The following is a 57,671-nucleotide window of genomic DNA, read 5'->3' on the forward strand; positions in this document are numbered from 1 at the left end:
CTTGCGCGAAAGCACGTAGTTCACGCGGTCCGGGAGGGGCTTGCCGATCGACTCGGCGGTCTTGCGCCCCATCAGCACGGACTTGTCCGTGGTCAGTCGCTTGAAGTGGCGCAGGTCTTCGGGGAGGTGCCAGGGCAGGCCTCCCTGCTTGCCGATGGCAAAGTTTTCGTCGAGCGCGGCAACCAGGTGAACGGACATGTAGCTTCCTTCGAATGGGAGGTGGAACGGGCGCACACGGCGGCCCTTGCGGACCGGATAGTAGTCCTCCGCGTGTGATGAAGAAACTAACGCCTGTTTGATTCCCACGGTTGGAACGGCCGCAAGGAGGCTCCATGGTTACAGGGCCTTCCCTCCCGAGCTCCCCATGAACGACAAAGCCCTTATCGTCGGAGCCAGCGGCATCATCGGCAGTGCACTCTCCGAAAGGCTTGTCGAAGACGGCTGGCCGGTGGCCGCCCTTGCCCGCCGGCCTGGCACGCAGACCGCCGTCCGGCCCGTCGCCGCCGACCTCACCGACGCCGAGGCCACTCGCGTGGCGCTTGCCGACCTCGCGCCGACCCACGTCTTCATCTCCACGTGGTCGCGGCAGGCGAACGAACGCGAGAACATCCGCGTCAACGCCGCCATGGTCCGTAACCTCCTCGACGGCGTGCGCCCGGCCGGCAGCGTTCGCCACGTCGCCCTGGTCACCGGCCTGAAGCACTACCTCGGGCCTTTCGAAGCGTATGGCAAGGGCGTGCTGCCCGAGACACCGTTCCGCGAGGAGCAGGGCCGCCTCGATGTCGACAACTTCTACTACGCGCAGGAAGACGAGGTGTTCGCCGCCGCCGCGCGCGATGGCTTCAACTGGAGCGTGCATCGCCCGCATACCGTCATCGGCGTGGCGGTGGGCAACGCCATGAACATGGCGACGACGCTCGCCGTCTATGCCTCCATCTGCAAAGCCACCGGCCGGCCATTCCGCTTTCCCGGCTCGGCTGCGCAGTGGCAGAGCCTTACCGACATGACTGACGCGCGCCAGCTGGCTCGTCACCTGGTCTGGGCGTCCACGACGCCGGCAGCCGCCAACGAAGCCTTCAACGTCGTGGATGGTGACGTCTTCCGCTGGAGCTGGATGTGGTCGCGCATCGCGTCGTGGTTTGGCCTGGAAGCCGCACCCTTTGATGGCGAGGTCTTCCCCCTCGAACAGCAGATGGCCGACGATGCCGACGTATGGCGGCATTTGGCAACACGCCATGGCCTGGTTGAAGCGGACATGCATCGCCTTGTTTCGGCGTGGCACAGCGACGCCGACCTGGGCCGTCCCATCGAAGTCGTCACCGACATGTCGAAGAGCCGCCGCCTCGGCTTCCTTGACTACCAGCCCACCGACCACGCCTTCTTCGACGCCTTCGAGCGCCTGCGCGCGGAGCGCCTGATTCCCTGACCCGACCCGCCGGCAGGGCCCACGTCCGCCTGTCCGCCGGACGTTTGTCCGCGGACAGGCCGCCGGCGGGGGCGAGGACCGCGCGGCGCCGCGAAGCCTATGGCATGCACCTTGCAAAGCTACCCTGAGGAAGACACCACAGGGATCGCCAACGATGTTCGGTTACTACGTGCAACTCGGGCTCCGCAGCCTCAGGCGCAATCCGGTCCTCACGCTGTTGATGGTGCTGGTGATCGCCGTGGGCGTCGCGGCGTCGATGACGAGCTATGCCGTGTTCCGCGTGACCTCGGGTGATCCCATCCCGGAAAAGTCGTCGCAGCTGTTCATCGCGCAGATCGACAACTATGGCCCGGAGGGCAGCGACGGCGATCCGTTGCCGTGGCTGACCTGGCGCGATGCGACGGCGCTGGTCAATGCACACAAGGCGAAGCGGCAGACGCCGCTCTATCCGATCGCTGTGTCGATCGTTCCGGACGATCCCAACACGATGGCCTCGCCCGCACGTGGTTATGCCGTGCAGGCCGACATGTTCCCCATGTTCGACGTACCGTTCCTTTTCGGCGCTCCCTGGTCGGCGGCCGACGATGCGGGTAGCGCGAGAGTAGTGGTCATCGGCAAGAACCTTAACGACCGCATGTTTGGTGGTGCGAACAGCGTAGGACGCGAGATCGACCTCGAGGGCACACGCTTTCGTATCGTCGGCGTCACCGATCGCTGGGATAGCCGTCCACGTTTCTTCGATCTCGACACGCGGCAGAAAGGCTTCGGCGATCTCGGCGAGATCTACATGCCATTCGCTCGTGCCATCGCCGACGGTCGCGAGCCCTCCGGCGGCAACGTATGCAACCGTCCTTCGAAGCCAGGCTGGGACAATTTCGTCCATTCCGAATGCATCTTCGTCAGTTTCTGGGCAGAGCTTCCCGATGCCGCGAGCGCGACGGCGTACCGGCAGTTCCTGCACGACTACTCGGCCGAACAGACCCGAAGCGGTCGCTTTTCGTGGGCACCGAACGTACGGCTGCGCAACGTGATGGAATGGCTGGACTTTCGCAAGGTCGTACCGGCGGAAGCCCGCATGAGCGTATTGGTCTCCGCCGCCTTCCTCGTCATCTGCCTGGTCAACGTCATCGGCTTGCTGCTGGCCAAGTTCATGCGCCGTGCGCCGGAGATCGCCATACGGCGGGCGCTCGGTGCATCGCGTGGCGCCATCTATGCGCAGTTCCTGCTCGAGGCGGCCTCCGTCGGACTCGCTGGTGGCCTGCTCGGGGTCATTCTTACGGCGCTGGGGACCTTGTGCATCGGTGCCGTGTTCGATCCGGCGATTGCCAACCTCGTCCACATGAGCCTGCCCCTGCTTAGCCTTACTGTCCTCGTCGCCCTGGCCAGCACGTTGGTCGCGGCCTTCTATCCCACCTGGCGCGCCTCACGGGTGCAGCCGGCATGGCAGCTCAAAGCCAGCTGACCCGGAGCTCCCTATGCCACCTTTCCGTCCCATTCTTGCCGCCCTCCGCTATCACAAGTCGGGCGCCCTTCTCATCGCACTGCAGGTGGCGCTCACGCTCGCCGTGGTCTGCAATGCATTGTTCGTCATCGAGCATCGGCTGCAACGCCTGTCGCGCGACACCGGTGTCGCCGAGAGCGAGCTGATGGTGGTGAACAACAAGTGGGTCGCTCCCGCCGCCGAACTGCCGGCGCGCCAGGCCGCCGATGTCGCCATGCTGCGCGCGCTGCCCGGCGTTGCGGATGCCTACGCGACAAACGCGTTTCCGTTGATGGGAGGAGCCTGGCAGAGCGGCGTGCGGCTCGACCCGACCAGCCAGCACTACGTCAGCGAAGGCGCGTCGATCTACTTCGTCGACGACCACGCGCTGAATACCCTCGGGGTCAAGGTCACCGAAGGCCGCAACTTTCGTTCCGACGAGATCGGCGCCCTCGTGCCGAACGGCAGTCCCGACACCCCGTCGATCATCATTACGCGCGCCCTGGCCCGGCGTGCCTTCCCCGACGGCCATGCACTCGGCAAGGCGTTTTATATCGGCAACCGTGATGCACGCCCGAGCACGATCGTCGGTATCGTCGAACACGTGCAGACACCGCAAACCGATAGCTCAGATGACATCTACTGGAATGATTCGATCTTCGTACCGATGCGTCTCACCGGCAGTGGCGCGTTCTTCGTCATACGTGCGCAACCGGGCCGGCTGCCTGCACTCTTGCATAACGTTCCCGATGCGCTGAAGGCGCTGAGCACGCGCCGCGTGATTCCGGCACCGCATGGCGTGCTCGCTTTCAGCGAGGTGCGCGACATGGCCTATCGTAGCGACCGCGGTCTGGCCTGGATGCTCGCCGGCATCTGCGTGACCCTGCTCGTCGTTACCGCCGCCGGCATCGTGGGACTGACCAGTTTCTGGGTGGGCCAGAGGCGCCGACAGATCGGCATTCGCCGTGCCTTGGGCGCGACCCGGCGCGATATCCTCGTGTATTTCCTCACCGAGAACGGGCTCATCAGCCTCGCGGGAGGTCTTGCCGGCGTCGTGCTGGCGTTCGCGCTCAACGCCTGGATGATGAAGGCCTTCGAGACCTCGCGGCTCTCGCTGCTCTACGTCGGCGGCGGCATGTTGATCCTGTTGTTGCTCGGGCAACTCGCTGTGCTGTCGCCTGCCCGGCGCGCGTCACGCGTACCGCCCGTGGAAGCAACGCGGACGATCTGAGTCACTTCAGCGGCGAACGCAGAACAGCCCACCGGCACCCGGACTGGCCTGCAACACCGCGTCGGACAGTCGCGCTCGCGAGGTTGAAACGTACGCCCCGCCCTGCCGGTTGAAGCACAGGCTGCCGACATGCGGGGCGGGAATCGACACAAGCTCGTCCACGGCACCGTTCGCGGCAAGTCGCACGATGCATCCGCCGCCCCACATGGCGACCCACACCGAGCCGTCAGGATCGATCGCCATGCCATCGGGCTTGCCGGGTGCGCCAAGGAAGTCGGTGACTACCCGTGGTTCGTCCAGCGCCAGGTCTTTGCCGGGGCGAGGATAAGAAAGCAAAGTGCGGCCAAGCGTGTCGATCACCAGGAGTGACGCGCCGCCATCGGCGAACGCCATGCCATTGGCCACGCCGAGACCATCGGCAACCTGCACCACCGGGGCGTCGACATCGGCCGCGTAATAGAGCGCACCCTTTCCGGTCAGCAAACCGCGATGCATCGAGCCTGCCCACAGGCCGCCTTCGGCATCGACGACCATATCGTTGAGTCGACAACCTGCCGCCAATGGCGCACGCGTCATGGCCGAGAGGGCACCGGTACGCACGTCGATGAGGCAGAACCCATCCTCACCCGCACCGACCCAGGATCCATCGGGCCGCTGCGCCAGCGACCAGATCGGCATGGACAAGACGATGTCCCGAACGATTCCCTCTGACGCGTACCAGCGCAGCAGACGACGGTTCGGCGGGTCGACCCAGAGCACGTCGTCTCCGTCCATGCGCACCGCTTCACCTACCAGTGCATGCGGCTGGGCGATCAGGGTCACTTCACGCCTGCTCATGCCGAAGCACCCCCGTTCTCCGAGTGGATGGCGGCAAAACCCTGCGCCGATGCGTCGCCCGCATCCACGACCACCGCACGTAGGTTCAGTCCGGCTAACGCCTCCGCATACAAGGCACAGACCGGTGCTGCACCGACCAGCGTGACGACCTGCCCATCATCCATCGGGTAGAGCATCCGGGCGTCTGCGATCTCCGCACCGATCAGCAGGCCACGCAGGTAGGAAGCGGCGTCCTCCCGTGTCAGGTCTTTGCGAATCACCTTCGCCCTGACACCAAACAACTGCGTTCCCAGTCCCAGCGCGCGATCGGCACCTGCCCTCGTGCCGGATGTGAACGCCGCGCCAGCCACCGCCGGCGCAGCGACGATCGACGCGAGCATGCCGGCCGCCGTCAGCCGGTCGAATATCTCACCGGACATCGCGGTCATGAACTCCATGACGCGACCACCGGCCATGCGCACCCATTTGCTGTGCGTGCCAGGGAGCGCGACGATGCCATCGCGCGGTAACCTCCCCGCTCGCATGAGGCCGAAGAGTTCGGTCTCCTCGCCGCGCATGATGTCGGGCGCGCCGTCGCGCTCACGGCGACACGCCAGCCCGGGCACGATGTACATAAGGCGCCCCGCGATGTGTGTCGCGTGCAGGTTCGCCGTCAGTCCGTCGAGTCCGATCGGGCATTCCGCATAAGCCACCTCCTCCCAGCCGACGTTCGAGCCAACCATGCCGCAGGCATAGATCGGCTGCGCATCCGGCCAGCGCTGTACCATCCGCTCGATCTGCGCGGCCATGCCGTCGCGGTCGAGCGAGCCGATGCCCGCGGGTTCGGCGAAGGCATCCCGCAGAACACCCGTGTGGTCGATAAGATAAGCGCGAAAGTTGGAACTGCCCCAGTTGATCGCTATGAAATCGCGTCCCATCGTGTCCCCTCAGCGGCGCGTCACCGACGCGCCGCCGTCAATCGGAAAAATGCCGCCGGTAAGCCAGGCACTGCCGTCGCCGGCAAGGAAAAGGGCGAGTTCAGCGACATCGTCGGCGGTGCCGAGTCGTCCCAGCGGATGGCGGCCTATGTTGCGTTGGCGCGCGGCATCCGGATCACGGTCCAGAGCGAAGGAGGCCTGCATCATGGGTGTGTCGACCGAAGCGGGCGCCATGCCATTGACGCGCACCTGCCAAGGTGCGAACTCGAGCGCTGCCGTGCGAACCAGCGACTCGATTGCCGCCTTGCTCGCCGCGTAGGCTGCCAGGGTCGGTGTGGCGAAGCTCGCGTTGATCGACGAGGTCAGCACGACCGAACCGCCGCCTGCGTCGCGCATGGCTGGCACGCAGTGACGAAGCAGCCGCACGGCAGATAGCACGTTGACGTCATAGGTCTCCATGAACAGCGCGTCGCCGGACTCGAGGATCGAACCCGGCGGACTGATCCCGGCGCAATGCACCAGGATGGTCGCCGGTCCATGCGCAGCGGCGGCGAGGGCAACGGCATCGCTCACCGCCGCATCGTTGCGCAGGTCCACTTCGATCGACCGCGCCACGTTCGGCGATGCGTTCAGGTCGAAGCCCGTGACCGATGCCCCTTCGTCGCGCAACCGACGCGCCACTGCCGCGCCGATGCCGCTCGCTGCCCCCGTGACGATCGCCGCGCGTCCCGCCAGTGTCTGTGTTCTCAACCGCCCTCTCCCCTGTGGCCGTGCCTGGACATGATCAGAAGCGCCAGGTCAGCGTGGCCATGTAGTTACGGCCATATACCACGTTGGTGCGCAGACCCTCGGTGCTGCCGTCATAGGTACGCTGTTTGCTGTTCAGCAGATTGGTGGCCTGAAGCTGCATGGAGATCTTGTCGGTGAAGTTGTAGCTGACCGACGCCGCCAGGTCCGAATAGTTGTCGTTATAGATACCGGTATTGGCGGCGGACAGGCTCACGAAGTAGTTGTCGCGCCAGTTGTATGCGACACGGGCGCTGAAGGGGCCGGTCTCGTAGTAGAGGATCAGGTTGACGTTGTTCTTCGACAGACCGGGGAAGCTCAGCGACTGGCCGGTCACATCCTTGATAGGTGTCGTCGAATCGATATAGGTGTAGGTCGCGACCATGCCGAAGCCACTGAGCGGTTCGGGCAGGAACGTGAAGGGCACCTGGGCCAGGAACTCGGCACCCTTTACCGTCGCGTGGTCGCCATTGACCTTGCGATTGACGAAGTAGTCCACGCCGCCGTAGCTCTCGGGACTCTGCTGCTGAACGATGAAGGTCGAGACGTCCTTGTAGAACAGACCGGCCGAGAGCATGCCCGTATCGTTGTAGTAGTACTCCAGCGACATGTCGTACTGGTCGGCCTTGAACGGCTTGAGCGCCGGTGCGCCGCCACTGCCCGTTCCAGGGGTGATCTGTACGCCGTTGTCGAACACCGCATTATTGTTGAGCGTCACGCCATTGTTGAGGTCTTCGGTATTGGGGAAGGCGACCACGCGAGCGGCGCCGCCACGCAGGAGAAGCTTGTCGGTGATTTCCCACTTGGCGATGGCGGAAGGCAACCACTCGCGGTCCGTGTTGCGGTAGTCGGTCGGGATCGCCGCGCCGGTCGCGGAAAGGAGGTTACCCCTCGAGTCCAGCTCACGCTGCACATAGCGCATACCGAAGTTGCCCGACACCGGCATGGAGCCGGCATCGAAGCCCCAGTCGACCTTCGAATACGCTTCGCTGAATTTCTCGTCGATGCTGAAGGTGCCTGCATAAGCGAGCGCGTTGTTACGTCCGTCAAGGCACTGGGCATTCTGGCTGATCGACGGAATGCCCGTGAACGCGGAGCAGCCGGTGAACACTTCGCGGAAGCTGCCCAGATAACTGCGCGGCAGGCCGTCGAACTCGCCCTTCATGAAATCGTCGTTGCTATAGATCCGCAGGAAGTCGCTCAGCTGGGTGGAGGGAACGCCGTTGGTCGGACGGATATCCGCGCGCAGCGGATCCTGGTCGCTCTTGACCTTCGTCACCCGGGCGCCGAAATCCAGCGAGCGCCAGTGATCGGAGTCGAAGTTCCAGGTCCAGTCGGTGCGCGCGGCCGGGGCATCGGTCTTCGCCCGATAGTCGTTATCGAACAGGATGCTCATGCGCATCTGCGAGGGGTCGGTCAGGTTTACGCCACCGACATTGAAGCTTCCGAAGGCTCCCTGACGCAGATCGTAATCGATGACCGAGGTAACGCCCGCCGCCGGTTGCAGGCGCATGTAGTTCTGGTGGTAATCCGCCTTCGAGCGGTCATAGGAGACTTCAGCCGAACCATCGAGATGGTCGCCGGCCTGGAACTTGGCTTTCAGTGCCGTGGACCAGACGTCGGCTTCGATATCGGCGATTTCAGTGTTGGCCTGGATCGGGCTGGTCGAGCGCCCGGCGACCAGGATGTTGTTCGGTGAATACACCGCGTTGCTCAGCCCCGCACTCGGGTTGAACGCCAGCCAGTAGCGGTCGCGGTCCGCCGTTTGCTTCGAGTAGAACGTGTCGCCGATGATTTCCACGCCTGGCACGGGACGCCACTGGAGGATGGCGCTGACGCCCTTCTTCGTGCGGTCGTCACTGATGTCCTGGGCGCGCATGTCGGTGGAGCCGTAGCGCGTGACCGCTGGCGTCACCGAGGTGTCCTTGTAGGACGCGTAACCGGAGAACGTATCCAGGCCCTGCTGGACCACCGTGCTGTGGCTATAGGTGGCGGCGATCATCGCGCCGAAGCGTTCGTCCTTGGTGTGGCCCGAAAGCAGCGCGAAGCCATCGCCGCCGCCCTTCTTCGCCAGCTTGCTGTACGTGCCCGAGACGCTCACCACGTTCTGGTCGCCGTCCACATTGAGCGGCATGCGCGTTTCGATATCGATGATGCCGCCGAGCGCGCCCGCGACCTGGTCGGCGCTGGCGAGCTTGGTCACCGAAAGACGCGAGATGAGTTCAGACGGGACGAGGGTCAGAAGCCCATAGGTGGACGTATTGAGCTGATCCAGGCCATTACCACCGCGCCCGGTGGCATCGAAGATCTCGCGGCCGTTGTAGAGGTAGACGTTCTGGCTGAGACCGCGAACGAGCACGCTGCTGCCCTCACCCATCCCGCGTTCCAGTTGCACGCCGGCCACGCGGCCCAGTGACTCGGCCACGTTGGTGTCCGGCAGCTTGCCGATGTCGTCGGCGACGATCGCATCCACGATCTGCGTGGAGTCGCGCTTGAGGTCGCGCGACTTCTCGAGGCTCTGGCGAATTCCCGACACCGTGACACCCTCGAGCGTGATCGGGTTCTGGTCCTGCGGCGCGGTGCCTGCTTGCGCCTGCGGCTGAGCGGGCGGCACCGGTACCTTGGTGGTTGTGTCGTTGGCCGTGCTCGTCTGCGCGACGGCCGGAACGGAAGCGAAGAGCACCTGTGCAATCAAGGTCGACAGGATGGTGCGACGAGTAAGACGCATGTTTATTTTTCCTCCCCCGAGGTCTCACGGATTTTGCCGGTTAGCGCCGTGTGCCAACGCGTTTTCTGCTTGGCATGGTGTAACTATTATAGCAATATAGATATCGTTGCAAGGACCGCCGCACAACTAAATCATTGATGCAACGCAACAATTCCCTCTTCGAGGAAAGCGACGACATGACCCACCTGGCAGGCGTTTTTCCCATACTTCCGACGATCTTTCATGGGTCGGGCGAGCTCGATCTCGCCGGCACGCGCAACGTGCTCGAATACATTCTCGCCGCCGGTGCGGCAGGCGTCGTCTTCCCAGGTCTGGCGAGCGAGTACGACATGCTCTCGATTGACGAGCGGTTCGAGGTTACCGGCGCGCTTGGCGAGTGGATCGGTGGCCGCGTGCCCTTCGTGGTCGGCGCGAGTCATCCCGATGGCACGGTGGCGACGCAGCTCGCGAGCGCGGGCGCGAAGGCAGGCGCTGTTGCGGCGATGATCCTTACACCGCACGCACATGCGGGCGACCCGGAAGCCATGGCCCGCTATTTCAATGATATCCACGCTGCATCGGGCATCCCGATCATGTTGCAGAACGCACCGGCGCCGATGGGCGTCGGCCTCGGCGTGACGCAAGTGGCGGCGCTGGCGGCGGCGGTCAAAGGCATTAGCTACGTCAAGGAAGAAACGCAGCCTTCCGGCCACCGCATCACCGCATTGGCGGCGCAGGCGCGCGGCAACGTGACCGCCGTCTTCGGCGGCGCGGGCGCGCGTTATGTCATGGACGAATTGCAGCGCGGCGCCATCGGTACGATGCCTGCCTGCGAAGTCACCGAAGTGCACGTGGACATGCTCGCGCGCTACAACCGCGGGGACGTACAAGGCGCGCGGGACCTGTTCGAGCGCACCCTGCCTCTGCTGAGCATGCAGGCGGTGTTCCGCTGGCGACTGACCAAGGCCGTGCTGTTGCGTCGTGGCCTTATCGCGAATGCCCATGTCCGCGCAGCCGGCCCCACGCTCGACGTCTGGGACGAACGCGAGCTCGATGCCCTGCTCGCCCGCATCGCCGACCTGGTCCCCCTCGACCACACGCCCGGCGGAAGCGCGAGAATGTCCGCATGAATGCCCATGTCGCCAAGGTCGAAACCTTCATCGTCACCGTTCCACGGGACACGCCTTACCTCGGCCCGCTCGGGCCCGGGGAGCGCGTCAACTCGCGTGGCTATGTGGTGCGCAAGGGCAATGGCACCATCTACCCCTCGGTGGATCGCTCCATCGCCGTGCGTATCACCGACGCGGACGGCAACGAAGGCTGGGGCGAAACCTATGGTATCTGCGCGCCGCGGGCCACCACCGAGATCATCAACGACCTGCTCGTCCCTGAACTCATCGGCCGCCATCCCGACGACGTCGAACAGATCTGGGATGACCTCTACGGACTCATGCGCGTACGTGGCTGTACCTCGGGCTTTCATGTGGATGCGATCACCGCGCTCGACATCGCCTTGTGGGACCTGCGCGCACGTCACCATGGTTTGCCCCTGTGGCAGCTGCTCGGCGAGCGACAGCACGACCGCGTGCCCGGTTACCTGTCCGGCCTTCCGGCGGCCACGCTGGAGGGGCGTGTCGAGATGGCGAAACGCTTCCGCGACGAGGGCCACGACGCGTTCAAGATCCACGCCGTGGTCAGCAGCGAAGGCATCGTCGAGGAGGTAGCCGCGCTGCGCCAGGCACTCGGTGACGATGCCCTGCTCATGGTCGACCTGCACTGGAAGTTTTCACCCGAAGAGGCTCTGGACCTGATCGGTCGCATGGCCGTGTATCGACCGCATTTCGTCGAAGCACCGGTGAAACCGGAAGACGTGGAAGGCCTCGCCTGGCTTGCGAAGCGCTCGCCCGTGGCCATCGCGGCCGGCGAAGAGTGGTACACCGAGTACGAGGCGCGCCTGCGTCTGTCGCATCGCTCCGTCTCTTTCATCCAGCCGGAGATGGGTCATACCGGCATCACGCAGTTCCGTCGCATCCATGCGCTCGCCGAAGCCGGCGGCATCGCTACCGCACCGCACGCCACGGTCGGCGCCGGGATGTTCCTGGCGGCGAGCCTGCACGCCTCGGTGACCATGCCAGGCCTGTGGCGGCATGAGTGGCAGCACTCGGTGTTCTCGCGTTCGCTGGAATTGCTCGACACCGACATGGCCTATGCCGACTGCAATTACCGCTTGCCCACGGGACCCGGCCTGGGTGCGCGCCCGGGCAAGCGTTTCTGGGATTACGCCGAGCTCGTACCGTGAGTCAACGGCACCGTGTCCGCGATGAGTCGCGAGCGCGGTGCCAGCTTCACTGCGAGCCACGCCACGCCAAACGCCAGCGGATGCAGGAAGGCCATCAGCACGAAGCTGCGATCGAAGTTCCCGCTCGACACGAGGCTGGCGACGACCTGGGCGGACAACATGCCACCGAGCGCACTGCCTGCGCCGATGATGCCGAATATCGTGGCGATGTTGCGACCCGGATAGAGGTCGACGACCAGGGTGCTGATGTTGATCTGGTAAACCAGGTGCGCGAACGCCACCGCCGAGCCGATGGCGAACAACAACGGCAATGCGGGATGGAACGCGGAGAACATGCCCACCGGCGCGATCACGGCCGCACCGGCCATGGCGATAAGGCGGCTTCGCGTGGGTTCGATGCCACGCTTTACCAGCCAGCTCGAGATCGCACCGCCGCCAACGCTGCCCACGTCGGCCGCGAGATAAACCACCCACGCCACTGACGCCACCGCGGCCAGTTTCATACCACGCACGTCGTTGAGGTACTTGGGAAACCAGAACAGGTAGAAGTACCAGACCGGATCGGCGACGGCCCGCGACAGCACAAGCAGCCACAGCGTGCGATCACGCAGCAAGGTTCGCCAAAGCACGCCCTCCTGCGCTACGCCCGGCCCTTTCACCGCGCGCTCTTCGCGCGGATGGATCCACAGCCAGGCACCGAGCCAGAGCAGCCCCGCTGCACCGGTCACCACGAACGCCGAACGCCAGCCGTAAACCATGGCGACGCCGCCGATGAGCGGTGGCGCCAGCGTGGCGCCGACCATCGCACCGGCCGTGTAGATACCGAACGCGAGGCCGCGCTCGCCCGCCGGGAACCGCTCCGACACCACCTTGGAACCGACCGTGTAATTGCCCGGCTCACCGAGTCCGAGGGCAAAACGCGCGGCGCCGAGTTCGAAGGCGCTGCGCGCCAGGCCCGTGAGCAGATTGGCCACCGACCACCAGGCCACGAACAAGGCGAGGGCCATGCGCGAACCGAGCCAGTCGGTGATACGCCCGGCGAGCAGATAGGCCACCGTATAGGCGAACAGAAACACCTGCACGATGTGCGCGTAAGCAGCATCGGTGATGCTCAGGTCCACCTGGATGGTGGTCGCAAGAATGGAGAGCGCCTGGCGGTCGAGATAATTGATCACCGTCGAGACGAACAGCAACGCGAGCAGCGCCCAACGCAGCCGCCCTGGCCGTGCGCCCTCCCCGTTTCCTGCCGTCATACCGTGCACCCCCACCAAGACGCATGGAACGTATTACTAAAATAGCAACATGGTCAAGGCAGGGTGCGGCGAGAAATCAGCCGATCTCCAGCGCCGCCAGGCGTAGGGCCTCGACCAGCTCGGCCGTGGCCGATTCCGGAATCCAACCCGACATGGCCAGGCCAGCGACTACCGGCTCGCCGCTCGCCACCGCCACGATGTGGTGATCGCGATCGTCCGCCACGTGCACGCGCGCATAACCCTGCTTGCGTGTCCGCTGCAGGGTATCGAGGAGGCTGTCGACGCCGTCGGTGAACATCGGGATGTCGCGGTCGGCATAAAGCTCGCGCACTTCGTCATCCGGCAACTGCGCCAGTAGCACGATGCCGATGCCGCTTGTCGTCGCCGGCAGCAGGCCGATACGTCCCAGGCCACGCGCCGCTTCAATGCCCGGTGGCGCATGGAACAGGTAGCTGACGCTGTCGTTCCAGAGGACGCCCATCGCCACGGTGTGTCCGAACCGACGCAGCCGCTCCAGCTCGGGCAAGGCGCGGCGGATGAGTCCCGAAGCGAAGAGGCTCTGCGCGGCGAGCACATGCATGCCCGGACCCGGCGCGTACTTGCGATCGGAGGTCTGCCGCACGATGCCCATATAGGCGAGCGTCTTCAGCAGGCGGTTCACGCGCGTGGTGTTGGCGCCCAGTTGCCGGGCAAGTTCGCGGCAACCCACGGGCTCGGAAGCCGAAGCCAGGGCCTGCAACGTGAGAATGCCGTCGATCAGGCTCTGGTTGGGCTGTGCATTGGGCTTTGCGCGCATGGCTACAGATTAGCCGTACGCGAGTTCGGATCGCCACAGCTGTCTTGATCGCGTGAGGACGAATGCTCATGGATCCCCCTCAAGAGGAGCTCGACGATCCTGCGCAGTTCGGGCTCGAGATCGTCCTGTGCCGTTTGCGCAATCAACGTTGGATGATGGAAGGCCGCGGTCGCTCGATAGAGAAGATTCGCCGTTTGCAATGCATCGGGTCCATCAGCCAGTCCCGCCGTCATGACAAGGCTGGATAGTTGGTCCATGCGGCTTTTGAGGTGCGCGATGACGAAGGGTTTGTCGAGAGCCGACGCGATGTCGAAGGCCCGATAGAGTTCGGGATCATCGATGGCCCGCGCCCGCTTCATACGGTAGAGCGTGACAAACCATTCAAGGATCTGGCCATCGGGCGTGCCGTTCCCTTCGGTGACCGGGATTGCGGCGGCGTGGCTCGCCTGCAGCCATTGTGCGGTGACCGCGTCGAGCAAAGCCGCCTTGTCCGTGAAATGCGCGTACAGCGCTGCATGGCTGACGCCAATGTCTCGCGCGACGTCGCTTAGCCTGACTTTGTCGAAACCTACGAGCCGCATGCGTGCCAAGGTCGCGTCGATGGCCTTTTTCTTGAGTTGATCGGCGGGTAAACCAGTGCGCGGCACGGTGCGTGGGTCCTTGTTGACGGGCGCGGTGATTATAAGTTACAAAATATGTAACTTGTAACCACTAGCTGAATTCTCCGGCTAGTTATCGGAGTTTCGCATGACAGAAATGACCACGCGCCGCCTTGGATCCCATGGCCCGACAGTTTCCGCCCTCGGCCTGGGCTGCCAGACCTTCGGCCGCAGCCGGAACGATGCCGAGGCCGAGGTCGCCGTCGGGACCATCCAGGCGGCCCTGGATGCAGGCTTCAGCTTCCTCGACACCGCCGATTTCTACGGCAGCGGAGTCAGCGAACTGAATGTTGGCCGGGCCCTGAAGGGTCGGCGCGACCAGGCGTTCCTCAGTGTGAAATTTGGCGCACAGCTGTCACCGAGCGGCAAGATCATCGGCCTCGACGGCCGGCCGAACTCGGTGAAGAACTTCGCCGCCTACTCGCTGAAGCGGCTGGGCGTCGATGTCATCGACCTCTACCAGCCGGGCCGGGCCGATCCCGACGTTCCTTACGAAGAGACCATCGGCGCCATTGCGGACCTGATCCAGGAAGGTAAGGTGCGATACCTCGGCGTGTCCGAAGTAGGCGCCGATCTGATCCGGCGCGCGCATGCGGTGCACCCGGTGACAGCGTTGGAGATCGAGTATTCGCTGGCGTCCCGCTTCATCGAAGCGGAAATCCTGCCCGTAGCTCGCGAGCTTGGCATAGGTGTCGTCGCCTACCGCATCCTGGCGGAAGGGATGCTCGCGGGCACGCTACCGCAAGGCCAGCCGCCGGAAGGGGCACACTTCCTGGCACCGCGCATGCATGGCGAGAACTACACGCGCAACAGGGCGACGGCGAAGGCGCTCGACGACATGGCGGCGGACAAGGGCGTGACCTCGGCACAGCTCGCGCTGGCCTGGGTCCTGTCGCGTGGTCAGGACATCATTCCGCTGACTGGCGTCAGCCGCCCCGCCCGGATCGCCGACAACATGCGCGCCCTCGATGTGGCGTTCACACCCGACGAACTCGCGGCACTCGATCGCGCGTTTGCGCCTGGAGCGATCGTCGGTTCGCGATACCCGGAGTTCGTGCTGAAGTGGGCGGCGAGGTGAATCGTCATCCGTCCGGGCTGGCAGCGCTATGTCAGACCGCCACCGGTGCCTTGATCGCCGGATACGGGTCGTAATCCACGATGGCGACATCGTCGAAGCGGAAGTCGAAGATCGACTTTATCTCCGGGTTGAGCGAAAGCCGGGGCAGCGGACGCGGCTCGCGAAGGAGCTGTTTGTCCGCCTGCTCCATGTGATTGGAGTAAAGATGCGCGTCGCCCAGCGTGTGCACGAAGTAGCCCACTTCCAGCCCGGTCACCTGGGCCATCATGTGGGTAAGCAGTGCGTAACTGGCGATGTTGAACGGGATACCCAGGAAGATGTCCCCCGAGCGCTGGTAGAGCTGGCACGACAGCTTCCCGTTAGCCACGTAGAACTGGAACATCGTGTGGCAGGGCATCAGCGCCATCTTCGGCAACTCGCCGACGTTCCATGCGGAAACGATGAGGCGACGCGAGTCCGGGTTGCGCTTGATCTCGTCCACCACCCAGGCGATCTGGTCGACCACCTTGCCGTCAGCCGTGGGCCAGGCGCGCCACTGGCGCCCGTACACGGGGCCGAGGTCGCCGTTCGCATCGGCCCACTCGTCCCAGATTCTGACGCCGTTTTCTTTCAGGTACGCAACGTTCGTGTCGCCCTGCAGGAACCAGATCAGTTCATGGACGATGGAGCGCAGGTGAAGCTTCTTCGTCGTGACCAGCGGAAAACCTTTGGCCAGGTCGTAACGCATCTGCCAGCCGAAGACGCTGCGCGTGCCGGTACCGGTCCGATCCGATTTCTCGGTGCCGTGGTCGCGCACGTGGCGCAGGAGTTCGAGATAGGGCTGCATGGCTCGGGACGATATCAGGTCGCCGTCGCGGGGGTGACCGCGACGGGAGCGTAGGGCGCGCGGCGCGACATCGCCAGCCACAGGATGCCGAGCGCGATCAGCGGCAACGAGAGCACCTGCCCCATCGTGACCCAGCCGAACGCCAGGTAGCCCAGCTGGGCATCCGGCACGCGGACGAATTCGATGATGAAGCGGAAGCAGCCATACATGAGGGCGAACAGGCCCGAGATGGCATAGCGCCGGCGCGGCTTCAACGAGAAAATCCAGAGCACGGCGAACATCACCACGCCTTCGAGCGCGAACTCGTAGAGCGGATTGGGATGGCGCGGAAGCGCATCCGGTGCGTGCGGGAAAATCATGCCTATGGGGAGGTCGGTGGGCTTGCCCCACAGCTCGCCATTGATGAAGTTGCCCAGGCGGCCGAGGCCGAGACCCAGGGGGACCAGCGGTGCGACGAAGTCGATCGTGTCGAAGAACTTGACGTTATTCCGCCGCGACCACCAGATGCCTGCCACCACCACGCCGAGCAGGCCGCCATGGAAGGACATCCCTCCGTCCCAGATGCGGAAGATCGCCAGGGGGTCGGTCCAGATCCAGGAGATGGCCGTGTAGAACAGCATGTAGCCGACCCGGCCGCCCAGCACCACGCCCATCATGCAGTAGAACATGAGGTCGCCGAAGCGGTCCGCGCTGACAGGCAAGCGACCCTGCCGGCGGCGATACTCGCCAAGCGCCCATCCGCCGAGGAAGCCGCCGAGGTACATGAGCCCGTACCAATGGACCTGGAGAGGCCCGAGGGACAGGGCGACGGGATCGATATTGACGACGAACGGAGTTGCCATGGAAGGCCCAGTAAGAACGCAGGGGGCAAGTGTAGCGCCCCGTCCCCTTCCGCAGATCGCCTTGCCGTACGTCCACGAATGGGATATATCCCGCCTCGGGGTGCCATCCGGGGGGACGGGCGCCGACACGGAAGCATCACCAGGGGAGTTGACGATGAACCACCGTTTCGTGCGGCCGTTGCTGGCCGCGCTTTGTCTTGCCACGACCGCCGCGGGTGCGGCCGACCTGATCCCGGTGGCGGACTTCGCCCGGCGGATGCCACTGACCGATCCCAGCCTCTCGCCCGACGGCCAGTACGTCTCGATGGCCTTCCACGACCCCGACGGCAAGACCCATGGCCTGGCGATCTACAGGGTCGGCGACATGACCAAGCCGGTCACGCTGATCCGCATGCCACCCTACGAGCTGCCGGCGAGCATGATGTGGGCCAGCAACACCCGGCTGGTTGTCGCTCGCGGCAAGGTCGACGGATCCATCGGTGCGGCTTCTTATACCGGCGAGATCATGGCGATCGACGTCAACGGCAAGAACCCGGATTACCTGTTCGGCTACGAGGCCGTCGGCAAGCGCGCTGCCACGCGCGCACTCGACCGCGGCTGGGGCACCATCGATGGTGGCCCGATCGACGCCAACGGCCACTTCTACATGCGGGCCACTCTCTGGGGCGACGAGGATCGCAGCACCCTCTACGACGTCGACGCGCAAACGAGCGCGCGCCGGCAGATGGCCGATATCGGCCAGCCCAACATGAGTTTCCTGGTCGCGCCCGACGGCACGCCCCGCTTCGCCTTCGGCACGGGCACGGACGCGAAGTGGCAGGTGTACCACCGCGAAGGTAGCGGCTGGACGAAACTTGCGATCAATCAGGCACACCGATCCTTCGAACCGGTCGCTTCGGTGGCAGGCAATGACAAACGGATCTATGCGCTGGCCAGCCCTGACGGCAAGGGTGGCGAGTTCATCGAGCAGGACGAGGACGGCAGCAACCTGAAGGTGATCCGCAAGGACGACTTCGGCTGGGTGTCTGCTGCGGGCCTGTGGACACCGGCGCCGTTGCGTCCCTTCGGCACTATCGTCGACACCGGCATCCCGAAAGCCGAGTACATCGACCCGCAAGCGCCGATCGCCAAGCTGCATATGGCCTTGTCGCTGAAATTCCCGGGCAACTTCGTCAGGTTCGTCGACTTCAGCCGGGACGGGGGCCAACTGATGTTCGAAGTCGCCAGCGACCGCGAACCCGGCCGTTTCATGTTGATCGACACCAAGACCTACAAGGTGACGAAGCTCTTCGACGCCCAGCCGTGGATCGACCCGGCGAAGATGTCCGAACGCCGGCCGCTCCGCTTCAAGGCCAGCGACGGCCTGGAACTCGAGGCCATCCTCACCTTCCCCAAGGGGCGCCCGGAGACCAACCTGCCGATGGTGCTGCTGCCCCACGGCGGTCCGTACGAGGTCTCCGATGACTGGTACTACGACACGGACGCGCAGTTTCTCGCCAGTCGTGGCTACGTCGTGTTGCAGGTGAATTTCCGCGGTTCGACAGGGCGTGGAAGCGCCTTCGAAAGCGCCGGCCTGAAGAAATGGGGCACGCGTATCCAGGAAGACCTGATCGACGGCGTGAAATGGGCCATCGCGCAGAACTATGCCGACCCGAAGCGGGTATGCGTTTTTGGCGCCAGCTTTGGCGGTTATTCGGCGCTGATGGCGCCGGTGCGCGCACCCGGCATGTTCAAGTGTGCGGTGGCCTACGATGGCATCTACGACCTGGGCATGATGTACACCAAGGGCGATATCCAGGAGAAAAAACTGGGCGTCAACTATCTCAACATGGCGATCGGCAACGACCAGGCCGAGCTGGCGGCGAACTCGCCCACCCACCTCGCCGACAAGATCGACGTGCCGGTGTTCCTCATCCACGGCGAAGACGACGAACGGGCCCCTTTCGCCCACTTCAAGGCCATGCGCGCGGCCCTGGATGCGGCGCACAAGCCCTACGAGGTCCTGACCAAGCCCGATGAGCGCCACGGCTTCGTCAAGCCGTCGAATATTGAAGAGATGTACACCCGCCTGGAAGCGTTCCTGGAAAAGAATATCGGTGGCGGGCAGCAGGCGACGGCCTCGACCCAGTAGCAAGCCAGACCCCGACCGGCGGGCGTCCATGACTTCCGCCGGTTGCCCCCGTCACGCCGCACGCGTTATCTTCGCGTGATCGTCGGTCCCGGGTGGGGTATGGCGGGGCTTGGGAGGCTTCAGGGTATGCACGTCAGTTCCGGGCACAAGCGCCTCGTCGCAGGGCGACGCGTAGCGCTTGCCGCAGCGCTCGGAGCCTGTTTGCTCGCAGCCGGGGCCCACGCGCAGGAAGCCAGTTCGTCGGCGGAAATGCTCGCGCCGGTAAACGTCAGCGTGACCGGCTCGCGCATCCGCGGCACCGACGTCGAAACCGCCCAACCCATCTTCACGATGGATCGCCAGGCGATCCGAGACACGGGCCTGACCAGCCTGGCCGACATCATCGGCCGCATTCCGTCCGCCGGGACCCCAGAAGTCACGCCGCAGGACACGCTCTCGTCCAGCACCGACGCCGGCGGCCGTTACGCCAACCTGCGGAACCTCGGCGCCGTGCGTACGCTTGTCCTGGTCAATGGCCGTCGCTGGGCCACCAGTCTCAATGGCCTCACCGACCTGTCGACCATTCCCGTGGCGATCGTCGAGCGCATTGAAGTCCTCAAGGACGGCGCTTCGTCGATCTACGGCTCCGATGCCATCGGCGGCGTGGTCAACATCGTTACCACCGACCGCTTCGAGGGCGCTTCGGCGGATGTGCTCTACGGCGTCAACGGCAAGGGTGACGGCACCCAGAAGAACGGCACGTTCACCTGGGGCAAGAGCAGCGAGCGCGCGTCGATCATCCTTGGCGCCAGTTATGAAGACAGCGACGAGCTATACGACAGCAAGCGTTCGCTGACCGACACGGCGTATGGACCGCGCCATCCGGATGACGGTTTCGGTATGGGGCCCTATGGCGGCGTGGTCGATCCACGTGCGCCCGGCACGTCAGGCGCCGGCGCGTATGCCGCCGATGGTTCCTGGATGGCCAACCGCTACGTGGTCAACCACCCTGGCGGCGTGGCCGGCAACACCGCAGACCTGGCCAACTATCACCCGTACGACGTCGACAGTAACGCCGACAAATATTCGACGCCGCAGGACATGACCTTCCGCGCCGGTAGCAAGCTGCGCAACCTGTTCGCGACGGGCCGCTACAACATCACCGATGACATCGCCCTGCGCGGCATGGCCAGCTACGGCGTGCGCGACACACGCAGTCAGGCGGCCGGCTATCCACTGGAGAGTGGCTCGGGTCGCACCAGCGATCTGGTTATCGACGCCGCCAACGCTTACAACCCATTCCCGGGTTACGACACTGATTTCTTCCGCCGCACCACCGAGCTTCCGCGCATGAGCTGGGCGAAGAGCAAGGCGTTCCATGTCGATGCCGGTGCAGAGGGCAGCTTTCTCTGGGGCGAGCGCACCTGGAATTGGGACGTCACCTACGGTTATTCCGAAGCGCGCGACAGCCGCACCGACAGCGGCAACATCAACCTGGTCAACGCAGCCAAGGCGCTGGGACCCACCGCAGTCGTGAACGGCAATGTCGTCTGCGCCAATGCCGCGGATCGCGCGGCGGGCTGCGTGCCGTGGAACATCCTCGCCGGTCCCGGCGGCACGCCGGATGCCGTGTGGAACTACGTGCAGTCCACGACCACCGCACGCCAGGTGACGCGGACCAACGACATCGTCGCCAACCTGACCGGCGGCGTGTTCGACCTGCCTGCCGGCACGGTACGCGTTGCCGGTGGCTTTGAGCATCGCGACGAGAACGGCCGCTACGTGCCCGATCCCGCCGACTCCGCTGGACTGACCACCCAACTGGCCAGCAATCCAACCAACGGTGGCTACATCGTCAACGAGGCTTACCTCGAACTCGACGTACCGTTGCTGGCCGACCTGCCGCTCGCCCGCGAACTGGCGGTGAATGCATCGTCGCGCTACTCGCACTACACCGCGTTCGGTGGCCGTACGAACAACAAGTACAGCTTCCGTTGGAAGCCGTTCGACGACCTGCTGCTGCGTGGTACGTACGCCGAAGGTTTTCGTGCGCCGACGGTTGCCGATCTCTACGCGGGTTCTGGCGAGAGCTTCGAAAGCTTCCTCGACCCCTGCGACAGTGCCTACGGCGCGGCAGCCTCCGACGCCGGTGTGCGAGGGCGCTGCGCGGCAGCCGGTGTGCCGGCGAACTACCGGCAGATCGACCAGTCAGGCGCGCAGGTCAACTCAGCCACCGGCGGCCAGAATCCGGTGGCTTTCCGCACGGGCGCCAATCCCGCATTGCGGCCGGAAACGTCGATCACGCGCACCGCGGGTCTGGTCTATAGCCCCAGCTATGCCGATGGCCTTGATGTCACGCTCGACTATTACAAGGTCGACATCCGCGACGTGATCACGCCGATCCTCGCCGGCGACATTCTCAACTTCTGCTACGTGCGCAACGATCCGACGTATTGCGGTCGTTTTACGCGCGCGGCGGACGGACACATCACTTCGTTGGATGAAAGCCTGACCAACCTGGGCACACTGCGTACCGAAGGCTACGACCTCGGCGCGCACTATCGCTTCCCGGAAACGCGCTACGGTGAGTTCACGCTGCTTTCGGATAGCACCTATCTGAAGGACTACACGCAATCGAGCAGTCCTGGTTCGGCACCGCGACAGCTCGCTGGCTACATGAACGGCGTGCAGGGTTTGTACCGCGTGCGTTCGAACCTGTCGCTCGACTGGTCGTGGCGCCGCTTTGGTGCGACGTGGACCGTGCGCTACTTCGACGGCCTGAAGGACTCGTGCTGGTCGTCCACGGTCGAGTGCAACCGACCGGATGAAATCAACGCGATCACCGGTGTCACAGGCGTGAGTCGCAAGGGCTCGGTCGCGTTCCACGACGCACAGTTGCGTTGGCAGGCACCGTGGAATGGCAACTTCCGCGTCGGCATCAACAACGTTTTCGCGCGCAAGGGACCGCTGTACTACAACGTGTCCAGCGCCGGTGGCGGCAGCCCGCCGTATAACCCTGCCTTCGACATCGACCGCTATTTCTATGTGGGTTATCAGCAGAAGTTCTGACGTTCCATACCATCCAGGCACCTGCCTGAAAATCTAAGTACTTATATACTTGGCGCCAAGGAATGGAGCTTCTTATGCCAATGACCCGCGATGACACAACGTTGAGCCGGTCTAACGGAAATGTGTTCGCTGACCTTGGATTTGCCGAACCCGAAGCCAGTGTTCACAAGATGCGATCCGAACTCATGATCGCCATCGAAAAGATGATCGACGATAAGCATCTGTCCCAGACAGAAGCGGCCCGGGTCTTGAAAGTGAGCTAAAGCCGGGTATCGGACCTTCGCCGTGGCAAGGTCGAGAAGTTCAGCCTGGATATACTCATGACGTTTGCCGCCCGCATGGGCAACGAGGTCCAACTCAACTCGCTTGATGGCGACTGAGGAACGCCTGTGGCGGTCTGATCGTCGTGGAGTGACGTGCCGGCGAACGACGGCCGGCGTGTACCAGGTCGGTTACTTCAGCGCTGCTGGCCGAATGGCACACGGCGGACAGGGCGCGTTGAGTACCCCGAAGGCCCGCCTTCTCACCATGCAAGATGACCCCACTCACTCGTGAGCTGGCAAAGGAGGGCCACGAGGCGCGCTGCTTCCGTTGCCGCCATCCCGAGGGGGATGATTTCGCAACGAGCGTGTCCTTGAATGGTCTTAGGCCACGAATCAATGGTTATCTGGCCGACGATCCGGAAACGTGTATCGAATGTCGAAAATGAAACGCCGACTCGCTATGCCGGGCACTTGTGCAAGAGTGCCGCGACGCGCAGCATTTCACAGCCATTGAATAGCGCTGTCTGTTGGTGTTGGGCGCATGTTGCCGGCATCACCCTGATGGCATCGACTATCGGACTGGCTCACTTGCCTGGCAGGGCAGTGACGATTGAAGTAGCCCTGCCTCTTTTCAGGAGGCTTCATATCCATGGATAGGAAGAGGAAGACATCATGATTCGCACCGCAGGAAGCATCGAAAAATCCCCAAGAGCCAGTGATGTCCTACCCTTTGCCATGATCGACGTAAGTCCAACGGGAAGAACATTTTCTCGTCATCGATTCTTGAGCTTTGGGGTCTTTTTTTTCCTTGTCGCGACTCCTGTCGCAATACCACAAGCCGCTCGCGCAGCGGTGTCGCAAGCCACCGCACAAAGTCTGGTCGATGCAGTGAACAAGATTCGACGGGAACAGTTCGACACACCTCCGGTAACCTACAGCACTAGCTTGCAGTCAGATGCCCAGCAATGGGCCGAACATTGCGTTTATGATTATTCGAGTTCGGAAAGCAATGGAGAAACCCTCGCCTTTCTTACCAGTCCTACGCCGCTGACACACGAAGTAATTGTCGCCAAGGCCATAGACCTGTGGGGTGCTGAGATCGTCGACTACGATTACTCAACTGGCAGTGTGTCTCCGGGCAAACTCGCTCCCAATTGGACCCAGATTGTGTGGCGTACCACACGTCAAGTGGGCCTCGGCATCGCATCGTGCTCCTCCGTACCGGGGCTCCCGACGGCAGGGTATGCATACATAGTTGACGCTCAATGGGACGAGCCAGGTAACGTTCTTGGGGAATATTCCGAGAACGTCGGCTTGCCAACGTTCTACGCCGAGGCCGTGCACAGCGCCGCGAATGGTGGCACCGCACCTCCACCCCTCACCACGCCTTTGTTGGTACTAGGCGCGGATAACGCCGTTGGATTCCGCGATGGGGTTAACGCTACCGTTCTCCTTACCGGCAACCTTACCCTCGATTTCGGCACCACCTCCAACGGGGGTGTGGCGGCCGGAAACCTCGTCGTATACACACAGGGCCTCGACATTGACGCCCGCGTTGATTTCTTCGACGAGAACCGCGTTTCCATTGGCCAGGGAGTCCTGCGTCCTCGCGCTACCGTCAATGGAGTTCATTCGGCCATGGCATATCCGCCGACAGCAACGCGTTACCGTTACATTTCTCTAAGCGGTGTCGGTATTTATGGCGTTGATGCCGTTTCGGCCGTTGTCGGCACTCACGATGGAGATCCCGGCTTTGTCAACGGTCCTCAGTAAGCGCGGTCCTCGCCCACATGGTGGCTTCACGGCACCAACGCCAACGGTGAAACAATGTCGGCCCCTTCACTACGTGCAGCCGCCCCATTCGTGTTCTGCCCCACCGCAATAAGCCACTGCCCGTGTTGCTTGCGTGCGAGCAGCACCATGAGGCCGGAGCGCGGCGGGAGCGCGCGACCCGCTTCATCCGTCGCGCCGGTGATCTGCCAGGTGTAGTGCACCGAGGCGAGGTCCGGCGCGAGGAAGCGCACGTTCGCGCCCATGACACGATTCATCGAGAGACGAAAACGGTCGCCAAGAATGCGCGTGTGATACGTCTCGAAATCCTTCTGTCCGCGCATCCACTTGCCGTCGACCGTGACGAAATCCACGTCGCGTTCGGTAAGCACGGCCAGGCCATGACCATCGTGGCGGTTCCATGCATCGATGAAGGCCTGGGGTAGCGCCGTGAGCGCGGCTTCATCGTTAGCCGTCTGCGCCCGGGCCAGGGACGGGCCGAACAGTAGAACGAGCAAGAACAGGAAGGTCTTCATGCGTCGCACCGGACGGGAATGACCTGACGAGGGTGCTACGGCAGGCGTCGCAGGACCATTCCCCGAATGGCGTATGCCTGCGGCACCCTGGTGCGTAACACCGGAGTTACAGCACCAGCGGTCTATCAGGCAGCTGGTTCTCGCGTGGGCGGCCGTCGGCCGGGAAATGCCGCGCGAGCAAGGCACCCGCGTCGGCCACGCCGATCTGTACACCTTCGCGGAAACGCCCTTCAGCGAAGGCATCGCGCATGTGGGTCGTGATGGCTTCCCACTCAGCCGGTGCGACGGCCTTGGCAATGCCGCGGTCCGCGATGATCTCGATACGATGCTCGGCGAGCAGGACGTAGAGCAGGACACCGCAATTGTCGTCGGTGTCCCAGACGCGCAGGTGCGCGAACAGCATCGCCGCGCGGTCGCGAGCCGTGACACCCGACGCGACGGCGGACATCGGCAGGCGCGATTCGATCGCGACGCGCAGTTCGCCACGGTGCGTGGCTTCGCCGGTCGAGACCGTGCTCGCAATGGCGTCCAGCGTATCCGGGCCGAACTGTCGGCCGATCTGGAACCAGGCGCCGAACAGGTTGGCGGTTATCCGTTGCATATCCATCACCAACTCCCCGACGCACCGCCGCCACCAAAGCTGCCACCGCCTCCGCTGAAGCCGCCGCCTCCGCTGCCTCCGCCGAAGCCACCGCCACCAAAGCCGCCGCCACCGCCAAAGCCACCCCAGCCGCCGCCACCGATGGAGCGGCCAGCGCCACCCGGAATCGCCATGAACAGGGCGCCGGCGACCAGACCGATAACCCCGCCGAAAATCGAACTCATGATCAGCCAGGCCAGGCCACCCGTGATCGCCCCGCCGATGGGCATGCGTGCCCACAGCGGTGCGCGGCCGAGGATGCCGCGGAGGAAGAGCACGCCGAAAATCAGCGGCAGGAACAGGTTGCCACCGCCGTGTCGGCGCTCGTGGGCTTCGTCGGGATTGACCGGCGGAGGCAGGGCTTCGCCGTCGACGATCTGGGTGATCGCGGTCAGCGCATCGCTGATGCCGCCGTAGTAGTCGTTGGTGCGCAGCTTGGGCGCCATGTATTCGCGGATGATCCGCGAGGCGATGGCGTCGGGCAGAGCACCTTCGAGGCCGTAACCGGTTTCGATGCGCACCCGGCGGTCGTTCTTGGCGACCAGCAGGAGGACGCCGTCATCCGGCCCCTTGCGGCCAATCTTGTTGGCCTCGGCGACCTTGAGGGAGTAGCCCTCAAGGTCGTCCGGCTGGGTGGTCGGCACCATCAGCACGACCACCTGGGCGCCCTTGCGCTTTTCCAGATCGGCCAGCCGGGTATCCAGCTGGCTGACCTGGTCGGCACTCAGGGTTCCGGTGAGGTCGGTCACGTGCCGCTGCAACGTCGGCACGGCGGGGTCGCCGTCCGCCAGCGCCACCAGTGGCGGCACCAGCAGGGTGACGGCGAGCAACAGCCGCGCCGCGAACCGGAGCATCAGCGGCTGGCCGAAGAAGCCGGTGCCGGTGCCTGGGTCGGGGCCGGAGTGGACCCGAAGTCCACGGTCGGCGCGGTGGAGATCGCCTTCTCGTTCTCGACGCTGAAGTTCGGCTTCACCTTGTAGCCCATGACCTTGGCGGTCAGGTTGTTCGGGAAAGAGCGGATCAGCGTGTTGTAAGACTGGATGGCGGCCACGTAGCGATTACGCGCGACGGTGATCCGGTTCTCCGTGCCTTCGAGCTGGGCCTGGAGGTCACGGAAGGAACCGTCCGCCTTGAGCTGCGGATAATTCTCGCTGACCACCATCAGGCGCGAAAGCGCACCGGACAGCTGGCCCTGGGCTGCCTGGAACTTGGCGAGTGCCTCGGGATCGTTGGCGAGCTCGGGGGTGATCTGGGTCTGGCCGACCTTCGCACGGGCGTTGGTCACTTCGGTGAGCACACGTTCTTCGTGCTGGGCGTAGCCCTTCACGGTGTTGACCAGGTTCGGCACGAGGTCGGCGCGGCGCTGGTACTGGTTGAGGACTTCAGACCAGGCGGCCTTGACCGATTCGTCCTCGCGCTGGATGGCGTTATAGCCACAGCCGGAAAGGAAGCTGGCGAACAGGACGAGGGCAAAAGCACGGACGAGTGTCTTCATGGCGACGGTTCCTTGGGGTGCGGGGGACAAGTTAACCCAAACCCGGGGCGTTCGCAGGAAATCGCAGGAAGAGCATCGCCGGCGGAGCCGGCTCCCACAAGGAGCTGGCTGTCACGCAGAACTTGAAGATTTCAGTGGGTGTAATGGGGGATGAGGATCAGGGCCCAGCTCACGCCGATCATCAGCAGGAGGAAAAAGACCGCGGCGGAGCCCATGTCCTTGGCCCGACCGGCCAGTTCGTGGAATTCGGGGCTGACCAGATCGACCACGGCCTCGATGGCCGAGTTCAGCAGTTCGGCGGCGAGGACGAGGATAGGAAAGGTGACCAGCAGGATCTTTTCGACCCCGCCCTGACCCAGCCAGAAGCCGAGGGGAACCAGGATCACGGCAAGATAAACCTCAAGCCGGAACGAGGCCTCGTGCTGGTAGCAGGCTTTCAGGCCCTTCATGGACCACTGGAACGCCGAAAAAACCTGTCGCGGCCCGCGCGGAATCGAGGAAGCCATAGGGGGTCAGGTCGCCGAAGCGGACAAAAATGAGAGATTCGGGACCATGGCTCCGGGCTGGATAGGGCGGTAGGCCTCATATGATGCCATAGCCCGCGTGGCGTATCGCCGCGCCCCTCTGGCGCTGCAGCACAACCCGGTGGAACATTTGTATTACGCTTGAACGGTTGTGACTTTGTTCAGGGTCACGGCGACGGGAGCCAGGGTTCGATCGCCCGGCTCGCTGTTTCCAATGCTTCCGGAAAATACATGGCAATCCAGAACCCGCCCGTTTCACAGACCAAGTCATTCAGCACGGTCTTCCTCATCGAAATGTGGGAGCGCTTCGGCTTCTACGGCATGCAGGTGCTGATGGTCACCTACATGGTGAAGAAGCTCGGCTTCCCCGACGTCGACGCCAACCTGGTCTGGGGCGCAGCCTCTGCCCTGATCTACGCCACACCCGCCATTGGCGGCTGGATCGGCGACAAATTCCTCGGTACGCGTCGCACGATGCTTACCGGCGCCGTGGTTCTCATGTTCGGCTACGCGCTGCTCTGGATCCCGACGAACAGCACCTACTTCCTGTATATCGCGCTAGGCGTGATCATCCTCGGCAACGGCCTGTTCAAACCCAACGCCGGCAACCTCGTACGCAAGATTTACGAAGGCGACGAGATCAAGATCGACAGCGCGTTCACCATCTACTACATGGCGGTGAATGTCGGCTCGACGATCTCGATGCTGCTGACCCCCTGGATCCGCGACTACGTCGGCGCCCACTACAGCGACGCGCTCGGCTGGCATACGGCCTTCGGCGTCTGTTCCATCGGCCTGATCCTCGGCCTGGTCAACTACTTCTTCATGCGCCGCACGCTGGCCCACGTCGGCTCGGAACCGGACGAGCATCCGCCGCTGGTGAAGAACATCCTCGCCATCATCGGCGCGGGCATCCTGATCATCGCCGCCTCGGCGTACATCCTGCAGAACCAGGGCGTTGCGCAGGCCTGCGTTTACATCGCCGGCGTAGTCATCCTCGGCATCTTCGTGCACCTGATTCGCTCGAGCGCCCAGGGCGAGCGCGCCGGCCTCATCGCCGCGCTCGTGCTGACCGTGCAGACGATCTTCTTCTTCATCTTCTACCAGCAGATGTCGACCTCGCTGAACCTGTTCGCCCAGCGCAACGTCGACCTGCAGTTCAGCCTGTTCGGCTGGAACATCTTCACGTGGATTCCGGAGCAGTTCCAGTCACTGAACGCGATCTGGATCGTGATCCTCTCGCCGATCCTGGTGTGGCTGTACAACACGCTCGGCAAGCACGGCAAGGATTTTCCGGTCGCCGCCAAGTTCGCCCTGGGCTTCGCCGCCGTGGCCGCCGGCTTCTTCATGTATGGCCTTGGTGCCACCACCGCGATCGCCGGCAAGATCTCTTCCTGGTACATGGTCTGGGGTTACGGTCTGTACTCGCTGGGCGAAGTGCTGGTGAGCGGCCTTGGCCTGGCCATGATCGCCCGCTACGTGCCGGCGCGCATGGGCGGCTTCATGATGGGCGCCTACTACGTCGCCTCGGGCGTGGCCCAGTACATGGGTAGCGTGGTCGCCAATTATGCGGCCATCCCCGACAACATCACCGATCCGCTGCAGTCGCTGACGATCTACACCAGTCTGTTCAACAAGCTCGGCCTGGTCGGCATCCTCTGCACGGGTATCGCCGTGGGCATGCTGCCGCTGATGAAGAAGCTTTCGCTCAATCATGCGCTGGCCAACGTGCCGCCGTTCCCGCCGGTACACAACGAAGACCTGTAACGCGCCGAAGGGCCGCCCCCTGGGCGGCCCTTCCCTTTGAAGAGACCCCCGTGAGCGACAACCTGCACTCGCCGTCATCCCGCTCCGGTCCCTTCGCACTAGCGCGTACCCTTGCCTGGCTCCGCCTGTGCGCTATCGCCGGGCAGAGCGTGGCGATTCTTTCCTGCGTCACCCTGCTCAATCTCGACATTCCCTTGCTGCCGCTGATGATCGGCGTCTGCGTCCTCGCGGTGTTCGCTGCGGCGGCGTCGTTCCGGCTCGGCATGCCGTGGAAGGTCAGCGAAGGCGAAGCCATCGTGCACATCGCCGCCGACACGCTCGTGCTCGGCTACCTGCTCTATTTCACCGGCGGTGCGAGCAATCCGTTCGTGACCCTGCTCCTGGTACCCATCGCGCTTTCCGCCGCCGCTTTGTCGATCGCCGGGGTGTCGCTGGTGGCGATCCTCACCGGGGTCGCTTACGTCCTGCTCGTGCCTTACCACCTGCCGCTGCCGACGCTGGGCAACAGCAGCCTGGACCTCGACCTCTACGTGGCCGGCATGGGCGTCAACTTCGTCATCATGGCGATCCTTCTCGGCGTGTTCATCAGCAACCTTGCCAAGGCTATCCGCCACCAGCAAGGCGAGGTGCAACGCGTACGCGAGCGAGCACTGCGCGACGAGGGCATCCTCGCCATCGCGACGCAGGCCGCTGGCGCCGCGCATGAACTCAATACGCCGTTGTCGACCATGCGCACGTTGTTGCCTGAGATCCGCCGCGAGCATGCGGCCGACAACGCGCTCGGCGACGACCTGGACCTTCTCCAGGGCCAGGTGGAACGTTGCCGCACCATCCTTCGCGAGATGGTTGCCTTTGGCCAGGCGCAACTGTCGCAGGTGCCGGAGCGGGTCACCCTGGACGAGTTCATCCGTGGCTGCATGGAGCGCTTCCAGCTGCTGCGCCCCGAAGCCGACGTGACACTCCACGTCGCCGCCGACGCGGCGCGCCTCGCCTTGCGCTCGCCACCTGGCCTGCGTCATGCGCTGATCAACCTGCTGAACAACGCCGCCGACGCCTCGGCGATGAATGATAGTACCGCCGTCTCGCTGGCTATTCGCCGCGACGACCGCTGGCTGGAACTCGTCGTCACCGACGAGGGCCCCGGATTTGACGAGTTCGACGAACTCGGCACGCTCGGCCTGTCGCAAAAGGCGACCGGCCTCGGTATCGGCCTTGCCCTTGCCGAAGCGACCGCCGAGCGTCTCGAAGGTGAACTTGCCGCCAGCAATACCGGCCACGGCGCACAGATGCGCCTGCGCCTGCCTCTTTCGGTTATCGGAGATTCGGCATGAATGAGCTCGTCCCGTCCGGCGGTCGCCCGCTGCTGATCGTCGATGACGATCCGACCTTTGCCCGCGTACTGGGTCGCGCCATGACCTCGCGAGGCTTCGAAGTCATCACCGCCGATAATGCGGACGATGCTCGCGCCCTCACCCGCCGCCATCAGCCGCGCTACTGCGTGCTCGACCTCAAACTGGGCGACGAGAACGGCCTGCGGCTGATTCCCGAACTGCAGTCGCTGGTGCCGGACATCCGCGTGTTGCTGCTCACCGGCTACGCCTCGATCGCGACTGCGGTTGAGGCAATCAAACGCGGCGCACACGATTACCTCGCCAAGCCCGTCGACGCCGACGCGGTGGTTCGCGCCTTGCTCGATGGCGATTCGGGTCCCGCCGATCCGGACGATCTGGTCGATGCGCCCGACGCACCGCTGCCGCTGCGGCGCCTGGAGTGGGAGCATATCCAGCGCGTGTTGACCGAGTGCGAGGGAAATATCTCCGAGACGGCACGGCGTCTTGGCATGCATCGGCGCACGCTCCAGCGCAAGCTGAGCAAGCATCCGGTGCGCGAACGTCCGGACGAGCGCTGAGCATGCGCCACCTCTCCTTTCTCGCTTCGCTTCTTCTTGCCGGCGTTACCGCGGTGCACGCCGACGACATGCATGGCATGGCCATGGGACACGAGGCGCCGTTGGGTTTCGATGCGGCCATCGATCCCACGGGCCACCTATGGGTCGTCGACACCGTGGGTGAGCATGTGCGCGCGCGTCGTTCGGACGACATGGGCCGCACCTTCGCCCTCTCGACCATCGTCAATCCCACCGGCGAACCGATCTACGCCGAGGGCGAGAATCGTCCCAAGATCGCATTGGGACCGAAGGGCGAGCTGTATGTCACCTGGTCGCAGCCACGCAAGCTGCCGTGGACCGGCTTCGTGCGCTTCTCGCGTTCGCTCGATGGTGGTGCGCACTTCGACTCGCCGACCACCGTGCATACGGACCGCGCGGAAATCACCCACCGTTTCGACTCCCTCGCCGTCGACGGCAAGGGCAATGTCGTCGTTGCCTGGATCGACAAGCGCGATGTCGAGACCGCCAAGAAAGCCGGTAAGCCCTACTTCGGTGCAGCCACCTATTACAGCTGGTCGACCGATCGCGGCGCGCACTTCGCGCCGGAGCGAAAGATCGTCGACGAAAGCTGCGAGTGCTGCCGTATCGCGCTCGCGCGTGCGCCGGACGGATCGATCGACGCGTTCTTCCGCGCCATCTACGGCGACAATATCCGTGACCATGCCTTCGCCAGCCTGCCTGTCGGCGGCACGTCGCCCAAGGTCGAGCGCGCGACGTTTACGCAGTGGCATATCGAGGGCTGTCCGCACCACGGCCCTTCGTTGTCGATCGATGCAAAAGGCACGCGCCACGCCGTCTGGTTCAGCGCGGCCGACGGCAAGGCGACGATCTGGTACGGCCAGCTGGCACCGGGCGCGCCGCCGGCGCATCTGGCCACGGTCGCCGCCGCCGGTGCGTCGCACGCCGATCTTCTTGCCGACGGCACGCATGTGTGGATCGCATACCACCAGATGTCGCCCGAAGGACTGAACCTGATGCTGCGTGAGTCCACCGACGGTGGTGTCACCTTCAGCGAACCGCGTCAGATTGCCCACACGGCGAACGAGTCGGGCTGGCCGAAACTGGTGCTCTGGGATCATCGCGCCTTCGTGGCATGGAATCCGGAAGGACAGTTCCGACTGGTGCCGACGGAGGCGTTGAAGTGATGACGCGCCTGCTTCTGGTTACTGCCCTGGCAGTCGCGATGCCCGCATTTGCCGCACCGCCTGTCGCCCTCGCCCCGACCGATGTGGAAGCGTTGGTCGCGCCGCCGGCGAAGGGAGTACGCATCGTGGCGCTATGGGCACTCGATTGCGCCTATTGCGAAGAGAACCTGTCCGCACTGGCCACGTGGCAGCGTCAACACGCTGGCGTCGACCTTGTCTTCGTGGCGACGGATTCGATCGGCCAACGCGACGTGCTGAGTGCGCGGCTCAGAGCGGCACGACTGGATACCGTTCCATCGCGGGCGTACGCCGATGCGACACCTGACCGGATCAATTACCTGATCGATGCGAGCTGGGGCGGTGAGACGCCGCGTACGCTGGTGATTCATGCAAATGGGACGCGTAAGGCATTCAGTGGTGCATTGAATGCCGAGCGCATTGCCAGTCTGATGGATTGAAGTGTGGGAGCCGATTCATCGGCGATGCTTTCTGTGGGAGCCGATTCATCGGCGATGCTTTCTGTGGGAGCCGATTCATCGGCGATGGGCGCCATGGCGTCTCCGCTTCGTTGGCATTTCGCCGCTGAAGCGGCTCCCACATGAAGCTGCTCCCACATGAAGCGGCTCCCAGATGAAGAAGCTCCTACATGAAGAGGATCCCCCAATGAAGGCGGTTCGATCAAACCTCGATCGGCTGCGGGTGCGGAAACCTCACGCTGGCGACGCGGTTAGCCCCGGGCAACGAGCGCAGTTCAAGCGGCCACTGGAACCGATCCGAGAGGCGGCGCGCAATCGCCAGGTCGAAGCCGTGGCGATCCACCGAGGCATGTCGACGGCTGCCCTCCTCCGGCGTATCCACGGCAGGGTTGATCACACTCACGCTGCCCGGCATTACAGTCACCACGATCACGCCCTGGTCGGTCTGCTGTAGCGCGTGACGGATCAGCTGGCCACAGAGCACCGCGAACACGCGTGGTGATGCGTGCAGCGCAAAGCTGGCCGGCTCGTCGAGTATGAGTTCCACGGGTCGTCCGGCGATCAACTCCCGCGCATATTCGACTTCCTGGCGCAGGATCTTGTTGACGACGAAATCTTCTTCGGCCAGGCCCTGGTCGGATTCCCGCGAGAGGATGAGGAAGGCCTCAACCAGTGCTTCGAGCTCGCGCGTCGAACGGCGGATGCGCTCCAGCGACCGATGACCGAAGTCGGAGAGGTCCGTCTCATCGGCAAGCATGTCCGAGGACATCTTGATGACCGTGAGCGGGCTACGGAGTTCGTGGCTCGCATCACGGGTGAAATTGCGCTCGCGCTCGCCATACCCGTCGATACGCGATGCCAGCCCATGCAGGCCACGAATCAGCGAGCCCACATCGTTGTTCGATTGCTTGCCACCTTCCGCGTCTAGCTGGGCCATGTCCGGTTTATCCGGGTCCCAGCCTTCGAGCAGACGTGCGAGTGCCGCGATCGGCACCCACTCGCGCGACACCGCCAGCCAGGCCAGCCCCGCCGACGAAAGCATGATGGCGATCGCCGCTCCGATCGGCGCGACGTTCTTCGCCGCCATCAGCGAGGCGATGACGACGACCAGCGTCTGCAGAGCGAAGACGATGGCGATGCGGGCGCGGAATGATCCGCGCCGACGCTTAGTCCCCTGCGATGTGCTGCCTTCCATCGATTACATCCGGTGCCGCCGTGCCTTCATGCCGTCTGCGACGCCGCGACTTCGGAATCGAGGTCGGCCAGGCGGTAACCCGCCGAATGGATCGTATGCAGGAGCGGCCGGTCGAACGGCTTGTCGATGACACGACGCAGGTTGTAGAGGTGCGAGCGCAGCGTGTCGGAATCGGGCAGGGTATCGCCCCAGATCTCGCGTTCGATATCGCGGCGGCTGACCACGCGCGGCGATTCGCGCATGAGGATGGCGAGCAGCTTCAGCCCGATCGGCGACACCGTGAGTTCCTGGCCGCCGCGGGTGAGGCGAAGCGTGGCGGTGTCGAGGGTCATGTCGCCCACATTGAGCACTTCGGACGAAACCTGGCGGCGATCGCGACGGATCAGCGCACGCAGGCGCGCCTCGAGCTCGCGCACTTCGAACGGCTTGACCAGATAGTCGTCGGCGCCAGCCTCCAGGCCGACCAGTTTGTCTTCCAGGGTGTCGCGCGCGGTGAGCATGAGCACCGGGGTCGACTTCTTGCCGTCCTTGCGCAGTTTGCGACAGACGTCCAGGCCGTCCATGCCCGGGAGCATGAGGTCCAGCACGATCACGTCGTAGCTGTTGGAGACCGCCAGGTGAAGGCCGCTGACGCCATCGGCGGCGTAGTCGACCGAGTAGCCCCGACGCTCAAGGAATTCGCCCACCATCTCGGCGATCTGGCGATTGTCCTCGACAAGAAGGATCAGACCGGCCTGTTCGTCGCGGTTGCTCATCGTTGCCACTCCTCTGTGATTCACAAATGTGAAGAGTTAACGGCCGGACCAGTGAGACCCGTGTGAAGACCGCAAACAAGCATTCATTCTGGGTACGACGACGTGGACGTTATGTCGTTTAGCGAAGCAGCGGTGTTAGCGCTTTCCACACATTGTCCGCGACACGAGGCTCTCCCCGGGCTGTGGGATGGAGGCCGTCATCCTGCATCAGGGCCGGGTCCAGCGCCACGCCATCGAGAAGAAAGGGCACCAGAGCGACGTCGTGCTTTGTGGCGGCGTCCGCGTAGACCTTGCGCAGGCCATCGCGATATTGGGGACCGTAGTTCACCGGCAGCTCGATGCCGAGCAACAGGACTTTCGCCCCTGCGCCCTTCGCCGCGTCGATCATGCTGTCCAGGTTACCCGCGAGTTGTCCCAGTTGCAGCCCCTGCAGGCCATCGTTTGCACCCAGTTCGATCACCACGACCGAGGGATGCTGTTTCTGCAGCAGGCCCGGCAGACGGTTGCGCCCGCTCAGCGACGTCTCCCCGCTGATGCTGGCATTGACCATCGTCCACGGCGTCGCCATCTTTGAGGTGCGAGCGTCCAGCAAACGCACCCACCCGGCGTCCACCGGGATGTTGTGCGCCGCCGACAATGAGTCCCCGAGCACCAGCACCTTGCGTGGCGCCTCCGCCCCGGAGGCGATGGCGCACCAGACGAACAGCAACAGGAACAGGCAACGGCGCATGAGCGATTCTTCCCGAGTTCTTCTTGAAGTGGCCGATGTTAGCAAGTCGGTTTTCGGCCCGGAGGGACAGCTGGATATCCTGTCCGGGGTGAACCTCAGCGTGGCGGCCGGCGAGAGCTTCGCCATCGTTGGCGCCTCGGGCTCGGGCAAGACCACCCTGCTTGGCCTCCTGGCCGGCCTGGACGTGGCCACGGCGGGCAGCGTGCGGCTCGACGGCCAGGCCCTCGAGGCGATCGACGAGGAAGCCCGCGCGGCCATTCGCCGCCGCCTGGTCGGCTTCGTATTCCAGTCGTTCCACCTGCTGCCGGCACTGACCGCGGAAGAGAACGTGATGCTGCCGCTCGAGCTGGAAGGCGACAACACGGCGCGCGAACGGGCGCACGCCGCGCTCGATTCGGTAGGCCTCGGCGCGCGCCGCCGGCACTACCCGGCCCAGCTCTCCGGTGGCGAACAGCAACGCGTGGCCCTGGCCCGTGCCTTCGTGCACCGGCCCCGCATCCTCTTCGCCGATGAGCCGACCGGCAACCTGGACCAGCATACGGGCGAACACATCGGCGACCTGCTCTTCGCGATGAACAGCGAGCATGCCACTACCCTGATCCTGGTCACCCACGACGCACGCCTCGCCGCCCGCTGCGCGCGCTCGGCCGAACTGCATGAAGGCCGTCTCGGGGTGCCCGCTTGAACGTCACCCGGCTTGCCCTGCGCACGCTGCGACGCGAATGGCACCTGGTCGAGCTGCGCACCCTGGCCGCGTCACTGGTACTGGCAGTGATCGCGCTGGGCGTGGTCGCGACGCTGTCCACGCGCATCGAGCGCGGCATCCTTGCCAGCGCCGCCGAGCTGATCGGCGGCGACATGGGCGTCTCCGCCCCCGCACCCTTGCCCGACGCGCTGCTGCGCTCGGCCACGGACGATGGGCTGAAGACATCCCGTGGCGCCGCATTCCGCAGCGTTGCCTTCGTCGGTGAACACAGCCAACTGCTCGATGTGCAGGCGACCGACGATGGGTATCCGCTACGCGGGACGCTGGAAGTGCGCGACGCGAAGGGAAGCGACCACGCCAGCCACGGACCGGCTCGCGGCGAAGTGTTTCTCGACCATCGCGCCCTCGTCGGCCTGGGCATCGCACCGGGCCAGAAGCTGCAGATCGGCGGACGCGATCTCACGGTTGGCGCCGAGCTGATCCGCCAGCCGGATGGCGGCGAGCTGTTTGCCCTGGCCCCGCGGGCGCTGATGAACCTGGACGACGCAACCGACGCCGGTCTGCTGTCCCTGGGCAGCCGCGCGCGGCACAACCTGCTCGTCGCCGGATCGCCGGCCGGCATCGCCGCCTGGCGTGCCAGCGTGGAGCAAGGCGCGCTTCCGCACGGCGGTGATCTGATCACCCCTGAGAAGATGCAGGAACGCATGCGCTCGGCTTTCGATCGCGCCAGCGCCTTCCTGCGCCTGACCGCCCTGCTTTCCGCCTTGCTTGCCGGCGTGGCGATCGCCCTGGCCTCGTCGCGTTATGCGCGGCGCAAGGCCGCCGAGGTGGCCCTGCTGCGTGCGCTGGGCACGCCGCGCCGACGAATCGCCGCGCTCCTGGTGACGACGCTCGCGGCGCTGGCCATTCCGGCCGCGGCGCTCGGCATGGCGATCGCGCTCGGGCTCGCACAGGGCGCCTGGTATTTCGCACGCACCTTGTTCGACAACATTCCCACCACATTGCCCCTCGGCCCGGCCTTCGCCGCCGCGGCGATGGGCCTGGCCGTGCTCGCGGGTTTCGCGTTGCCGCCGCTGGTCCGCCTTGCCGAGGTGCCGCCCGTCGCCGTGTTCCGCGAATCCATGCAGCGCCGGGTGCGCCGGTTCGATGCGCTCTACCTCGTACCGGTGCTGACCGCCGTGGCCTTGGTCTGGCTACAGAGCGATTCGGCGAAACTCGCCGGCATCCTCGCCGCCAGCCTCGCCGGAGTAGCAGTAGTCGCCGCGCTGCTGTCCGGCTTGCTCCTGGTAGTCGCGCGGCGCGTCGCACCGGGTGCCCACCCCGCCCTGCGGCTTGGACTCGCCGCGCTCGCCCGTCGTCGTGGTCTTTCCCTCGTGCAGGCCACCGCGCTGTCACTCGGTCTCTGCGCCCTCCTGCTGCTGGCCGTGATCGCCCCGTCCCTGCTCGATGGCTGGCGACGCGAGCTGCCGGCGGACACACCGAACTGGTTCGCCCTCAACCTGCAGAACGAACAGCGCGATGAGTTCTCGCATGCGCTCGAGCGCATGGGCGCAACCAGGACGAACATGATGCCGCTCGCCGTCGGCAAGCTCACCGCGATCAACGGTCAGCCGATCGACCGCATCGCGTTCGTCGACGACCAGGCCAGGGATGCCGCAGACCGCCAGCTGCGCCTGTCGTGGAGCGCTGACCTGCCACCGTCCAACAAGGTCGTCGCGGGCGCATGGCCGGGCGCTTCACCCGCGCAGGCCGAGGTGTCGGTCGATACCTCGTGGCGCGATCGCTTCCACCTCAAGCTTGGCGACACCCTGCGCTTCGAGGTCGGCGAGGGCAGCGTGGATGCGCGCCTGACCAGTGTGCGTCAGGTCGACTGGGGCTCGTTCCGGGTCAACTTCTTCCTGATGATCGACCCCGCCCACGCCACCGAGCTGCCGCATACCTGGCTGACCAGCTTCTATCTTCCGCGCGGTCACGCCGACGACCTCGCGAAAGTCTCGCGTGACTTCGGCAACCTCAGCCTGATCGACGTCGATGCCCTGCTCGATCGCGTCCGCGAAATCGTCGACCGGGTCGGCGGTGCCGTGCGCTGGGTGCTCGGCTTCAGCCTGCTCGCCGGTGCGCTGGTACTCGCCGCCGCCCTCGCGGCCAGCGCCCAGGAGCGACGCAAGGAAGCCGCGCTCTTGCGTACACTCGGCGCCACGCGCGCGCAACTGCGCGCTGCTGCCGCCTGCGAGTTCGCGCTGCTCGGGCTGGTCGCCGGCCTCACCGCGGCGCTCGGTGCGAGCGGCGCGGGCTTATGGCTGGGCAATGCGGTATTCCATATCGAGCACTTCGTCCCGCCCGTGTGGCCGCTGGTCGGTGCCGCGGTACTGGCCGCGCTGGTCGTCATGGCGATCGGCCTGTTCGGCACACGACGGGTGTTGAGGACCTCACCCATGGCCCTGCTGCGCGAGGGCTGAGCCCTAGCTTGAAATGCGCATTTCCAGCGACATCACGATCGCCTCCTCGCGTCCACCCTTGGCCGGGTAGTACGCGGGGCGGCGACCGATTTCGGTGAAGCCGAGCGTCTCGTAAAGGGTCTTGGCCACCGGGTTCGATGGACGGACTTCGAGGAAGATGCGTTCGACGCCATACCAGCGGGCGAGATCGATCAGGCGGCGCATCATCCGACGGCCATAGCCCAGGCCGCGGTACGCATCCGCGATGCAGACATTGAGCACGTGCGCTTCGCCGGCAGCTACCGAGAGGATGCCGTAACCGGCGATGTCGCCCTCGTGCACCAGTACCCAGCAGTTGTGCCCGGCCTGCAGGCAATCACGGAAAATACCCGCGGTCCAGGGAAATTCGTAGGACGCGTGCTCGATCGCCACGACCGCGTCGAGGTCCTCGCGACGCATCGCGCGCACTTCAGTGGAGGGGCGGGCCACGGCGACCATGGTGTCAGCCCGTGACGAAGGCGCGTCCAAGCGCGCGCAGGCCGTTCCACAAGCGGCGCTTCGCGGCCGGATCGGCGAGGATTGCCGAAGGCGGATCGACGAGGACGATCTGCGCGGCGCTGAGGGCCGCCGCCGACAGATCCCGGCCCAGCGCGTGGGCCTGTGCGTCGCCGAATACGAGATAGGCGACGGCCGCCGGAACCTGGCCGAGGCCCTTTTCGCCGACTTCGAGGCGCGCGGCCCGACCGGTGACCGGGCCGAAAGCACGCAACGCCTTGCCGAGCAGATCCAGTTCACGCGCACTGCTGCCAGCCGGGAGGATGACCACACAGCCCACATGCTCGCCCACTCCGGCCTCATTGGCGGGCGGGACGCCGTCCACCGGAGCCACATCGCCCACTCGCAGGCGCCACGGGGTGACACCCATGACCCGGAGCAGACGTTCGCGACGCTCGACGATGACTGGCATGGCCGTGGCTTACTCCGACGTCCTGGCGTGCCGGCGCACCCGACGGCGGTGCGTGGCGCGACCCCACAGCGTGTGGATGGGACCGGAAATGGTGTAGATGACGGCCACGGCGAACAGGACCCGGGCGGTATCGATCAGCAGAAGTACGACGACGAGTACCGCGGCGATCAGCCAGATAAAGGGTACGCGGTCGCCCTTGGGCCACGCCTTGAAGCTGTAGTAACGCACGTTGCTGACCATCAGCAGGCCGGCGATCACGGCCAGCGGCATGGCGAAAAAGGCTACCGAGGGACCGGGAATATCGAACTTTTCCATCGTCCAGACGAACGACATGCACAGCCCGGCAGCAGCTGGACTGGCCAGGCCCTGGAAGTAGCGCTTGTCTGCCACGCCCACCTGGGTGTTGAAGCGGGCCAGGCGCAGCGCGGCGCACACGGCATAGATAAAGGCGGCGGCCCAGCCGATCTTGCCCCATACCTGGCCATAGGCCGCCAGCGAGGACAGCGACCAGGTGTACATCACCAGCGACGGCGCCAGGCCAAAGCTGACCAGATCTGAGAGTGAGTCGTACTGGACGCCGAATTCGCTCTGCGTGTTGGTCATGCGCGCGACGCGACCGTCCATGCCGTCAAGGATCGCGGCGACGAAAACCGCCAGGGCCGCGGTCTGGTAGTGCCCACCGATCGCCGAGACGATCGCGTAGAACCCGGCGAACATCGCGCCGGTGGTGAACAGGTTGGGGAGCAGGTAAATGCCGCGATGTCGCGGCCCCTGGGCCTGGATCGGATCGCTCATGGGCCAATGCCGTGACGTGGGATGACAGTGTAGCCCAGGCGCCGTGACGCGTCAGTCGGGCGCTGGCCCGGCTACCGCCGCACGAAACGAGACACCATCGCTTGCGTGCTTACCGATCCGGTGATAGTTGTTTGAGCCACTATTCACCCTGCCGGATGGCCCGCATGCGCCGTTACTTCGTCCTCGCCCTTCTGGTGGCGGTTTGTCCTCTGGCGTTCGGCCAGGCCTATAAGTGGAAGGACGCCCAGGGCGTCACGCACTACTCCGATTCGCCGCCGCCGGCCGGCACCAAGGTCGAGAAGATCAAGACCAGCGGTGTCGTGATTCCGCCCGCGGGTAACCCCGCACCCGTCCCGGCCCCGGCTGCGACAGCCGGGGCGAAGCCCGCCACGCCGGGCGCCGTCGCCGATACCCAGGCCAACCGCGCCAAGCTGTGCAGCCAGCTGCAGAAGAACGCGGACACGCTGGACAAGGAAAAGAACGTGTCCGTGGATGACGGCAAGGGCGGCACCCGCCCCCTGGATGACGCGGGTCGCAAGCGCGAGGTCGAAACCACCCAGGCGCAGATGACTATTTACTGCAAGTAGCCAGCCTATAATCCACGTTTTCACCCGAAAGACATCCTGCATGCGCCTCAGCCAGTTCCATCTCGCCACCGTCAAGGAAATCCCCGCCGACGCGGAAGTCGCCAGCCACAAGCTGATGCTGCGCGCGGGCATGATCCGCAAGCTCGCCTCCGGCCTCTACACCTGGTCGCCGCTGGGCCTGCGCGTGCTGCGCAAGGTCGAGCACGTGGTTCGCGAAGAGATGGTCCGCGCCGGGGCGATCGAGGTCCTGATGCCGTCCGTGCAGCCGCGGGAGCTTTGGGAAGAAACCGGCCGCTGGGAAAAGTTCGGCGGCCAGCTCCTCAAGATCAAGGATCGCAAGGAGCAGGAGTTCTGCTACGGCCCGACACACGAGGAAGTCATCACCGACTTCGCGCGCAACGAGTTGAAGAGCTACAAGCAGCTGCCGCTCAACTTCTTCCAGATCCAGACCAAGTTCCGCGACGAGATCCGCCCGCGATTCGGCGTCATGCGCGCGCGCGAGTTCCTCATGAAGGACGCCTACTCCTTCCACCTCACGGCGGAATCGCTCGGCGAAACCTACCAGGTGATGTACGACGCCTACTCGCGCATCTTCACCCGTCTCGGGCTGGAGTTCCGCGCCGTCGACGCCGATACCGGCGCTATCGGCGGCAGCGCCAGCCATGAGTTCCAGGTGCTTGCCGACTCCGGCGAAGACGCCATCGCGTTCTCGGATGCCTCCTCGTACGCGGCCAACATCGAAAAGGCCGAAGCCATTGCGCCGACCGGCGAACGCCCGGCTCCCTCAGCCGAACTGACTCGTGTCGACACGCCGAAGCAGCGCACGATCGACGAGGTCACCGCGTTCCTCGCCGTGCCGGCTAGCCGGCTGGTCAAGACCATCCTGGTGCGCGGTCGCGAGGGCCTCGTGGCGCTGTGCGTTCGCGGTGACCACGAGATAAACGAGGTGAAGGCAGCCCACCTGGCCGAACTGCCCGACGATTCCGAGCTGGCCAGCGAGGAGGAAATCCTCGCCGCCACCGGCGCCCGCCCGGGCTCCATCGGCCCCGTCGGCCTGCCCGAGTCGATCCCGGTCATCGTCGACCGCAGTGCGGCCCTGCTCGCCGACTTCGTCTGCGGCGGCAACCAGGACGGCACCCACTACACCGGCGCCAACTGGCAGCGTGACGCACGCATCAATCGTGTCGCCGACATCCGCAAGGTCGTCGACGGCGACCTCTCGCCGGACGGCAAGGGCCATATCCGTCTTGCACGCGGCATCGAGGTCGGCCACATCTTCCAGCTTGGCCAGAAATATGCCGAAGCCATGGGTGCCAGCGTGCTCGACAGCAACGGCAAGAAGGCCACCATGTTCATGGGCTGCTACGGCGTCGGCGTGAGCCGCATCGTCGCGGCCGCCATCGAGCAGCGCAACGACGAGGCCGGCATGATCTGGACGGATGCGATGGCGCCGTGGCGCGTCGCCGTGTGCGTCATCAACCCGAAGAACACCGACCCCGTCGTCGCCGAAGCCGGCGAGTCCCTTTACCAAGAACTTTCGCAGGCCGGCGTCGACACCGTGCTCGACGATCGCGGCCTGCGGCCGGGCTCGATGTTCGCCGACATCGAACTCATCGGCATCCCACACCGTGTCGTCGTAAGCGCACGCGGACTGGAAGCGGGTACGTTCGAATACCGCGCCCGCACCGACACCGAAAGCCGCAATGTGTCACGCCAGGAACTATTGGCCCTGCTTGGCGCCTTATAATCGGTCCATTAATGGTGAGGTTATCCACCGCTAATCGATGTAGGTAAATATCGGGTAATTCACGCCAATGCCGGATGGAAACATCCGGCATTTTGCTTTTTGTCGCATAACCAGCTAAAAATCCCGGCGCACACGTTAATCCTCCACGGGAGACCCCAATGGCTGTCGATATCAAGAACCTCAATCACAACCAGCTCAATGAGCTGATTTCCAAGGCACAGGTCCGCCAGACCGAACTGCGCAAGGAGAAGGTGGCCAAGCTGCGCGAGAAGATCAACGCGCTGATCAAGGCCGAGGGGTTCACCTTCGACGACTTATTCGGCGCACGCGCCCCGAAGTCCAAGCGCGCCGGTACCACGGTCGCAGCGAAATATCGCAATCCCGACAACGCCGAACAGACCTGGTCCGGCCGCGGCAAGCGCCCACGCTGGTTCAATGAGGCGCTGAAGGGCGGCAAGAAAGAAACCGACCTGCTGGTCTGATCGCCTGTCATTAGAATTTTCTGTAGGAGCCGATTCATCGGCGATCGGGCGCGTGGCTTCACCGCTCCGTTGGCTTTTCGCCGATGAATCGGCTCCTACATGTATCTAATTCGCCGATGAATCGGCTCCTACACTCAAAGCGAGCGGCGTGGCGCCACGATCAGGTCGCCGAACAGCAGGCCGGCGACGAGCGACACCAGCAGGGTCACGCCGAGCAGACCGGTGTCCATGCTCAACGAAGCATCGCGATCCAGCAGGTAAGACACACTTCGAAAGCTGACCGATCCCGGCACCAGGAGAATGATGCCCGGCTCACGCACCACCGCCCCGGGCCGCTGCGCGTAACGGGCATAGACGTTGCTGAGCGAGCCGAGCAACAATCCACCGACGAACACGCCGAACGGCGCTCCCGGCAGCGAGCCGGAAATACTGCCGCCCCATCGCGTGGCGAGGTAACCCAGGATCACCGAACCCATCACGACCAGCCAGTCGCGCTTTGCGGCGCGGAACAGAATGGCGAAGGAAAAGGCGCCCAGGAGCAGCGACGGCCAGTCCGCCCAACCTGGCAAAGGTGGCAAAGCGTAACTGCGCGGAATGATGCCCACGGCTTCGCAGAGCTGGCTGGCTGCCACGGTGCCGAAGGTGAGCTTGAGCAGGGTGGCCACCGCGCCGCCCATGCGGGCCACGCCGGCTACCAGATGCTGGCTGGATATCTCGCGCACGGCGGTCGTCAGGGCCATGCCCGGCAACAGGACGATCAGGCTGCCAAGGATCACCGACTTCAAGGCAAGTGGTACGACATACGCGCTGACGACCGTGGCGATGATCGTCGCCACCATGGCGCTGATCGCTTCGCTGGCGGCGGCCAGGCGCGGACGACTGCCCGACGCGACCGTGATCAACCCGATCAGCACACCGATGACACCGGCGGTGATCAGGTCGGGCCAGGAACTATGCAACAACAACGCGACGACGCTGGCGGCGCACAGGCCATAGCTGGCGATCACGCCGAGCTGGGCCAGGAAGGTTTCGGGCGCGCCCAGCTTACGCAGCAGGTGAAAGCCTTCGCGCAACTCCATCTGCCCGTCGATCACCGAATCCGCGATGCGATCGGCTTCGCTCAGGCGCGCCAGGTTCACATCACCCGGTGGCAGGCGCATGACCTGGGTCACCTGGGCCACCCCGTCCTCGCCCTGCCCCAGATCGGCGAAGGACACGATGATGGCCGTGGGGCTCGACCACACTTCGGCGGAGAGACCCAGGCGTTGGGCCGAACGCGCGATGGCCGTTTCCAGGCGAGGCGCGGTGGTACCGTACTGATGCAGACGACGGGCGAGTTCGGTCAGGAAAGCGATGCGGGTGTTGATCGCCGTGGTGGCGAAACTCACCGGTACGCTCAGCGGCACGGCCTCAGGCAACGTCCACCGCCTTCACGCGTAGGGTGGTGCCGTCGATACCGACGACCTCGATCGTTGCGCCCAGGGGCAGGTCGGGGCCGACGACCAGCCACATGCCGTCGCCCACGCGCGCCTTGCCACGACCGTTGACGATAGGCTCACAGAGAGAGAAACGCTGCCCGATGAGTTGATCGCCACGACGATTCAGGCGCTCGTTGCCAACCGGCACGATGCGATCGAGACGCGGACGCACGAACTTCCAGTAAGCGAAGCACGAGACGAACGCGAGCACCCCGAATACGATGGCCTGGGTAATCGCGCCCATGTCGGGAAAGACGAACACGAGGCCGCCCATCACGGCGGCGGCGATGCCGATCCACAGCATGAAGTAACCGGGCAGCATGACTTCACCGCCGATCAGCACCAACGCGGCGACCCACCAGAAGTAGTGAAGGGCAAGTTCGGTCATGGCATCAACGCGGCGGTAGTGGCGCGCGGGGGCCGCCGGCGACGGGCTCGGCAGGAACACGCTGGGCGGCGAGGGAATCCTTGGCCAGCTCGGCAATACCGGCGAGCGACCCGAGGATTCCGGCCGATTCCATCGGCAGCAGGAGCATCTTCTGGTTCGGCGACTTCGCCATTTCCTTCAGCGCCTCGACGTAGTTGTTGGCGACGAAGTAATTCAGCGCATTGACGCTACCACCGGCGATCGCATTGGAGACCATCGTGGTCGCCTTGGCTTCGGCTTCGGCCAGACGCTCGCGCGCCTCGGCTTCGCGGAATGCGGCTTCCTTCTTGCCTTCAGCGGAAAGGATGGCCGACTGCTTTTCACCTTCGGCCTTGAGAATGGCGGCCTGGCGATAACCTTCGGCGTCCAGGATATTCGCGCGCTTCTCGCGCTCGGCCTTCATCTGCCGGGCCATGGCGTCAACGAGGTCGCGCGGCGGCGAGATGTCCTTGATCTCGATGCGGGTGACCTTCACCCCCCAGGGATGGGTCGCTTCGTCGATCACGCCGAGCAGCTTGGCGTTAATCGCATCGCGCTGGCTGAGGCTCTCGTCGAGATCCATCGAGCCGAGCACCGTGCGGATGTTGGTCATGATCAGCGCCAGCGCCGCGCCTTCGAGGTTGGCGACCTCATAAGCGGCCTTGGCGGCATCGAGGATCTGGTAGAAGACGACGCCGTCGACGCGCACGACGGCGTTGTCCTTGGTGATGACGTCCTGCGAGGGGACTTCGAGCACCTGTTCCATCATGTTCATCTTGCGACCGATCGCATAGACGAACGGAATGAGGAAATGCAGGCCCGGTGACAGGGTGCCGGTGTACTTACCGAACAGCTCCACGGTCCACTCGTAACCCTGGGGCACGATGCGGATCAGCTTGGCCAGCACGATAACGACGACCACGACGACAACCAACGCTACGACGCTTCCCATTGCCCTTGCACTCCCTCATCCGGTGTATGCCCGGAGTATAGGCGAAGCGGGCCAGGGTGTTCTCACCGCCGTGCGCTGGTCCCCGCCGACAGCGTTATGGGTATCTCCCCAGCGCCATGCGCAGCGTCGCGGTGCTGTCAATGAGACTGCCCGAAAGCGGCGGAACCACTTCCAGGCCCACCCTCACCGACTTCTGGATGAGCGCCGGCGCCTGGAAAACCGCGACGATTCCATCGGCATAGGGCTGGAAATCCAGCGGCCGGGCGTACCCTTCGACGTGTAGCTTGAACGTCGGCGTGATCGTGCCGGCCACCTGTGGCCCGAGCATCACGAAGACGTGATAGCGGCGGCTGGCTGCGAACTTGACGTCGAACAGCAGAAGGGTTCCGGACCGGCCTCGCTTATAGGTGTACCTGTTGAATTTTCCCGCTGGAGTCACGGCGGCATATTGCTCGCCCAGGCCGGCGTAGGTCTTCAGCAGACCGAATGCGCCCGACCCCGCTTCATCGCCATACAGGTTCAGATAACAAAGCGGCATACGGCCTGTAGGCTTGTCGATTCCAAAGCCCTCGATGTCGATCACTCGCGGTGGAGGGCTGATCGTGATGTCAGACTGGCCTTCGGTCCCGGTTCCCGTGCCCGCCTCAACCTTGTCGAGGCCCACTACGTTCACCACTGCGACGGGAAGGCGCATGAACTTGAAGCTCTCGCTCGCCAACGGGCGTTCGATAACGACAACGATCTTGAGATCCGTGGACGACACCCTAGGCTGGCCAAGTACCCATGAGTTGGGCAGGTTCAACGACAGGCCGTTGGCGAGATCGGACTCGAGCACCGGACGCTTCGTAGCCAGTTCGATCGACGTCGTAAATTGCTTGCTGCTGTCGATGCCGAGGATCGACACGCTTACGGTCTGGCCAGCGCGCATGAATGGCCATGGTGGCACGACGACCGTCAGCGAGCTCGTCGCCAGTGTCTTCGCATCGATGTATGGATTGCCCTCGCCGGTCGCCGCCTGTTGTAACTGCTTGATACGGGGTCTGGGCAGGCGTGGATCGTTCTTGTCGTAAGCCACCAGGGTCAGCACAAGATCGTCCGATGTCTTGGATTGCCCGTCACGAGTGACCACGTACCGCGCGGCGAAGCTGCCGCCCAGCGAGGGAATGAGGTCCTCGGTCGTCACGTTGCCAGACTTCGGATGACCCTCCATCGGCGACACCCGCCGCCATGTATCGCCCGCCGCCCTGACCTCGAAGGCGATGGTGTCGGTCTGTCGCACATCCGCATTGCCGGGCACCGTCAGCACGATGCCATCCTTGGCTTTCTCCACATCGAGGGTGCCGGCACTGGCGGCAGCACTGAGTAAGGATGGCAGGATACCGATGGTCACCGGAGCGACACGAAGACGGAACGGCCTGCTCGGCTGTGGACCAATAACGTTACCGACACGCTTCACGACGTAGTTCGCCGTGACGACGGCACCCGCCGACGCGACCACGCGTGACCGGGGTATGCCGAAGGCGAGCGAACCCTCTGCCTTGTCCACCGTATACGGACCGAAGGCCGTACCCTGCCAGTCGAGAGTGACCTGGTCCCCGGGCTGAAACCGTCCATTCAACGGAACCCACACCGGCAACGAGTCGCCCGTCATGTCATCGAGCGCGAGCTGTTCGTCAGCTTTCAAGTCAGAGATGACAAGCGAGGGCCATTCCGGCGCAACGACGAACGGACGAAAGGAAAGCTTGCGCTCGCGCGAGCGAACGCTCGCTCCATCGGAATCGCTGAACACCACGAGAAGGGAGAGCTCGCCATCGGCGAAGTTTACAAACCGCTCCCGCGCAAGCACCCACACCAGCTTGCCGTTATCGTCGGTCGAGAGGAGGGACGCATTTTGCTCGAAGCCCTGGTTCGAATTCGGCGAGCGAACCTTGAGCGACGCCGTCAGATCCCGACGGGGCCAGATTGAAGATACCTCGACCGAAACGCTGAGATCATCGGCAAAGCTGTTCAGGTCGAGAACGTCGCCATCCTCGGGAGCCCTCTCGACGATCGGCGCGGGAATGGTCAGCGCGCTGCCCACCACCGACCTCGTGCGCGTCGCCGAATTGAAATCAAGCCCCCTGCGCTTGACCACGTAGGAGAAAAAGATACTCCCTCCCGCGAGGTAGCCGAGCCATGCGATGGGAACATTGAAGACGTAACGGGCCGACGGAGGCTGATTGGGATCCACGGCCGCCTTCGGGTCATCGTTGAGAGGAAGCGCAGGCGCGGCAACTTGCACGTACTGCAAAGGTACGATGCGCAGTTTCGTACTCGTCGTGCCGGCCAGGCTGACGACAATCTGGTCACCCGACTCGACATCGATATATTCGACGATGAGTGGGGTCGAGTCCGGAGAGTCCGTCACCGATGCCATTTTCTTCGCGAGATCGACATCGACATTGCCTTTGGCGTTGATCGCGTACGCGAGGCTAGGTAGCGGCAACAAGGGGGCAAAAACCACGGTGACTTCTACCGCCGGTGCGTTACCCGAGGTATTACCGACGCGGTCGCGGATGGCATAAGTCACTGACACCAGACCTTGCGGTGCACCGTCGATGACCGACCACGGAACGGTCACCTTCACTGGCTGGCCGACCGTGATCGCCGATGCATCAACCTCGATATTCGTCTCACCCCAGTAGATCGTGAGCTGCGCACCCTTCTCCATGTTCTTCCATGCAGGAATCGTCAGTACGAGATCCTTCCCCTTCGCCAGTCCACTCGTACCCTCGACAGGCTTGAGGTTTTCGTTGATGTAAGGTGTCTGTGCGTCCGTGTCCTCGCCGCCGGGGCGAGTAAACTTCGCATCGAGTACAAGCGCTGGCGAACGACGCATGCTCTCCAGCGAAGTGGCTCCGTATTTCTCCAGGACGTAGAAGACTTCGATCATCCTGCCGGGATGATCCCGACCTGGATGACGCTCGAGGACCGATACCGGCACGAGGAACTCCAGGCTGTACGTCACTGCACCGACATAGCCTTTGTCGACGAGTTCACCGTCCCAATAAAGTTGGACATAGTCGCCCCACTTGAATGTGTCTGTCTCCACTGTCACCGAAAAGCCCCCCGATTCGGCGCAGAGGTGCGAGCGATTGACCACAAGGGGTGTTTCCGGCTCGAGCGCCGGGCGCGGATAAGCGTCATCGATTTCCCAACTGTCCATTGTTCGATCTCCTTCCATGGTGAAGACGAACCGCCGGCATGCGCGGCGGCTGGCAACAGCATGCACCGCAACGGCGTGCGTCACTATCTCTCGAAGGTCGTAGGCGCAACCTGCGCCAATCCGGCACGCGGAAGCGTGCCGACCTGATTCACCTCGAAAAGAGGACGATGTCAGTGCGCTCCAGCAGGAAGAACCAGGGTGACGCGTAACCCACCGCCCTCGCGGTTGGCCAGTGCGATGCGCCCACCGTGGGCCTCGGAAATCTCGCGCGCCAGGGCCAGCCCAAGACCTGTACCCGAGCGTTTGGTCGAGTAGAACGGCAATAAGGCCTGGGCCAGCACGGTCTCGCTCATGCCGGGGCCACGGTCGGATACTTCGATCAACGTTTCGCGGCCAACAGCGTGCACCGCAACCGTGACCTCATTCGATTCGCCACCTGCCTCGTGGGCATTCTTGATCAGGTTGATCAGGACCTGCTCCACCTGGGTCGTGTCGAACCAGCCCGGGTGTTCGGGCGGTGGCGCTACGATGCGGAATGAAGCGTGCAGTCCGAGCGCGTCAAGGAACGGCCCCCACGGCACCGCCCTTGCCTGTGGACTAGGCAGCTTCGCGAAGCTCGCATAGCCGGAAATGAACGTATGCAGGTGCTTCGCGCGATCGCCGATCGAGGCGAAGACGCCGGGCAGCCGCGCGAGGTCGCCACGCCGGGCGAGCTCCGCGCCGGAGTGCGACAAGGACGAAATAGGCGCCAGCGAATTGTTCAGCTCATGGCTGATGACGCGGATCACACGCTTCCACGTATGCACTTCCTGCCGGGACAGCTCGCGCGTCATGCGTCGGTATAGCTGCAGCCGATGCGGACGCCCCTGCAGGCGGAACCCTCGCTGGGACAGGTGGAAGGTTTCCTCACTGCCTTCCATCTCGACCGAGAACAAGGCGTCCTCACCGGTCGCTGCCGCGTCACGCAGGCTTTCGGGCATGCTTGCGAGCACGGTGGAGAAATCCAGACCCGCCAGCGAACGCCCTTCGTTGAACAGATGCCGCGCCGCGATGTTCGCGTAGGTGACGTTATCCGCCGCATCGGTGAGCACGAGCGCCACCGGCGTGTTCTGCACCACGGTATCGAGCAGTAGTTCACGCTGGGCCAGATGCTGGCGCTGGTCGCGCAGGGTCTGCCCTAGCGCGTTGTGCATGCGAATCAGGTCGCCGAGCTCATCGCGTCGCGTGGTGCCGATCGACATGCTGAAGTCGCCGTCGCGATAGCTCGCCACGGCGCTTTCCAGCGCGCGTACCAGACGCCGCAGGGGCTCCACCAGCGCATGGGCGACCCACACCGAAAGCGGTACCAGCACGAGGAGGCAGATCATCAGCGCCGTTCCCCCGTCGAAGAATTCGACAGGGACGGCATCGGGGAGCTTGCCGCCCTTGGCGGGCGCTTCGCGCATCCATGCCACCAGCTGCGGAAACGGCCAGATCGACACGCCGGCGAACACCAGCGCGCCGACGATCGCCGAACCGGCAACGACCAGGGTCATCCGTCCTTCAAGCGAGAGCGTCTTCATGGCCGGGACGCTAGCAGATCACACCGCCAGTCCGTAGCGCTCCATGCGCCGGTACAGCGCCTGTCGCGACAGGCCAAGATTGCTCGCAGCGCGGCTGACCACGCCACCGGCCGTGGCCAGGGCCGCTTCGACCGACTCGCGGCTGGGCTCATCGAGGTTGCGACTCACGCTTGGCGCGGGCGGCGGCAGGTTCAGGTGGCCTGGTTCGATGCGCCCTTCACTGGCGAGCAGCGCCGCGCGGGCGATCGCATTCTTCAACTCGCGCACGTTGCCCGGCCAGGGATGGGAAAGCAGCGCTTCGCGCGCGTCTTCGCTGAGCTCGGCCTGGCCAGCGAGGAAGAACTCGGCCAGGGGCAGGATGTCGTCCGTGCGGTCGGCCAGCGCCGGCAGGTTCACGTCGATCACGTTGAGGCGGTAATACAGGTCCTCGCGAAAGGTACCTGCCGCGATCATCGCCTTGAGGTCCGCGTTGGTCGCGCTGAGCACGCGCACTTTCGCCTGTCGCGTACGGCCCGACCCGAGACGTTCGAACTGCCCCGTCTCCAGCACGCGCAGTAGTTTCATCTGGCCCGGCAGCGGCAGGTTGCCGATCTCGTCGAGGAACAGCGTGCCGCCGTCGGCCATCTCGAAGCGGCCTTCACGCGCCTTGTTGGCACCGGTGTAGGCGCCTGCCTCGGCGCCAAACAGTTCGGCCTCGATCAATTCACCCGGCAGCGCGCCGCAGTTGACCGCGACGAACGGACCACGGCGCACGGCCGAGTTGGCGTGAACGATGGCCGCGATGCGCTCCTTGCCCGAACCGTTCGGCCCCGTGATCAGCACCGGCACGTCGGAACGCGCCACCTGGCAGGCCAGTTCGATGGTGCGGCTCATGGCTTCCGAAGCGAACACCAGGCCGTCGAGGTCGTAGCGGCCTTCCAGAACCTCGCGGCGCTTGCGGCGCTCGACACGGGCGCGGGTCACTTCGCGCGTTGATTCGGAAAGCTCGAGCAGGTTCTCGACCGTGGCGAGCAGCTTGGTGTCGTCCCAGGGCTTGGCCAGATAGTCCGCGGCACCGGCCTTGACCAGCTCCACCGCGGCTTCCAGGTGGGTCCAGGCCGTGAGCAGGATCACCGGCAGGTCGGTGTACCGGCCGCGAATCGCCTTGAACAGGGCCACGCCCTCCTCGCCGGACGTCGTGTCCGCCGTGAAGTTCATGTCCTGGATGACCACGTCCACGCGTTCGGTCGCAAGCGTGGCGAGACCATCCTCGGGCGTCATCGCCACGAGGGGGCGGATATCCCGCAGCGAAAGCGCGAGCGACAGCGCCTCGCCCACGGCGGGGTTGTCGTCGATAATCAATACGCAGCGCATCTGTACCCTTCGCATGCAGCCATGGATGCTTCCCCCACCGAAAGGGTTGTAACCCGTCGGCACATTTTTTTGTTCAAGCCAGGACTCATTCTAGCCACGGGTGGCGACCACCGGGGGAACCGAGGCGGCACGGAGCGCCGGTGCGAGGACGGCCACCTGACCGAGCAGCCAGAGCAGCACCGCGCCAATGGGCAGGTAGACGAGGGGCAGCCGGGGCAATTCATACTCGCGCATCAGGAACAGATTGATGCCGTAAGCCAGGGCCATGCCGATCACGATTCCCATGCTGGCGAGCAGGAAGTTCTCGGTCTGGAAATAACGCAGTACATCCACCCGGCGCGCGCCCAGGGCGCGGCGCACGCCGATCTGGCGGCGGCGTTGGCCAACCCAGAAACTGGCCAGGCCGACGATGCCCAGCGCCGTAACGATCAGCAGGATCACGCAGACCGCTACCAGCAAGCCGGCCATGGCGCGGTCACCGGCGAAACGATCGTCACGGATGGCCTTGTAGGTCTCCTTCTTGACGATGACGCGTCGCGGGTCGATCTTCTTCAATGTCTCCACGGCCAGCGCCAGTACCCGGTCGGCCTGCCCTGGCTGGCTGCGAATGATGAAGGAGCCCCCGACCGACGTACTCTCGCGCCAGGGCATCAGCGTCGTTAGCTCGACATCGGAGCGATCCACGCCGCCTGCAGCGGCGAGCCGGTCCACCACGCCGACCACACGCATCTCCGTGTCGCTGCTACCGGCCCAGACCGAACGGCCGAGCGCCGATGCGTCGCCGAAGAGGTGCCGGGCCAGGCCTTGCGTAATCACGATGACCGCCGCCGGCTTGGCCTTGCCTGCCACAAGGTCATCGAGCCAGACGTACTCGGTTGGCTCAAAAAAGCGTCCGGCCACGAGATGCGTGCCAAGCGTCTCGCCGACGCTCTCGCCGTAGAAATTCTTCACGTCCACGGTCGACGTTCGCTGGTTGGGCGCAAGGTTGAGGTTGCTGCCCCAGCTGGTGTCGCCAAAAGGCACGCTATTGCTGATCGTGGCGGCCATGACGCCCGGGATTGCCCTCAGCGCGGCGAGATCAGCCTCGGTTCGGGCGTGGTCGTCACCATGCCTGCCGATGTCGGAAGCGACGATGTGCACCACGTTGGCCTCGTCGATACCGCTGGGAGTATCCGCGATCGCCAGGCGGTCACCCACGAGAAAGACAGCGTTGCAGACGATCGCACAGGTGAGTGCGATCTCGAGCACCACCAGGCTGGCGGTGAGCCGGTGCCTGCGCAAGGCGGAAAAGATCGGACCAATTTCCATCAGCATGTCATTGGCTCTTCAGTTGCAGCGCGGGGGCCACACGGCAGGCACGCCACGCGGGCAGCACACCGGCGATGGCCGTCGCGCCGATCGCGACCACGAAGGTCAGGCAGAGCATCGTCAGGTCAAGGTGCGCCAGTTTCGCGTAGGACACCGGTTGCAACCTGACCAGCCACAGGCCCATCCAGGACAGCAGGAGCCCGGCGATGCCACCGACAAGGCCGACCATCCCGGCTTCGGTCAGCAACTGCGCGAACACGCTGACGCGCGACGCGCCCAGCGCGCGCCGAACGCCGACCTCGCCCGAGCGACGCATGAACTTCGCCAGCATCAGGCCCACGGTATTGATGAGGCAGACGAGGAAAAAAGCGAGCGCCAGCCAGACCTGCAGACGCACATCGCTTGGCACGACCTTCTCGTTGTCCAGCCAGCCCATGAGGTCGAGCATGCGCGTGTTGGCGGGACGCTCGAAGCGTCCGATGGCTTTCTGCTCTGCGGCGTAATGGGAGAGGAAATCACGATAGGCCGCTACCTTTTCCGGCCTGTCGAGCTCCACCCAGAACTGTAGCCACGCACAGTCGGAGCTTTCCAGGGTGCTCTCGTCGCCCGAGCCCTTCCCCCAGCACTGGATGCCGCCGGCCCGCGCGAGCAGGAAGTCGCGAGCCGTCGAGAGCGGGATAAAAACACCTTCCTCTCCGGAGTACGTTCCCACGTTCAGGTCGAAGAAATGCGGGGCCGGACGCCAGGGCTCGAGGACGCCGATCACACGCAGATCGCGTCCGTCGACGTGGATCACGCGACCGGTACTGTCCTCGCCGTGGAAGAGTTTGTCGTTGAGATCGCTACCGATCACGACAACGCGCGAACGGCTATCGTCCTCCGCAGAGGTCCATCCCCTGCCGTAGCGGAACGGCGTGCCGAACATCGGAAAGAAGTCGGCGGTGGTGTAACGCGACGACGAGAGGAAGGGATCCATGCGCTGTCCCGCCGCCTGCACGGCCACCTGGCCACCGACCATCAAGGCCTGATGATCCGCGCGACGCGAGTGCAGCAGGTTCATGCCGTCGACCCAGGTCAGTTGCCTGGGAAATCTCTGGCTCGGGGACGCCTGGTCCGGCGCGTAGTCTTTCATGTCCCGCGGATCCATTTGAGGATAAAAGATCGACGCGCTGCGCCCCGGCAGAGGATCACCCGACAGCACATGCAGCACGGTAAGCGTGGTCATGCACGCCCCGATGCCGAGGGCGATCGCGAGAATCATCAGTGCCGTCAGTGCCCTGCTCCGCTTCAGGCTGCGGAGCGCGAGTTCCATGTAATAACCGAACATTCCGTTCTCCGTGATGACCCGTCAGACGCTGCGCGTGGCCTCGACCGGCGACACCCGCGATGCGCGCAGCGCAGGTGCGAATACCGCGGCCTGGCCGAGGGCGAGCAAGGCCACCACCCCGATGCCGACATAGGTGAGCGAAAGACGTTTCATCTCGAAGTGCGTGAACATCCACTGGCTGAGACCCACCGCCAGCACCACGCCGACAACCACGCCGACCAGGGCGATGAGGAAGTTTTCGGTCATGAAATAGCTGAGGATATCGCTGCGCCGTGCGCCAAGCGCACGGCGCACGCCGATCTGCTTGCGGCGCTGGCCGACCCAGAAGCTGGACAGGCCGACGATGCCCGCCGCCGTGATGGCCAGCAGCACGCCACAGACCACGCTCATGAGGATCGCCATGCCGCGATCGGCCTCATACGCACGGGCTCGAACATCCTCGAACCGGCGAACACCGAGCTTCTCCGGAAGCACGCGCATGCGGTTGACCGCGTACAAAGCCTGCGGGATAGCCTTGAAGACCGCATCTTCCTGCCCCGGCTGGGTACGCACGAGGAAGTTCTGGAAGCTGCTATCGAAGATCACCGGCATGATGACGACGTAGTCGCCGTCCACGTAGTTGTTTTCAATCCACGGCGAGGTGAGCTTCTCGACGATACCGATAATCGTCGAGGGCTTTCCCTTGGCGAGGTAAACCACCTTACCCAGCGCGTTGCCGTCCGGAAAGACCTTGTCGGCCAGCGCCTTGGTGACGATGATCTGCGGCGAACCGGGTTGCTGCTCTCGCTTGACGGTCTGCGTTTCGCCCGCGTTGAAGTTGCGACCGGCGATCAGTCGGACGCCGAGCGTCTTCAGCGCATGGTCGTCGCCGAAGTACAGCGCCGTGGAAATGCCCTCCTTCTTCGAATCCGGGTCCGTCTGCACGCCGGTGGACCAGCCACCCTGGCGCAGCGGATATGCGTTGGTGACATACGCATCGACCACGCCGGGGAGAGACCGCAACGTCTGCAGATCGGTTTTCATCAGGGGGGCGAAGGTCTCCGGGGCGCCGACGTAGTCGTTACCGATGGCGATCAGATTCGTCTCGTCCAGGCCCGTCGTGCGGTTCACCTTGTCGACCCGCTCATGCACGATGAACAGGGCGTTGCAAACGATGGCGAGGGTGAGCGCGATCTGCAGCGCGATGAGGATCGTGCCTGCCTTGTGCCGGCGCAACGCGGAAAGAATGGGCTTGATCTGCATGATCATGTCCTCAGTTGGATTTCAGCTGCCAGGCCGGCTGGACCTGTGCGGCGCGCCATGTGGGATAGAAGGCTGCGATCAGCGAGGCCACGATCGCGACAACCAGGGTGATCAGGATCAACACCGGATCGAGCTTTGCCAAGCGGGCTACCGGTTCGGGGAAAACCAGTCCGACGCCAAGGATGCCAACCCCGGTAAGGATGAGTCCAAGTACACCACCAGCGACGCCGATCGTTCCCGCCTCAATCAGGAACTGCGCGTAGATGTCCTTGCGCGACGCGCCCAGTGCCCGGCGCACCCCGATCTCCGGCGCACGGCGCATGAACTTGGCCAATAGCAGGCCGACGGTGTTGACGAGACAGATAACCAGGAAGCCCAGCGAAACGATCAGGGAAACCTGGGACTCCTTCGGCACTACGTGCTGTACGTCCAGCCAGGTCGGCACGTCGCGCACCTTGATGTTCGGCGCCCAGCTAAAGCGGCCCGCGCGTTGCTGGTCGGCGGCATAGCCCTCGATGTACTGACGGTACGTTTCCGCTTCCGCCTTCGTAGGCAGTTCGCTCCACAGCGACAGCCAGATGCATTCCGAGCGCAGGTAGTTGTCCCAGCCTTCGCCCGGCTCTTCGGTACAGCTGTTATTGCCGGCATTCGGCAGCTTCAGGTCGACGGCGCGCGTGAATGGCACGTACACCTGGGCGCCATCGTCAAAACCGCCCGTATTAGGCACGTCGAAGAACAAGGGCTGCGGTGCCCAGTCCTGGATCACGCCGGTAATGCGATACAGGTGGCCGTCGATGTTCATCTGCTTGCCGACGCTCTGGCCGCCGTCGAACAACTTGTCGTTGAGGGACTTGGCGATGACCACGACGCTGGCATGTTTCTCGTCGTCCTCGAGCGTCCAGCCAGTCCCCTGGATGAACGGCACGTCGAACATCGGGAAGAAGTCAGCGCCCGTGGCGTATGCACCCTCGCGTACCGGCAGGCGGGACGGGTTGTCGGGAATCACCGAAACGCCGATGGGGTACGTGACCGCTTGCCGTTTCGCCTTATGCGCTCGCAGCAGCGCCGTCGCGTCTTTATAGGAAAGCGCCGGCGGCGGCTCGCCCTTCTCGAGCTTGTCGGGACCCCGGTTGTCCAGCTGGGTGTTGTACAGCTGGCTCGACTTCTGCGGTATCGGATCTTGCGACGTCGCGCGGAACACCGAGTACGTCGTCATCGAGGCGGCGACGCCAAAACCGATGGCCATCACCATCAATGCGGTGAGGACCGGATTGCGGCGGAGGCTGCGCAGGCCGAGCTGGAGGTAGTAACTGAACATGAGTGTCCCCGGAACGTTGGGCGGACGGATCAGGAAAGGGCGACGTGCGGCTGCGTGTGGAAACGCGGCTCTTCGGAGAGGTCGACGACCTGGCCGTCGATCACGTGCACGTTGCGCTGCGCGCGCGCGGCGAGTTCGGGATCGTGGGTGACCATGACGATGGTGGCGCCTTCGCGATGGATCTCCTCGAGTAGTTCCATCACGCCGCGGGCCATCTGCGTGTCGAGGTTACCGGTCG

51 protein-coding genes and 1 pseudogene (2 of these 52 cut by a window edge) are annotated in these 57,671 nt (G+C 64.3%); 20 read left to right on the forward strand and 32 right to left on the reverse strand.

What is annotated here, in order from left to right; all coding sequences use genetic code 11:
* Positions 1-198, reverse strand: the beginning of a protein-coding gene (locus C8J98_RS19395; RefSeq protein WP_107915135.1) for a dihydrofolate reductase. It extends 291 nt beyond the left edge of the window; 198 of the gene's 489 nt are visible here — the first part of the coding sequence; its start codon is at positions 196-198; its stop codon lies beyond the left edge, outside the window.
* Positions 199-364: 166 nt separating this feature from the next.
* On the opposite strand from C8J98_RS19395, the gene C8J98_RS19400 reads away from it, so the two are divergent.
* The 3 genes from C8J98_RS19400 to C8J98_RS19410 all read left to right on the forward strand — a co-directional run bounded on the left by C8J98_RS19400 (position 365) and on the right by C8J98_RS19410 (position 4,137).
* Positions 365-1,426: an SDR family oxidoreductase gene (locus tag C8J98_RS19400; protein ID WP_107915137.1), complete on the forward strand. Its 1,062-nt coding sequence runs from the start codon at positions 365-367 to the stop codon at positions 1,424-1,426.
* Between the two features lie 154 nt (positions 1,427-1,580).
* Entirely contained in the window at positions 1,581-2,888 is a 1,308-nt protein-coding gene (locus tag C8J98_RS19405) for an ABC transporter permease (protein ID WP_107915139.1), read from the forward strand.
* Positions 2,889-2,901: 13 nt separating this feature from the next.
* Entirely contained in the window at positions 2,902-4,137 is a 1,236-nt protein-coding gene (locus C8J98_RS19410) for an FtsX-like permease family protein (RefSeq protein ID WP_107915141.1), read from the forward strand.
* Positions 4,138-4,143: 6 nt separating this feature from the next.
* Here the strand turns inward: C8J98_RS19410 and C8J98_RS19415 are convergent, their stop codons facing one another.
* From C8J98_RS19415 to C8J98_RS19430, 4 genes are read right to left on the reverse strand one after another with little or no spacing between them, the layout of a single operon-like run.
* Positions 4,144-4,974 carry an SMP-30/gluconolactonase/LRE family protein gene (locus C8J98_RS19415; RefSeq protein WP_107915143.1) on the reverse strand — a complete coding sequence of 277 codons (831 nt, stop codon included), beginning with the start codon at positions 4,972-4,974 and terminating at the stop codon, positions 4,144-4,146.
* Positions 4,971-5,891, reverse strand: a complete 921-nt coding sequence (locus C8J98_RS19420; protein WP_107915145.1) for a 2-dehydro-3-deoxygalactonokinase — start codon at positions 5,889-5,891, stop codon at positions 4,971-4,973. The genes C8J98_RS19415 and C8J98_RS19420 overlap by 4 nt, the downstream gene beginning before the upstream one ends.
* Positions 5,892-5,900: 9 nt before the next feature.
* Positions 5,901-6,641, reverse strand: coding sequence for an SDR family oxidoreductase (locus tag C8J98_RS19425; protein ID WP_107915147.1), 741 nt, complete (start codon positions 6,639-6,641; stop codon positions 5,901-5,903).
* Between the two features lie 34 nt (positions 6,642-6,675).
* Positions 6,676-9,405 carry a TonB-dependent receptor gene (locus C8J98_RS19430; RefSeq protein WP_107915149.1) on the reverse strand — a complete coding sequence of 910 codons (2,730 nt, stop codon included), beginning with the start codon at positions 9,403-9,405 and terminating at the stop codon, positions 6,676-6,678.
* A gap of 176 nt (positions 9,406-9,581) precedes the next feature.
* On the opposite strand from C8J98_RS19430, the gene C8J98_RS19435 reads away from it, so the two are divergent.
* Together C8J98_RS19435 and C8J98_RS19440 are read left to right on the forward strand one after the other, a co-directional pair.
* Positions 9,582-10,514, forward strand: a complete 933-nt coding sequence (locus tag C8J98_RS19435; protein ID WP_107915276.1) for a dihydrodipicolinate synthase family protein — start codon at positions 9,582-9,584, stop codon at positions 10,512-10,514.
* Positions 10,511-11,683, forward strand: coding sequence for a mandelate racemase/muconate lactonizing enzyme family protein (locus tag C8J98_RS19440; protein WP_107915151.1), 1,173 nt, complete (start codon positions 10,511-10,513; stop codon positions 11,681-11,683). The genes C8J98_RS19435 and C8J98_RS19440 overlap by 4 nt, the downstream gene beginning before the upstream one ends.
* Here the strand turns inward: C8J98_RS19440 and C8J98_RS19445 are convergent.
* The 3 genes from C8J98_RS19445 to C8J98_RS19455 form a co-directional block, all read right to left on the reverse strand.
* A complete protein-coding gene (locus tag C8J98_RS19445) occupies positions 11,662-12,936 on the reverse strand; it encodes an MFS transporter (RefSeq protein WP_107915153.1) in 1,275 nt (424 codons plus the stop codon). The two genes, C8J98_RS19440 and C8J98_RS19445, sit on opposite strands and share 22 nt — an antisense overlap.
* Before the next feature lie 76 nt (positions 12,937-13,012).
* Positions 13,013-13,732 carry a helix-turn-helix domain-containing protein gene (locus C8J98_RS19450; protein ID WP_107915155.1) on the reverse strand — a complete coding sequence of 240 codons (720 nt, stop codon included), beginning with the start codon at positions 13,730-13,732 and terminating at the stop codon, positions 13,013-13,015.
* A 2-nt stretch (positions 13,733-13,734) separates the two neighbouring features.
* Entirely contained in the window at positions 13,735-14,379 is a 645-nt protein-coding gene (locus C8J98_RS19455; protein WP_107915157.1) for a TetR/AcrR family transcriptional regulator, read from the reverse strand.
* A 100-nt stretch (positions 14,380-14,479) separates the two neighbouring features.
* Between C8J98_RS19455 and C8J98_RS19460 the strand changes: the two genes are divergently transcribed.
* On the forward strand, positions 14,480-15,469 hold the full coding sequence (locus C8J98_RS19460; protein WP_233260304.1) for an aldo/keto reductase: 990 nt from the start codon (positions 14,480-14,482) through the stop codon (positions 15,467-15,469).
* Between the two features lie 31 nt (positions 15,470-15,500).
* Here the strand turns inward: C8J98_RS19460 and C8J98_RS19465 are convergent, their stop codons facing one another.
* Together C8J98_RS19465 and lgt are read right to left on the reverse strand one after the other, a co-directional pair.
* Positions 15,501-16,295 (reverse strand): thymidylate synthase, encoded by a 795-nt coding sequence (locus C8J98_RS19465; protein WP_107915159.1) that lies wholly within the window; start codon positions 16,293-16,295, stop codon positions 15,501-15,503.
* A 14-nt stretch (positions 16,296-16,309) separates the two neighbouring features.
* On the reverse strand, positions 16,310-17,137 hold the full coding sequence (gene lgt, locus C8J98_RS19470) for a prolipoprotein diacylglyceryl transferase (RefSeq protein WP_107915161.1): 828 nt from the start codon (positions 17,135-17,137) through the stop codon (positions 16,310-16,312).
* A gap of 154 nt (positions 17,138-17,291) precedes the next feature.
* On the opposite strand from lgt, the gene C8J98_RS19475 reads away from it, so the two are divergent.
* From C8J98_RS19475 to C8J98_RS19490, 4 genes and pseudogenes are all read left to right on the forward strand, one after another.
* A complete protein-coding gene (locus C8J98_RS19475) occupies positions 17,292-19,268 on the forward strand; it encodes a S9 family peptidase (RefSeq protein WP_107915163.1) in 1,977 nt (658 codons plus the stop codon).
* Positions 19,269-19,394: 126 nt separating this feature from the next.
* A complete protein-coding gene (locus C8J98_RS22550; RefSeq protein WP_107915165.1) occupies positions 19,395-22,316 on the forward strand; it encodes a TonB-dependent receptor in 2,922 nt (973 codons plus the stop codon).
* A gap of 80 nt (positions 22,317-22,396) precedes the next feature.
* Positions 22,397-22,696, forward strand: a pseudogene (locus tag C8J98_RS22400) (helix-turn-helix transcriptional regulator).
* Positions 22,697-23,251: 555 nt separating this feature from the next.
* On the forward strand, positions 23,252-24,352 hold the full coding sequence (locus tag C8J98_RS19490; protein ID WP_107915167.1) for a CAP domain-containing protein: 1,101 nt from the start codon (positions 23,252-23,254) through the stop codon (positions 24,350-24,352).
* Positions 24,353-24,378: 26 nt separating this feature from the next.
* Here the strand turns inward: C8J98_RS19490 and C8J98_RS19495 are convergent, their stop codons facing one another.
* The 5 genes from C8J98_RS19495 to C8J98_RS19515 form a co-directional block, all read right to left on the reverse strand.
* Positions 24,379-24,885, reverse strand: a complete 507-nt coding sequence (locus C8J98_RS19495) for an SgcJ/EcaC family oxidoreductase (RefSeq protein WP_107915169.1) — start codon at positions 24,883-24,885, stop codon at positions 24,379-24,381.
* Between the two features lie 106 nt (positions 24,886-24,991).
* Complete coding sequence (locus C8J98_RS19500; protein ID WP_343125730.1) at positions 24,992-25,486, reverse strand: TPM domain-containing protein; 495 nt, start codon at positions 25,484-25,486, stop codon at positions 24,992-24,994.
* A 5-nt stretch (positions 25,487-25,491) separates the two neighbouring features.
* Complete coding sequence (locus C8J98_RS19505) at positions 25,492-26,379, reverse strand: YgcG family protein (protein WP_107915173.1); 888 nt, start codon at positions 26,377-26,379, stop codon at positions 25,492-25,494.
* The gene (locus C8J98_RS19510) at positions 26,379-27,020 is read right to left on the reverse strand and encodes a LemA family protein (protein ID WP_107915175.1); all 642 of its coding nucleotides are present in this window, start codon (positions 27,018-27,020) and stop codon (positions 26,379-26,381) included. The genes C8J98_RS19505 and C8J98_RS19510 overlap by 1 nt, the downstream gene beginning before the upstream one ends.
* Before the next feature lie 131 nt (positions 27,021-27,151).
* Positions 27,152-27,526, reverse strand: coding sequence for a diacylglycerol kinase (locus C8J98_RS19515; protein WP_107915177.1), 375 nt, complete (start codon positions 27,524-27,526; stop codon positions 27,152-27,154).
* A gap of 249 nt (positions 27,527-27,775) precedes the next feature.
* On the opposite strand from C8J98_RS19515, the gene C8J98_RS19520 reads away from it, so the two are divergent.
* The 5 genes from C8J98_RS19520 to C8J98_RS19540 are packed head-to-tail and all read left to right on the forward strand — an operon-like array spanning position 27,776 to position 32,862.
* The gene (locus tag C8J98_RS19520; protein ID WP_107915179.1) at positions 27,776-29,311 is read left to right on the forward strand and encodes an oligopeptide:H+ symporter; all 1,536 of its coding nucleotides are present in this window, start codon (positions 27,776-27,778) and stop codon (positions 29,309-29,311) included.
* A 50-nt stretch (positions 29,312-29,361) separates the two neighbouring features.
* Complete coding sequence (locus C8J98_RS19525; protein WP_233260305.1) at positions 29,362-30,642, forward strand: ATP-binding protein; 1,281 nt, start codon at positions 29,362-29,364, stop codon at positions 30,640-30,642.
* Complete coding sequence (locus tag C8J98_RS19530) at positions 30,639-31,220, forward strand: response regulator transcription factor (protein ID WP_107915182.1); 582 nt, start codon at positions 30,639-30,641, stop codon at positions 31,218-31,220. Before C8J98_RS19525 ends, C8J98_RS19530 begins: the two co-directional genes overlap by 4 nt.
* A 2-nt stretch (positions 31,221-31,222) precedes the next feature.
* Positions 31,223-32,404: a sialidase family protein gene (locus tag C8J98_RS19535; protein WP_107915184.1), complete on the forward strand. Its 1,182-nt coding sequence runs from the start codon at positions 31,223-31,225 to the stop codon at positions 32,402-32,404.
* Positions 32,404-32,862 carry a hypothetical protein gene (locus C8J98_RS19540; protein WP_107915186.1) on the forward strand — a complete coding sequence of 153 codons (459 nt, stop codon included), beginning with the start codon at positions 32,404-32,406 and terminating at the stop codon, positions 32,860-32,862. Before C8J98_RS19535 ends, C8J98_RS19540 begins: the two co-directional genes overlap by 1 nt.
* 220 nt (positions 32,863-33,082) lie before the next feature.
* Here C8J98_RS19540 and C8J98_RS19545 read toward each other — a convergent pair whose 3' ends face one another.
* From C8J98_RS19545 to C8J98_RS19555, 3 genes are all read right to left on the reverse strand, one after another.
* Positions 33,083-34,075 carry a HAMP domain-containing sensor histidine kinase gene (locus C8J98_RS19545; RefSeq protein ID WP_107915188.1) on the reverse strand — a complete coding sequence of 331 codons (993 nt, stop codon included), beginning with the start codon at positions 34,073-34,075 and terminating at the stop codon, positions 33,083-33,085.
* A gap of 26 nt (positions 34,076-34,101) precedes the next feature.
* On the reverse strand, positions 34,102-34,830 hold the full coding sequence (locus C8J98_RS19550) for a response regulator transcription factor (protein ID WP_036111366.1): 729 nt from the start codon (positions 34,828-34,830) through the stop codon (positions 34,102-34,104).
* Positions 34,831-34,948: 118 nt separating this feature from the next.
* Complete coding sequence (locus C8J98_RS19555; RefSeq protein ID WP_107915190.1) at positions 34,949-35,560, reverse strand: arylesterase; 612 nt, start codon at positions 35,558-35,560, stop codon at positions 34,949-34,951.
* Here C8J98_RS19555 and C8J98_RS19560 point away from each other — a divergent pair.
* Both C8J98_RS19560 and C8J98_RS19565 read left to right on the forward strand, forming a co-directional pair.
* Positions 35,559-36,245: an ATP-binding cassette domain-containing protein gene (locus C8J98_RS19560; protein WP_107915192.1), complete on the forward strand. Its 687-nt coding sequence runs from the start codon at positions 35,559-35,561 to the stop codon at positions 36,243-36,245. The two genes, C8J98_RS19555 and C8J98_RS19560, sit on opposite strands and share 2 nt — an antisense overlap.
* The gene (locus tag C8J98_RS19565) at positions 36,242-38,725 is read left to right on the forward strand and encodes an FtsX-like permease family protein (RefSeq protein WP_107915194.1); all 2,484 of its coding nucleotides are present in this window, start codon (positions 36,242-36,244) and stop codon (positions 38,723-38,725) included. The genes C8J98_RS19560 and C8J98_RS19565 overlap by 4 nt, the downstream gene beginning before the upstream one ends.
* A 3-nt stretch (positions 38,726-38,728) precedes the next feature.
* Here C8J98_RS19565 and rimI read toward each other — a convergent pair whose 3' ends face one another.
* The 3 genes from rimI to pssA are packed head-to-tail and all read right to left on the reverse strand — an operon-like array spanning position 38,729 to position 40,466.
* On the reverse strand, positions 38,729-39,202 hold the full coding sequence (gene rimI, locus C8J98_RS19570) for a ribosomal protein S18-alanine N-acetyltransferase (protein WP_107915196.1): 474 nt from the start codon (positions 39,200-39,202) through the stop codon (positions 38,729-38,731).
* A gap of 4 nt (positions 39,203-39,206) precedes the next feature.
* The gene (locus C8J98_RS19575) at positions 39,207-39,671 is read right to left on the reverse strand and encodes a hypothetical protein (RefSeq protein ID WP_107915198.1); all 465 of its coding nucleotides are present in this window, start codon (positions 39,669-39,671) and stop codon (positions 39,207-39,209) included.
* Between the two features lie 9 nt (positions 39,672-39,680).
* Positions 39,681-40,466, reverse strand: a complete 786-nt coding sequence (pssA, locus tag C8J98_RS19580) for a CDP-diacylglycerol--serine O-phosphatidyltransferase (RefSeq protein ID WP_107915200.1) — start codon at positions 40,464-40,466, stop codon at positions 39,681-39,683.
* A gap of 164 nt (positions 40,467-40,630) precedes the next feature.
* On the opposite strand from pssA, the gene C8J98_RS19585 reads away from it, so the two are divergent.
* The 3 genes from C8J98_RS19585 to C8J98_RS19595 all read left to right on the forward strand — a co-directional run bounded on the left by C8J98_RS19585 (position 40,631) and on the right by C8J98_RS19595 (position 43,282).
* Complete coding sequence (locus C8J98_RS19585; RefSeq protein ID WP_158272765.1) at positions 40,631-41,053, forward strand: DUF4124 domain-containing protein; 423 nt, start codon at positions 40,631-40,633, stop codon at positions 41,051-41,053.
* Between the two features lie 40 nt (positions 41,054-41,093).
* Positions 41,094-42,800, forward strand: coding sequence for a proline--tRNA ligase (locus C8J98_RS19590; protein WP_107915203.1), 1,707 nt, complete (start codon positions 41,094-41,096; stop codon positions 42,798-42,800).
* A gap of 158 nt (positions 42,801-42,958) precedes the next feature.
* Positions 42,959-43,282, forward strand: a complete 324-nt coding sequence (locus C8J98_RS19595) for an H-NS histone family protein (RefSeq protein WP_107915205.1) — start codon at positions 42,959-42,961, stop codon at positions 43,280-43,282.
* 134 nt (positions 43,283-43,416) lie between these two features.
* Here the strand turns inward: C8J98_RS19595 and C8J98_RS19600 are convergent, their stop codons facing one another.
* The 11 genes from C8J98_RS19600 to C8J98_RS19650 all read right to left on the reverse strand — a co-directional run.
* Positions 43,417-44,700, reverse strand: a complete 1,284-nt coding sequence (locus tag C8J98_RS19600) for a threonine/serine exporter family protein (RefSeq protein WP_233260306.1) — start codon at positions 44,698-44,700, stop codon at positions 43,417-43,419.
* A complete protein-coding gene (locus C8J98_RS19605; RefSeq protein WP_107915284.1) occupies positions 44,693-45,148 on the reverse strand; it encodes an NfeD family protein in 456 nt (151 codons plus the stop codon). The genes C8J98_RS19600 and C8J98_RS19605 overlap by 8 nt, the downstream gene beginning before the upstream one ends.
* A gap of 4 nt (positions 45,149-45,152) precedes the next feature.
* Positions 45,153-46,118 carry an SPFH domain-containing protein gene (locus C8J98_RS19610; RefSeq protein WP_107915207.1) on the reverse strand — a complete coding sequence of 322 codons (966 nt, stop codon included), beginning with the start codon at positions 46,116-46,118 and terminating at the stop codon, positions 45,153-45,155.
* Positions 46,119-46,212: 94 nt separating this feature from the next.
* Entirely contained in the window at positions 46,213-49,323 is a 3,111-nt protein-coding gene (locus C8J98_RS19615; RefSeq protein WP_107915210.1) for a hypothetical protein, read from the reverse strand.
* A gap of 170 nt (positions 49,324-49,493) precedes the next feature.
* Entirely contained in the window at positions 49,494-50,885 is a 1,392-nt protein-coding gene (locus tag C8J98_RS19620) for an ATP-binding protein (protein WP_107915212.1), read from the reverse strand.
* Positions 50,886-50,903: 18 nt separating this feature from the next.
* On the reverse strand, positions 50,904-52,238 hold the full coding sequence (locus C8J98_RS19625; RefSeq protein ID WP_107915214.1) for a sigma-54 dependent transcriptional regulator: 1,335 nt from the start codon (positions 52,236-52,238) through the stop codon (positions 50,904-50,906).
* A gap of 90 nt (positions 52,239-52,328) precedes the next feature.
* Positions 52,329-53,546, reverse strand: coding sequence for an FtsX-like permease family protein (locus C8J98_RS19630; RefSeq protein WP_107915286.1), 1,218 nt, complete (start codon positions 53,544-53,546; stop codon positions 52,329-52,331).
* Between the two features lie 7 nt (positions 53,547-53,553).
* Positions 53,554-54,873: an ABC transporter permease gene (locus C8J98_RS19635; RefSeq protein WP_107915216.1), complete on the reverse strand. Its 1,320-nt coding sequence runs from the start codon at positions 54,871-54,873 to the stop codon at positions 53,554-53,556.
* A gap of 21 nt (positions 54,874-54,894) precedes the next feature.
* Entirely contained in the window at positions 54,895-56,115 is a 1,221-nt protein-coding gene (locus C8J98_RS19640) for an FtsX-like permease family protein (RefSeq protein ID WP_107915288.1), read from the reverse strand.
* Between the two features lie 10 nt (positions 56,116-56,125).
* A complete protein-coding gene (locus C8J98_RS19645) occupies positions 56,126-57,433 on the reverse strand; it encodes an ABC transporter permease (protein ID WP_107915218.1) in 1,308 nt (435 codons plus the stop codon).
* Positions 57,434-57,462: 29 nt separating this feature from the next.
* Positions 57,463-57,671, reverse strand: partial view of an ABC transporter ATP-binding protein gene (locus tag C8J98_RS19650; RefSeq protein WP_107915220.1) — the end only. 502 nt of this gene lie beyond the right edge of the window; the window shows 209 of its 711 coding nt (coding positions 503-711); the start codon falls outside the window, past its right edge — the gene reads right to left on this strand; its stop codon occupies positions 57,463-57,465.

This window comes from Luteibacter sp. OK325 (assembly GCF_003050935.1).
Lineage (GTDB): Bacteria > Pseudomonadota > Gammaproteobacteria > Xanthomonadales > Rhodanobacteraceae > Luteibacter.

Bases quoted from the DNA above. Each gene is read 5' to 3' on its own strand.
- C8J98_RS19530 (WP_107915182.1), top strand. From the start codon at position 30,639: ATGAATGAGCTCGTCCCGTCCGGCGGTCGCCCGCTGCTGATCGTCGAT.
- C8J98_RS19630 (WP_107915286.1), bottom strand. From the start codon at position 53,546: ATGGAAATTGGTCCGATCTTTTCCGCCTTGCGCAGGCACCGGCTCACC.
- C8J98_RS19575 (WP_107915198.1), bottom strand. From the start codon at position 39,671: ATGCCAGTCATCGTCGAGCGTCGCGAACGTCTGCTCCGGGTCATGGGT.
- C8J98_RS19515 (WP_107915177.1), bottom strand. From the start codon at position 27,526: ATGGCTTCCTCGATTCCGCGCGGGCCGCGACAGGTTTTTTCGGCGTTC.
- C8J98_RS19520 (WP_107915179.1), top strand. From the start codon at position 27,776: ATGGCAATCCAGAACCCGCCCGTTTCACAGACCAAGTCATTCAGCACG.
- C8J98_RS19415 (WP_107915143.1), bottom strand. From the start codon at position 4,974: ATGAGCAGGCGTGAAGTGACCCTGATCGCCCAGCCGCATGCACTGGTA.
- C8J98_RS19585 (WP_158272765.1), top strand. From the start codon at position 40,631: ATGCGCCGTTACTTCGTCCTCGCCCTTCTGGTGGCGGTTTGTCCTCTG.
- C8J98_RS19615 (WP_107915210.1), bottom strand. From the start codon at position 49,323: ATGGACAGTTGGGAAATCGATGACGCTTATCCGCGCCCGGCGCTCGAG.
- C8J98_RS19555 (WP_107915190.1), bottom strand. From the start codon at position 35,560: ATGCGCCGTTGCCTGTTCCTGTTGCTGTTCGTCTGGTGCGCCATCGCC.
- C8J98_RS19640 (WP_107915288.1), bottom strand. From the start codon at position 56,115: ATGCAGATCAAGCCCATTCTTTCCGCGTTGCGCCGGCACAAGGCAGGC.
- C8J98_RS19450 (WP_107915155.1), bottom strand. From the start codon at position 13,732: ATGCGCGCAAAGCCCAATGCACAGCCCAACCAGAGCCTGATCGACGGC.
- C8J98_RS22550 (WP_107915165.1), top strand. From the start codon at position 19,395: ATGCACGTCAGTTCCGGGCACAAGCGCCTCGTCGCAGGGCGACGCGTA.
- C8J98_RS19590 (WP_107915203.1), top strand. From the start codon at position 41,094: ATGCGCCTCAGCCAGTTCCATCTCGCCACCGTCAAGGAAATCCCCGCC.
- C8J98_RS19550 (WP_036111366.1), bottom strand. From the start codon at position 34,830: ATGAGCAACCGCGACGAACAGGCCGGTCTGATCCTTCTTGTCGAGGAC.
- C8J98_RS19490 (WP_107915167.1), top strand. From the start codon at position 23,252: ATGATTCGCACCGCAGGAAGCATCGAAAAATCCCCAAGAGCCAGTGAT.
- C8J98_RS19420 (WP_107915145.1), bottom strand. From the start codon at position 5,891: ATGGGACGCGATTTCATAGCGATCAACTGGGGCAGTTCCAACTTTCGC.
- C8J98_RS19620 (WP_107915212.1), bottom strand. From the start codon at position 50,885: ATGAAGACGCTCTCGCTTGAAGGACGGATGACCCTGGTCGTTGCCGGT.
- C8J98_RS19645 (WP_107915218.1), bottom strand. From the start codon at position 57,433: ATGTTCAGTTACTACCTCCAGCTCGGCCTGCGCAGCCTCCGCCGCAAT.
- pssA (WP_107915200.1), bottom strand. From the start codon at position 40,466: ATGAGCGATCCGATCCAGGCCCAGGGGCCGCGACATCGCGGCATTTAC.
- C8J98_RS19605 (WP_107915284.1), bottom strand. From the start codon at position 45,148: ATGACCGAACTTGCCCTTCACTACTTCTGGTGGGTCGCCGCGTTGGTG.
- C8J98_RS19465 (WP_107915159.1), bottom strand. From the start codon at position 16,295: ATGCAGCCCTATCTCGAACTCCTGCGCCACGTGCGCGACCACGGCACC.
- C8J98_RS19540 (WP_107915186.1), top strand. From the start codon at position 32,404: ATGACGCGCCTGCTTCTGGTTACTGCCCTGGCAGTCGCGATGCCCGCA.
- C8J98_RS19500 (WP_343125730.1), bottom strand. From the start codon at position 25,486: ATGCAACGGATAACCGCCAACCTGTTCGGCGCCTGGTTCCAGATCGGC.
- C8J98_RS19475 (WP_107915163.1), top strand. From the start codon at position 17,292: ATGAACCACCGTTTCGTGCGGCCGTTGCTGGCCGCGCTTTGTCTTGCC.
- C8J98_RS19610 (WP_107915207.1), bottom strand. From the start codon at position 46,118: ATGGGAAGCGTCGTAGCGTTGGTTGTCGTCGTGGTCGTCGTTATCGTG.
- C8J98_RS19405 (WP_107915139.1), top strand. From the start codon at position 1,581: ATGTTCGGTTACTACGTGCAACTCGGGCTCCGCAGCCTCAGGCGCAAT.
- C8J98_RS19445 (WP_107915153.1), bottom strand. From the start codon at position 12,936: ATGACGGCAGGAAACGGGGAGGGCGCACGGCCAGGGCGGCTGCGTTGG.
- lgt (WP_107915161.1), bottom strand. From the start codon at position 17,137: ATGGCAACTCCGTTCGTCGTCAATATCGATCCCGTCGCCCTGTCCCTC.
- C8J98_RS19545 (WP_107915188.1), bottom strand. From the start codon at position 34,075: ATGGAAGGCAGCACATCGCAGGGGACTAAGCGTCGGCGCGGATCATTC.
- C8J98_RS19595 (WP_107915205.1), top strand. From the start codon at position 42,959: ATGGCTGTCGATATCAAGAACCTCAATCACAACCAGCTCAATGAGCTG.
- rimI (WP_107915196.1), bottom strand. From the start codon at position 39,202: ATGGTCGCCGTGGCCCGCCCCTCCACTGAAGTGCGCGCGATGCGTCGC.
- C8J98_RS19495 (WP_107915169.1), bottom strand. From the start codon at position 24,885: ATGAAGACCTTCCTGTTCTTGCTCGTTCTACTGTTCGGCCCGTCCCTG.
- C8J98_RS19535 (WP_107915184.1), top strand. From the start codon at position 31,223: ATGCGCCACCTCTCCTTTCTCGCTTCGCTTCTTCTTGCCGGCGTTACC.
- C8J98_RS19410 (WP_107915141.1), top strand. From the start codon at position 2,902: ATGCCACCTTTCCGTCCCATTCTTGCCGCCCTCCGCTATCACAAGTCG.
- C8J98_RS19505 (WP_107915173.1), bottom strand. From the start codon at position 26,379: ATGCTCCGGTTCGCGGCGCGGCTGTTGCTCGCCGTCACCCTGCTGGTG.
- C8J98_RS19460 (WP_233260304.1), top strand. From the start codon at position 14,480: ATGACAGAAATGACCACGCGCCGCCTTGGATCCCATGGCCCGACAGTT.
- C8J98_RS19625 (WP_107915214.1), bottom strand. From the start codon at position 52,238: ATGCGCTGCGTATTGATTATCGACGACAACCCCGCCGTGGGCGAGGCG.
- C8J98_RS19435 (WP_107915276.1), top strand. From the start codon at position 9,582: ATGACCCACCTGGCAGGCGTTTTTCCCATACTTCCGACGATCTTTCAT.
- C8J98_RS19510 (WP_107915175.1), bottom strand. From the start codon at position 27,020: ATGAAGACACTCGTCCGTGCTTTTGCCCTCGTCCTGTTCGCCAGCTTC.
- C8J98_RS19400 (WP_107915137.1), top strand. From the start codon at position 365: ATGAACGACAAAGCCCTTATCGTCGGAGCCAGCGGCATCATCGGCAGT.
- C8J98_RS19635 (WP_107915216.1), bottom strand. From the start codon at position 54,873: ATGTTCGGTTATTACATGGAACTCGCGCTCCGCAGCCTGAAGCGGAGC.
- C8J98_RS19560 (WP_107915192.1), top strand. From the start codon at position 35,559: ATGAGCGATTCTTCCCGAGTTCTTCTTGAAGTGGCCGATGTTAGCAAG.
- C8J98_RS19440 (WP_107915151.1), top strand. From the start codon at position 10,511: ATGAATGCCCATGTCGCCAAGGTCGAAACCTTCATCGTCACCGTTCCA.
- C8J98_RS19430 (WP_107915149.1), bottom strand. From the start codon at position 9,405: ATGCGTCTTACTCGTCGCACCATCCTGTCGACCTTGATTGCACAGGTG.